The organism is Myceligenerans pegani (genome assembly GCF_014892515.1).
Taxonomy (GTDB): domain Bacteria; phylum Actinomycetota; class Actinomycetes; order Actinomycetales; family Cellulomonadaceae; genus Myceligenerans; species Myceligenerans pegani.
Genome location: NZ_JADBGR010000084.1, coordinates 1 through 57,671 on the forward strand (window position 1 = coordinate 1; position 57,671 = coordinate 57,671).

A 57,671-nucleotide genomic window follows, 5' to 3' on the forward strand; every position below is an offset into this window, starting at 1 on the left:
CCGTCCGACGAACCGAGAACTACAGATGGATCGGAGCCGATCTCAGCCGATCGGAGCCGACCGGATCAGGCGCAGGCGTCCGGCTCCGGCGGGTTCAGCTCCTCGTTCGCCACGTACCCGGTGCCGTCCGTGTGCGTGGCGACGAGCTCCTCCCAGGTGCCGTCCTCGATCATCTCGGTGATCGCGGTGTTGATCTCCTCGCACAGGTCCGTGCTGCCCTGGGGCAGGCCCACGCCGTAGTTCTCCTCGGAGAACGGGTTGCCGACCACCTTGAAGGTGGTCGGGTCCTCCTGCGCGGCGGCGAGGCCCGCGAGGATGATGTCGTCCGTGGTGACGGCGTCGACGGCGCCGGAGGCCAGGGCGGAGACGCACTCGGAGTACCCGGGCCGCTCCACCAGCTCGACGCCCTCGGCGTACTCTTCCTTGATCCGCTCGGCCGAGGTCGACCCCGTGACCGAGCAGAGGTTCTTGCCCTCGAGGTCCTCCGGCCCGGTGATCGAGTCGTCGTTGGCGGCCACGAGCAGGTCCTGGCCCGCCACGAAGTACGGTCCCGCGAACTCGACGACCTCCTTGCGGTCGTCCGTGATCGAGTACGTCGCGAAGATCATGTCCACGTCGCCGTTCTGGAGCATGGTCTCGCGGTTCGCGGAGACGGCCTCCACGAACTCGAGCTGGTCCTCGCCGTAGCCGAGCTTGTCGGCGACATACCTGGCGACGTCGACGTCGAACCCGACGTAGTCGGCGCCCTTCTGGAGGCCGAGACCCGGCTGGTCGTACTTGATGCCGATGGTGAGCGTCTCACCGCCACCATCGCCACCATCGCCGCCGTCACCGGTGTCGCCGGGCTCGGCACTGCCGCAGGCGGCAAGGACGAGGGCGGTGGCGGCGGTCAGAGCCGCCGCGGTCATGTGCTTGCGCATGGGTTCCCTTTCGATGATGCGGACTGTCAACTGTGTCGGGAGCTGTGAGGTACTGGCTGCGGCCGGCGGAGGACCGGTCAGTGCGTGAGGATCTTCGAGAGGAAGTCCCGCGCCCGCTCGGTCCGCGCGTTCGTGAAGAACTCGTCCGGCTCGGCCTCCTCCACGATCTGGCCGTCCGCCATGAAGACCACGCGGTCGGCCGCCTTGCGGGCGAAGCCCATCTCGTGGGTCACGACGATCATCGTCATGCCCTCGCGGGCGAGGGCGACCATGACGTCGAGCACCTCGTTGACCATCTCGGGGTCGAGGGCCGACGTCGGCTCGTCGAACAGCATGACCTTCGGCCGCATGGCGAGCGCGCGGGCGATCGCCACGCGTTGTTGCTGGCCGCCGGACAGCTGCGCCGGCATCTTGTGCGCCTGCGAGTCCACACCGACCCGCTCCAGCAGCGCCATCGCCTCGGACTCGGCCTGTGCCTTCGGCGTCCCGCGGACCTTGCGCGGCCCGAGAGTGACGTTGTCGAGCACGGACTTGTGCGCGAAGAGGTTGAAGGACTGGAACACCATGCCGACGTCGGCCCGCAGGTGCGCCAGGGCCTTGCCCTCCTCGGGGAGGGGCGTGCCGTCGACGGTGATCTCGCCGTTGTCGATGGTCTCCAGCCGGTTGATCGCACGGCACAGCGTCGACTTGCCCGAGCCGGACGGCCCGATGACGACGACGACCTCACCATGGTGGACGGTGAGCTCGATGTTCTGCAGCACGTGCAGCGCGCCGAAATGCTTGTTCACGGCTCTGAGGACGACGAGGGGCTCGCCGGGCTCGCGGCGCGACGTGGGCGCGTCGTCGGTGGTCGCGGTGTCCATCCCATGAACCTAATCGATCGCGTGTTTCGCTGTCGGGACGTCGGAGTCACGGAGAGACAACAGTTCGGTAACAGATGTCCGATTATGGGCCTCTGGGCAGGGAGGTCGTGGGTCCAGGGACCCGGCGCCGTCGGCCGTAGAATTGGCGCGATGTCCACGCCCACGCTTCCCACCACGTCCGACGCCGCGGCCACCGACCCGTCCGACGCCACCACCACCGGCGCCGGATCCCGGCCGCGTACCTATCTCGTCCGCACCCTCGGCTGCCAGATGAACGTGCACGACTCCGAGCACATGGCCGGCATGCTCGAGCAGGCCGGCTACACGCGCGCGTCGAGCGAGGACGAGGCGAACAACCAGGCCGACGTCGTCGTGATCAACACGTGCGCGGTCCGGGAGAACGCCGCGACGCGCCTGTACGGGAACCTCGGCCAGCTGGCGGGCATCAAGTCGAGCCGCCCGGGCATGCAGATCGCCGTGGGCGGATGCCTGGCGCAGAAGGACCGCGGCGTGATCGTGGAGAAGGCGCCGTGGGTCGACGTCGTCTTCGGCACCCACAACCTCGACGCCCTGCCCGTGCTCCTGGAGCGCGCCCGGCACAACGAGAAGGCCGAGGTGGAGATCGCGGAGTCGCTGCAGGTCTTCCCCTCGACGCTGCCGACCCGCCGCGAGTCCGTCTACGCCGGCTGGGTGTCGATCTCGGTGGGCTGCAACAACACCTGCACGTTCTGCATCGTGCCGCACCTGCGCGGCAAGGAACGCGACCGTCGTCCGGGCGAGATCCTCGCGGAGGTCGAGGCGCTCGTCGCCGCGGGAGCGGTCGAGGTGACGCTGCTCGGGCAGAACGTGAACTCCTACGGCGTCGAGTTCGGCGACCGCGGCGCGTTCGCGAAGCTGCTGCGCGCCTGCGGCCGGATCGAGGGACTGGAGCGGGTGCGGTTCACGTCCCCGCACCCGGCGGCATTCACGGACGACGTCATCGAGGCCATGGCCGAGACCCCGAACGTCATGCCCCAGCTGCACATGCCGCTGCAGTCGGGCTCGGACCGGATCCTGCGGGCGATGCGGCGTTCCTACCGGTCCTCGAAGTTCCTCGGGATCCTGGACCGCGTGCGCGCGGCCATGCCGGACGCCGCGATCACCACCGACATCATCGTCGGTTTCCCGGGCGAGACCGAGGAGGACTTCGCCGAGACCCTGCGCGTCGTCGAGGAGTCGCGCTTCAGCTCGGCCTTCATGTTCCAGTACTCGCAGCGCCCGGGGACCCCCGCCGCCACGATGGAGGGGCAGCTGCCCAAGGAGATCGTGCAGGAGCGGTTCGAGCGGCTGCTCGCGCTGCAGGAGCGGATCTCGGCCGAGGAGTCCCGGGCCCAGGTCGGACGGACGCTCGAGGTGCTGGTCGCGGAAGGCGCGGGCAAGAAGGACGGCGCGACGCACCGCCTCAGCGGCCGCGCGCCGGACAACCGGCTCGTGCACTTCGCCGTCCCCGGCCTCACGGTGTCCGACGACGGCGCGGGCGGCCCGGGCACTCCGGCGAGCCTCCCTCCGGAGCCGGCGGGGCTGGACGACCCCCGACTCGCCGATGTGGCGGACCTCGACCCGAACCTGCCCCGGCCCGGCGACATGGTGACGGTCACCGTGACGCACGCGGCGCCGCACCATCTCATCGCTGACTCCGCGGTCGTCGAGGATGTGGCCGCGGACGGCCCGGCGTCGGGCTTCTCCGTGCGGCGTACCCGCTCTGGCGACGCCTGGGCCGCACGGGAGCGGGCGCGCCTCGGCGGCGGGGACGACCATCACGGTCACGGCGTGCCCGCACCGGACGGCCCGGTCACGCTGGGCATGCCGACGATCGGCCCGCGCTGACGCACAGGACGGGGCTACGCCGACGCGAAGCGGATCGCTCGGGTGGCCGCGGGCGGGCCGCACCGGCGCCCCACCGTGTCTCGGCGTGCGTCGCCTCAGCGTGCGTCGTCGCTGATCTCCGGCGGGGTCAGCGCGGCGACGGAGGCGAAGAACTGGGCGGCCGTCACCAGCCCGCACGACACGGTCTGCGCCAGCTGATCGTCCGTGGCGCCGTGCTCGAAGTCCACGGACACCTCGGAGTACAGGGTCAGCCCGTACGCCTCGGACCGGGCGTACACCTTGGGCCAGATCCGTTCGCGGTTCCAGTCGTTCGTGGCCTGGAGCACGCCGAGCCGTGAGGACGCCGAGAGGTTCCCGGCCCACCGGCCGCGGATCTGCAGGATCTCGTCGTGCTCGCCCAGCAGCAGGAACCAGAACCGGTTGCCGTCCCACGTGCCGGTGACGTCGCCGTCGTGATCGATGCGGAACTTGTAGCCGCGGCGGCTCAGGTCGTCGGCGATCCGCTGGGTGGTCAGCGGGCGCGGCAGTTCGACGTCGACGTTGGCGTCGGAGTCGTCGAGCGGGTCGGCCCGCTCGTCACCCGTGCGCGGGTTGAACAGCCGCGCGAACCAGCCCGGCGCGGCCCGCCGGGAGCTCAGACGATCGTTGCCCGGCCTCATGGTGCCGACCTCAGCGGGTCCGGGTACACCTCGTCGAGATGCTCGAAGAACATGGAACCCGTCGTGAGCCCGCACTGCAGGAGCTGGTCGAGCTGCTCGTCGGACACACCGTGCTCCAGGTCGACGGTGACCTCGGCGTAGACCAGGACGGCCCCGTTGTCGCGCACGCACACGTACGCCTTGGGCCAGATCCACTCGGCGTTCCAGTCGTTGCAGACCTCGAGGATCTCCTCGAGGCGTTCGATGCTCAGGTCGCGGTGCCACTGCCCCCGCACCTGGAGCACCTCGGATCCTTCGCCGACGACGAGGAAGTGGAACAGCCAGCCGTGCCACATCCCGCCGATGTCGCCCTCGGAGTCGACGAAGTAGCTGAAGTCGCTCTCGGCCAGCCAGTTCGTGACCCGCTCCCGGCTGAGCGGGGCGGGGACACGTGCCGGATCGTCGAGAGCGTCGATCAGCTCACGCAGTAGAACGCCTTCCACCCGGGACCGCAGCTCGTCGTCGGAGAGCTCCGGAGACCCGGTGCGGGGCGCTCGGCGACCGGTCGGGTCACCTTCTTCCGCCGCCTCGCGGCGGCGTGGTCCGAAGAACCTCACCGAACCACAGTACCCGCGACGGCCGGGCAACACCCATGGAATCGAGAAAGTCTTCTCATGGAATCGTCTCGACCACTCGTTCGACTACCGTGAACCAGGTGTTCACCCGAGCCGTGATCCTGCCCGCGACGGCCCTGCTCGTCCCCGGCGCCGCCGGCGTCGCCGACCCGCTCGCCGCGGTGCGGCTCGCCGCCTGCGCGGCGCTCGCGAGCCTGGCCGAGAACGGACGCCCCATGGTCCTCGCGCACGGTCCGGACGACGTCCGGGGGCCGCGACTCCTGAAGCCCTCGCTCGCCGCCGCCGGGATCGCGGACCGTACGCTGCCCGACGACGCGACCGCACCCTGGGCGGGACACGACTCCCGGCCACGGGCCGGGACGGCGGCGTCGGTGGCCCTGCTCTGCCTGAGCATGGCGCTGGGGGACCGGGCGGCCGACGTCCTCGTCCTGGAGGTGCCCGCCGAGCCGCGATCGGACGGCACCGGTGTGTCCGGCGCCGCCGCGACCGGCCCGGCGCCCGACCCGGAGCGCGATCCCGCGGACGCGGTGGCCGCGCATCTCGCGTCCGGCGGGACCCTCGTCGTCGCCTCGGGCGGACCACCCGGCCCCGCGACGGCGGCGCCCGGGGCCGCGGACGAGCCGGCCCCGGGAGTCGCGGCCGTGCTCACCGCCGCGGGAGCCGACTCGTGGACCCGCGACACCCGGACCTTCCCACAGGATCACGAGCACCTTCCGCCGGAGTACTGGCTGACCGTCTGCGCCACCGGCACCGCGGCCCGGTTAGAGTCGCAGGCGTGATCGTCGTCGCCGTCGTGGGGCCCACCGCCACCGGGAAGTCGGACCTGGCGCTGGACCTCGCCGAGGCCCTCGGGCCCGGCGCCGCGCCGGCCACCGCAGGGCTCGTCCCGGGCGACGCACCCGCCGAGATCGTCAACGCCGACGCCTACCAGCTCTATCGCGGCATGGACATCGGGACCGCGAAGGTTCCTCCGGGCGAACGCCGCGGGATCGCGCACCACCAGCTCGACGTGCTCGACCCGCACGAGGACTCGTCGGTGGCGCGCTACCAGGCCGCCGCCCGTGCCGATCTCGACGCGATCGCCGCGCGCCGCGCCCGGGCCGTCGTCGTCGGCGGGAGCGGCCTGTACGTGCGGGCCCTGCTCGACGAGATGAACTTCCCCGGCACCGACCCCGAGATCCGCACCCGGCTCGAGGAGCGCGCCGACCGCGAGGGCCGCCGCGCCCTGCACGCGGAGCTCGCCCGGCGGGATCCCGCCGCGGCCGAGTCGATCGGGCCCGCGAACACCCGCCGGATCGTGCGCGCCCTCGAGGTCATCGAGATCACCGGGGCGCCCTACACGGCCAACCTGCCACGTCAGGAGTACGTCCGGCCCGCGGTCCAGATCGGCCTCGACTGCGACCGCGCGACCCTGGACGCCCGCGTCGAGGCGCGCGTGGCGCGCATGTGGGAGTCCGGCCTGGTCGACGAGGTCCGGCGCCTCGCCTCGGCCGAACAGGGCGGCACGGGACCCGGACTCGGTACGACGGCGGCGCGCGCCGTCGGCTACGCCGAGATCCTGGCGTGGTTCCGCGACGAGACCGGCGAGGACGAGGCACGCGCCGCCGTCGCGGCGAACACGCGCCGGCTCGCCCGCAAGCAGATGGGCTGGTTCGGCCGGGACCCGCGCGTGCGGTGGCTCGACGCCGGATCGCCCTCCCTGCTCGACGACGCGCTCGCCGTCGTGGCCGCCGCCGACACCGGAGCCCTGCCTCGTCCCGAGGAGGGCCCGGTTCGCCGTAGTCTTGGCGCATGAGGATCGAGTTCACCAAGGGACACGGCACGCACAACGACTTCGTCCTCGTGGCCGACCCGAAGGACGAGCTCGATCTGGACGGCGACGCCGTGCGGCGCCTCACGGACCGGCGCGGCGGGATCGGGGCCGACGGCGTCATCCGGCTCACGTCCACCGCCTCGATCGCCGGCGCCGGCGAGGCGATCGGGGACGAGATCCTCGCCGAGGACCCGTCCGCCATCTGGTTCATGGACTACCGCAACGCCGACGGCTCCGTCGCCGAGATGTGCGGCAACGGCGTGCGCGTCTTCGCCGCCTTTGCCGAGCGGCTCGGCTACGTCTCGTTCGGGCCCGACGGCGGTCGCGGCCCTCACGCGTCCGACGGCGGCTTCGCGCTGGGCACCCGCGCCGGGGTGAAGCGGGTGCGCAAGGAACCGAACGGCTGGTACGCCGTCGACATGGGCCCCTGGTTCCTCCCGGGCGGCGACGACGCCCGCGACGCGGGCTACGACGCCGGGGTCCTGGTGCGCGGCTGGACCACGCCCCGGCCCGGACTGTCCGTGGACCTCGGCAACCCGCACACCGTCGTCGCCCTGCCCAGCCTCGACGAACTCGAGCACCTCGACCTGACCGCCGCACCCGAGGTGGCTCCCGCGCCGCCGCACGGGACCAACGTCGAGCTGGTCGTCCCGCTCGGCGACGAACGCGCGCCGTCCGGCGAGCCCGCCGGACGCGTCCGCATGCGCGTGCACGAGCGCGGCGTGGGGGAGACGCAGTCGTGCGGCACCGGCGCGTGCGCGGCGGCGCTCGCGGTGCGCACCTGGCAGGGGACCTCGGCGCCCGACACCTGGTTCGTCGAGATCCCCGGTGGCGAGGTGCGCGTGCGCGCGCTGCGTGACGGCCACGTCGAGCTGGCGGGGCCCGCGGAACTCGTGTTCACGGGGGCCCTGGACGTCTGAGCCGCGGCACGGCGCCGGCGGCGTCAGGCCGCCGACACGCGCAGGACCCGAAACCCCTTCGACGACGTCTCCCGGCTGACGGGCAGCCCCAGCTCGTCCGCGATCCAGCGGGCGAGCGAGTCCGCCCCGAGGTTCTTCTGCACCACGAGCCACGCGTCCCCGCCCGGTGCGAGCCGAGGCAGCCACCGGCCCATCAGCTCGTGCAGCACCGCTTTGCCCACCCGGATCGGCGGGTTGGACCACACGGCGGCGAACCGGACGTCGTCGGGCACCTCGTCGGGCGTGACCGCACGGACGTTGCCCAGGCCGAGGCGCTCGGCGTTGCGGCGCACCAGATCGAGCGCCCGCTCGTTCACGTCCACCGCCCACACCCGCGCGTCCGGGCGCTCCGCCGCCATCGTCAGGCCCAGCGGTCCCCAGCCGCAGCCGAGATCGAGCAGGTCCCCGCCCGGCGGCGCCGGCACCTCCTCCAGCAGGACGCAGGTCCCCTTGTCGATCCCGCCCGGCGAGAACACGCCGGCCGCCACGTCGACCTCGGCCTCCCGCCCGGCGATCCGGACGGTGATGGTGCGCAGGTCCGTGGCCGAGGCGGGCCGCTCGCTGAAGTAGTGGTCGTGGTGTCCGACGTCGTCCTGGGGCACGGCACGATCCTAGGAGACCCGGTGGCGGGCGGGTGAGCCGGAACCCGGCGGGAATTCCTCTGGAACCGGGATGGGAACACGTGGGATCCTTGTTCTAGAAGACGTCACCCCGAGAAAGGCAGTACATGACCCACGTCCCGACCGAACCCGACGCCCCGGCCACCTGGCCGGACGACCCGCGAGGCGCTCAGGCGATCGCGAACGACGTCGTCGCGCGGGTACTCGCTCGGGCGGGGACCGCGCGCTCCGAGGGTGAGACCGTCCACGCCGAGCACGACGGCGACCAGCTCGACCTGGAGGAGCGCAGCGCGCTGCGCCGCGTCGCCGGGCTGTCCACCGAGCTCGAGGACGTCACCGAGGTCGAGTACCGGCAGCTGCGGCTCGAGAAGGTGGTCCTCGTCGGTCTCTACGCCGGCGGCGAGGCCGCCTCCCGCGAGGCAGAGGTGTCCCTGCGCGAACTCGCCGCGCTCGCCGAGACCGCGGGCTCCGAGGTCCTCGACGGCCTGCTCCAGCGCCGCCAGAAGCCCGACCCCGGCACCTACCTCGGCTCCGGCAAGGCGGCCGAGCTGGCCGGCATCGTCCGCGACGCCGGCGCCGACACCGTCGTCGTCGACGGTGAGCTCGCGCCCTCCCAGCGCCGCGCGCTGGAGGACGTGATCAAGGTCAAGGTCGTCGACCGCACCGCGCTCATCCTCGACATCTTCGCCCAGCACGCCAAGTCCAAGGAGGGCAAGGCGCAGGTCGAGCTCGCGCAGCTCGAGTACCTCCTGCCGCGCCTGCGCGGCTGGGGCGAGTCGATGTCCCGGCAGGCCGGTGGCCAGGTGGGCGGCGCGGGCGCCGGCATGGGCTCCCGTGGCCCCGGTGAGACCAAGATCGAGCTCGACCGACGCCGCATCCGCAACCGGATGGCCAAGCTGCGGCGCGAGATCGCCGCGATGAAGCCCGCCCGCGAGACCAAGCGGCTCAGCCGTAAGCGCAACGCCATTCCCGCGGTCACCATCGCCGGATACACCAACGCCGGCAAGTCGTCCCTCCTCAACGCCCTGACGGGCACCGGCGTCCTGGTGGAGAACGCGCTGTTCGCCACCCTCGACCCGACGGTGCGGCGCTCACGCACCGAGGACGGCCGGGTGTACACGCTGGCCGACACCGTCGGCTTCGTGCGACACCTGCCGCACCAGCTCGTCGAGGCGTTCCGCTCCACCCTGGAGGAGGTGGGCGACGCCGATCTGCTGCTGCACGTCGTGGACGCCTCCCACCCCGACCCGGAGGGGCAGATCGCCGCCGTCCGCGAGGTGCTCGGCGAGATCCCCGGCATCGGCGACGTGCGCGAGATCGTCGTGCTGAACAAGGCCGACGTCGCCGACCCCAAGGTCGTGGGGCGCATCCAGCGGCGCGAGCGGAACACCGCCGTGGTCAGCGCCCACTCCGGCGAGGGCATCGCCGAGCTCCGGGCCCGCATCGCCGCCGACCTGCCTCGTCCCGGCGTGCAGGTCGACGTCGTGGTGCCGTACTCGCGCGGGGACCTCGTGCACCGCGTGCACCAGCACGGCGACATCGACCACACCGAGCACGTCGCCACCGGCACGCTGGTGCGCGGACGCGTCGACGAGCAGCTGGCCGCCGAGCTGAACCGGGCGGCACTCCCGGCATCCTGACGTCTCGGAGCGGTCCCGAGGCGCGGAACCGGCCGCCGGACGCGAGGCGTCGCGACGTCGCGCGCCGGCGACGCAGCAGCCGAGCACGGCGGAGTCCGGTGGCTCGGGAGACCACTGTCAGTGGTGGGCCGTACGATCGATGCCGTGACCACCCCCACTGACACGCCCGCCACCAGTACCGACGCACCCGAGGTCGACGACCTGCTCGACCTTGCCGTCGGTGCCCTCGGCGGCGGGCGGCGCGAGGGGCAGCACCGCATGGCGCGGGCCGTGACGGAGGCGATCGAGTCCGGTGAGCACCTGCTCGTGCAGGCCGGGACGGGCACGGGGAAGTCGCTCGGCTACTTGGTGCCCGCGGTGCGCCACGCGGTGTCCGCGGGGGACCGCGTCGTCGTCTCGACGGCCACCCTTGCCCTGCAGCGGCAGGTGATCACGCGCGACCTGCCGCTCGTCGCCGAGGCCGTGGCGCCGAGGCTGGCGCGCGCGCCGCGGATCGCGCTGCTCAAGGGCTGGCACAACTACCTGTGCAAGCACAAGGTCGGCGGCGGCTATCCCGGTGACGACGCCACACTGTTCGACCTGCCGGGCGCGGAGGACCACGCGGCTCCCGAGCCGCCGGGCGCGCGCACCGGCAGCGGCGGCGGCGCGGCCGGCGGACGCCGGGGCCGCGACGACGCCGCCTCGCTGGCCGATCACGTCCGCCGTCTGCACGCCTGGGCCGCGGAGACGAACAGCGGCGACCGGGACGACCTGGTGCCGGGAGTCCCGGACAAGGCGTGGCGGCAGGTCTCCGTGACCGCCCTGGAGTGTCTCGGCAGCAAGTGCCCGATGCTCGCGGAGTGCTTCCCCGACCAGGCCCGTGCGGCGGCGCGCGAGGCCGACGTCGTGGTGACCAACCACGCCATGCTCGGCATCGCGGCCTCCGGGAACCCGAACGTGCTCCCGGAGCACGACGTCGTCGTGGTGGACGAGGCTCACGAGCTGGTCGACCGGGTCACGGCGTCGGCCACCGTGGAACTCTCGGCGGCGTCGGTGGAGCACGCCGCCCGCCTGGCGCGGCGCCACGGCGGCGCGGACACCACGGCGCTCGAGGACGCGGGCACCCGGCTGGGAACCCTCCTGGTCACCGCGCCGGGCGACCGCTTCCCGCGCGGCTTGGAGGGGGAACTGCGCGACGCCGTCGCCGCGGTGCGTGACGCGGCCCGCGCGGTGCTCAGCGAGCTCAAGCCGGAGAAGCAGGAGAGGGGTCCGGGCGCGGCGTCGGGCAGCGACGCCGATCCGGGGCTGAAGCTGGCCCAGGGGGCGGTGCTGCAGCTCTTCGAGGTGGCCGAGAGGATGGCGGCGGAGGACACGACCGCGGACGTGCTGTGGCTGACCCGGCCGGACTCCGCCTGGGGCGGGTTCGGGGAGTCGGTGTCCCGGCTGCATGCCGCGCCGCTGCACGTCGCGGGCTTGATCCGGACCAACCTGCTGGGCGCGGCCACCGGGGTGCTCACCTCCGCGACCCTCGCCCTGGGCGGCACGTTCGAGCCGATCGCCGGCACGTTCGGGCTGGGGCGGCAGGGAGGCGGGGCGTCTGGCGACAGGGCGGGCGACACGGCGGGCGGTGATGGCGACGGCGACGACGAGGCCGCGTGGACGGGCATCGACGTCGGCAGCCCGTTCGACTACGGCAAGCAGGGCATCTGCTACATCGCCCGGCACCTGCCCGCGCCGGGCCGGGAGCCGACCACGGACGCGCAGCTCGACGAGATCGCCGAGCTCGTCACCGCCGCGGGGGGCCGCACGCTCGGGCTGTTCTCGTCCCGTCGGGCGGCGACGGCCGCGGCCGAGGCGATGCGGGAGCGACTCGACCTGCCGATCCTGGCGCAGGGCGACGACCAGCTCCCCACCCTGGTGCGGGAGTTCGCCGACGACCCGGCGACCTGCCTGTTCGGCACCCTGTCGCTGTGGCAGGGCGTGGATGTGCCCGGTCCGTCGTGCCAGCTCGTCCTCATCGACCGCATCCCGTTCCCCCGGCCGGACGATCCGGTGAAGGCGGCACGGGCCCGGGCGATCGAACAGGCCGGCGGGAACGGGTTCATGGCCGTGTCCGCGGCGCACGCCGCGCTGCTGCTGGCCCAGGGCGCCGGGCGCCTGATCCGGGGGACGGAGGACCGCGGCGTCGTCGCCGTCCTGGACCCGCGCCTGGCGACCGCCCGGTACGCGTCGTTCCTGGTGCGCTCGATGCCCGCCTTCTGGCCCACGACGGACCCGAAGCTCGTCCGCGCCGCGCTGGCCAGGCTCGACGCGTAGATCCGGGCGGTGGCGCCGTCCGGTGACGGGCCGGCGATCCGCCACCGCGACCTCACCCAGGAGGACACAGTGACCGCAGCCGACGACACCACAGCCCCGTACGACTCCGCCAGGACCACGAAGCTGGCAGTCGTCGGTGCCGGCGCGGTCGGGACGACCCTCGCCTACGCCGCGCTCGCCCGCGGCACCGCCCGCACTGTCGCGCTCATGGACGTGAACAGGGAGAAGGTCGACGCCGAGGTCCTCGACCTCCAGCACGGCCAGATGTTCGTGCCGCAGGCGGACATCATCGGATCCGACGACGTCGCGGTGTGCGAGGGAGCCGACGTCGTCGTCGTGACCGCGGGGGCGAAACAGCGGCCGGGCCAGTCCCGCCTCGACCTGGCGGAGTCGACGGTCGGCCTGACGAGGACGATCATGCCCGGTCTCGTCCGCGTCGCCCCCGATGCGATCTTCCTCATGGTGACCAACCCGGTGGACGTCGTCACGTACGCCGCGCAACGGTTCTCCGGGCTGCCGCGGGAGCGGGTGCTCGGGAGCGGGACGGTGCTCGACACCTCGCGGCTGCGCGAGGCGATCGCGCGGCACGCGGGCGTGGCGGTCGGCAACGTGCACGCCTACATCGCCGGCGAGCACGGCGACTCGGAGATCGCGCTGTGGAGCTCGGCGTCGATCGGTGGCGTGCCGTTGCGGGACTGGACCGGGCTGGCCGGGCGGCCCGCCCTGGGCGAGGAACTCCGCTCCCGGATCGCGGCCGACGTCGTGCAGTCGGCGTACCGGATCATCGAGGGCAAGGGCGCCACGAACTACGCGATCGGGCTGGCCGGGACGCGGATCATCGAGGCCGTCCTCAAGGACGAGCACCGGGTGCTGCCGGTTTCCTCGTATCTCGACGACTACTACGGGATCGCCGACGTGTGCCTGTCGGTGCCGACGCTCGTGGACCGGCACGGGGCGACCGAGGCGATCGAGGTGCCCCTGTCCGACGGCGAGCTGCGTGACCTGCGTGCCTCGGCAGAGCGCGTCCGGGCGATCCAGCGACGGTTCGGGCTGTGACGTGCCGCCGGGCCGGCATCGGCGTGCCGGCCCGGCGGCGGGAGGTCACAGGCTGCGCAGCACCGCGACGATCCGGCCGAGGATCTGTGCCTCGTCACCCGGGATGGGCTCGTAGGCCGCGTTCTGCGGGATGAGCCAGACGTGACCGTCGGTCTGCTTGAACGTCTTGACCGTGGCCTCGCCGTCGATCATCGCCGCCACGATCTCGCCCTGCTCGGCGACGTTCTGGCGGCGTACGACGACCCAGTCGCCGTCACAGATCGCGGCGTCGACCATCGAGTCGCCCGCGACCTTGAGCAGGAAGAGCTCGCCGTCGCCGACCACCTGGCGCGGGAGCGCGAAGATGTCCTCGACGGCCTGCTCCGCGAGGATCGGCCCGCCCGCGGCGATACGGCCGACCAGGGGGACGTACGACGCCTGCGGCGCGGACTCGGACTGTTCCGCGGCCGCGCCCCAGTGCACCTCGCCCGGCTGCGGCTGCTGGCGCGCACCCGACTCCGGGTCCACCAGTTCCATCGCGCGGGGGCGGTTGGGGTCCCGGCGCAGGAAGCCCTTCCGCTCGAGAACCTGGAGCTGGTGCTTCACGCTCGACGGGCTCGCGAGGCCGACGGCATCACCGATCTCCCGCATCGACGGCGGATAGCCGCGCGCCTCGAACGACTCGCGGATGCAGGCCAGTACCTTGCGCTGGCGGGGGGTCAGGCGGTCGGCGGCGTCGCCGAGATCGAGCGGTTCGTCGCGTCGTGCGATGGTGCCGACGCTGCCCAGGCTTCCCGGCATCATGCCCGGCGTCCTCTCACGTCCCGTCATGCTGTGGCCCTCCTCGTCGTTTGATGACGCCAACTCTAGATCGGATCCGAGCGAATCTCAAACGGATGTTCGAGCGTGTCTCGACACGAAGGGTGTTCCGTGCTACACAATGGTACGGGCGTTCGTCGTACGCTTGTGCGACGGACACGTGTTCGACAGGCTATCTCGGGAGGCGGTCATGAGCACCACGACCACGGTGGAGCTCCGCGGGCTCAGGAGGTCACGGGGCGCGCGTCCCCGGGCGGGCGAACGTCACCTGCGGGTGGTGCCCCCGCTCGACGAGACGGCTGTCGCGCGTGCGGTCGTACCTCGTCGTGGCGGGCCTGATGGCCGTGGCGGCCCCGGTGGCGAGCCCCGGGCCGACGTGCGCCCCGATGCTCCTCCTCGCGACCCGGCCGGCGTCGGCTCCCCTGTCCGTCCCGTGGCGGAGGGTGGTGCGGCTCGGCAGCACGGTGCTCGTACGCTCGCGGCCCGCCTCGACCTCGACGGGCTTCGGCTGACCGCGCGGGGCAGGTTCGCCGTCGCCGTGGTCGCGCTGGTCCTGGCGGCTCCGGTGGTGTGGGGCGCAACGGCGGTCGCGAGCTCGCCCGCGGAGCCCGTCGAGGTGCGGGCCCACGCCGTCGAACCGGGCGAGACACTCTGGGGGCTGGCCGCATCCGTCGCCGAGCCTGGGCAGGACGTGCGCGACGTCGTGCGGCAGTTGCAGGACCTGAACGACCTGACGAGCGGTGGTCTGACCGTGGGGCAGACGCTCTACGTGCCCGCCGGGTGACGCCCCGCGGGAGTGAAGTCGGCAACGTTCTCGACATATCGCTGCAGTCGTGTTGCATGGGTGCGGTTTGCCCGCATACGGTCAAGTCCCGGCCGGGAGGACCCGGTCGATGGCCGAGCCCGCAGGAGACCGCATGCACTGCCCGTTCTGTCGTCACGGTGACTCGCGCGTAGTGGACTCGCGGACGTCGGACGACGGTTCGTCGATCCGCCGTCGGCGGGAGTGCCCGGCGTGCCACAAGCGCTTCACCACCATCGAGACGGCGAGCCTGACGGTGGTCAAACGGTCCGGGGCGACGGAGCCGTTCGTGCGCGACAAGATCGCGGTCGGCGTGCGCAAGGCCTGCCAGCCGCGACCGGTCAGCGACGACGACCTGGCACTGCTCGCCCAGCGCGTCGAGGAGACGCTGCGCAGCACCGGCAGCGCGGAAATCGAGGCGAACGAGATCGGCAAGGCGATCCTGGGGCCGCTGCGGGAACTGGACGTGGTGGCCTACCTGCGCTTCGCCAGCGTCTACCAGGACTTCTCGTCGCTGGAGGACTTCGAGGCGGCGATCACGGACCTGCGCAAGGACGCCGAGGCGACCCCGGAGCCCGCGGACGGGCCCGACGAGCCGGCCGACGCGTCCCCGTCCGTGTCGTCCTGACCGGGGGAGAGCGCCACCGGGCCTGACGGGAGGTGCCGGCGAGCCCGAGGAAGGCGCAACGCGCGGGCGCGCCGGGTGGGCCTCACGCACCACGCGGTCCACGGCAAAGCGTCGTGCGGACGGGCCCGGAACGGGCCGATGGTGTGCGGCCTGCGACGGAATGGGGCGTAGGCGGGAAAAGGGCTGGCGCCCGGCGGCCGTCCGGGGGACGCTGGGCGGGACGGACCCGGCCAGGGATCCTGAGACGACGAGGAGGTGGTCGGTGTGACGTCCGAGAACAACGATCGCAGCACCGCGCCCAGCGAGGACGCCAAGGCGAAGTTCCGCGAGGCGCTGGAGCGCAAGAACAAGGCGAGCCACCGCACGGCCGAGTCGGAGCGGAACACCGGAGCGGTGCACGGCCCGGAGACGACGGGGCCCGTGCAGCGGATGTTCCGCCGCAAGAGCGGCTGAGGCGGGGGAGACCGAGGCCGCCGACCGGGTGTCAGACCTGGTCGGCGGCCTTCGGCGTGCCCCCGCCGTGCCGGCGGCCGTCGTGGACGTCGCTTGTGCACCGGATCCCGTTCTCGTAGGCTCCCGTCGAACCGGTTCGACAGTCGGTCGACCGCAACGCGTCGACCGCAATGCGCCCGATCGTGGCCCCGTCGACCGGCGCGCGGCACCTCACAGAGAGCGACACACACCGATGCAGACCTTCGAGACCGGCCCGGACGGCATCACCTGGCGCGGAGGGGGCCAGACCCTGGTCGTCCAGGCGTGGGGCGCGAACGCGGTGCGCGTGCGGTGCGCGCCCGGCGACGACGTCGTCGACACCGACTTCGCCCTGCTGCCGGCGGCGCCTGCCGACGTGGCGATCACCACCGACGGCGGGGAGGCCCGCCTGGTCGTCGGCGGGCTCACCGCCGTCCTGCGGGCGTGGGACTTCTACGACGAGCAGGTCGGCTACCGGGTCTACCGGTGCGCGGTGGAGTTCCGCGATGCCGCCGGCAAGGTGCTGCTGCGCGAGCTCGACGCCGGGGGGTCGCTCAAGCTCGACGCTCGCGCCTTCCGCCCGATCGCCGGGGGCGACCACCAGCTCACGGCCGCGTTCGAACCGGTCCCCGGCGAGAGGCTCTCGGGGATGGGGCAGTACCAGCAGCAGATCCTTGATCTCAAGGGCTCGACCTTCGAGCTCGCCCACCGCAACTCCCAGGCGAGCGTGCCGTTCGTGGTCTCCAGCGCCGGCTACGGGTTCCTGTGGCACAACCCGGCGATCGGCCGCGCCACGTTCGCCGCCAACCGCACCGAGTGGGTGGCCGAGCAGGCGAAGCAGCTCGACTACTGGATCACGGCGGGTGACACGCCCGCGGCGATCGCCGCCGCCTACGCGGACGCGACCGGCCACGCGCCGATGATGCCGGAGTACGGGCTGGGCTACTGGCAGTGCAAGCTGCGCTACTGGAACCAGGAGCAGCTGCTCGACGTCGTGCGGGAGCACAAGCGCCGGGGGCTGCCCATGGACGTCATCGTCGCCGACTTCTTCCACTGGCCGAGGATGGGCGACTTCCGGTTCGAGGAGGAGTTCTGGCCGGACCCGCGCGCCATGGTCGACGAGTTGCGCGACCTCGGGATCGAGCTCATGGTCTCGGTCTGGCCGCAGGTCTCGACCGAGTCGGAGAACTTCGCGGCGTTCAGGAAGGAGAACCTGCTGGTGCGAACGGAACGCGGCCTCGAGGTGCAGATGGGCTTCCAGGGCCCGAGCATGTTCCTCGACGTCACGAACCCCCGTACCCGCGACGCCGTATGGCAGATCATCCGACGCAACTACCACGACCGGGGCATCAAGCTCTTCTGGCTCGACGAGGCCGAGCCCGAGTACGGCGTCTACGACTTCGACAACTACCGCTACCACCAGGGCTCGAACCTGCAGGTCGGCAACATCTACCCGCAAGCCTTCGCCCGCGCCTTCCACGAGGGCCAGACCGCGGCGGGCCAGTCCCAGGTGGTGAACCTGCTGCGCTGTGCGTGGGCCGGCAGCCAGCGCTACGGGGCCCTGGTCTGGTCGGGGGACATCCACTCCACCTACGAGGACCTGCGCCGGCAGATCACGGCGGGCATCCACATGGGCGTCGCGGGCATCCCGTGGTTCACCACCGACATCGGCGGCTTCCACGACGGCGACATCACCGACCCGGACTTCCACGACCTGCTGATCCGGTGGTTCCAGTTCGGCACGTTCTGCCCCGTGATGAGGATGCACGGTGACCGGCGTCCCTACGAGGACGTCGTCGCCGCCGACGGGACGCCCCGGCTGCGCAGCGGCGCGCCGAACGAGCTGTGGAGCTTCGGGGAGGACGTCTACGAGATCCTCGCCCGGTACGTCCGGCTGCGCGAGACGCTCCGTCCGTACACGCGCCGGCTGATGGAGGAGGCGCACCTCGCGGGCCAGCCCGTGATGCGCGGCATGTTCCACGAGTTCCCCGCCGACGAGGCCTGCTGGGACGTGCCCGACCAGTACATGTACGGCCCGGACCTGCTCGTCGCGCCCGTGGTCGAGCCGCACGCGACCGGCCGCGCGGTGTACCTGCCGGCCGGCTCCTGGTGGACCGACCTCCACTCCGGCGAGAAGACCCAGGGCGGCCGGTGGGTGACCGTCGCGGCGGAGCGCGACGTGATCCCGGTCTTCGCCCGCGACGACGCGCTGCCGGAACTGGTCGGGACGATCTGATCCCACCGGGGGCCCGTCCCGCCCGGCGGCGGGGCGTCCGCCGGGCCCGCCGGTCTCAGGCGCTCCTGGCCGTCAGGGCCTGGACGATCGCGATCTGATCGAGGTCTCCGAGACCCGCGGCGACGGCGTCGTCGTACACGCCGACCGCCGCGTCGGTGAGGGGAGCCGGTATGCCATGGGCGGCGGCGTGGTCGGCGATGAGCCGCGCGTTCTTCCCGACGTCCCGGACGGAGGCCTGGGGAGCCAGGTCCCCGCCGGCGAGCTTGGCGGTCTTGATCCGGGAGATCGGTGAGGCCATCTGACCGCCGTCGACGATGGTACGCAGGGTGTCGAGGTCCAGGCCGCATCGCTCGGCGAACGCCATCGCCTCGGCCAGGCCGGTGATGGTCGCGACGAGGAACGTGTTCACGGCGAGCTTCATCGTCAGGGCTCCCGGGACGGGCCCGCACTCGTGGATCTGGGAGCACATCGCCTTGAGGACCGGTCGGACCAGTTCCACGGCGTCCTGGTCGCCGGAGACCATGGCCAGCAGTTCGCCACGCTCGGCCGGCACCCGCGATCCGGAGACGGGGGCCTCGACGTAGGTTCCCCCGGCAGCGCGGAGGTCGTGTTCCAGACCGGCGGACCACGCGGCCGCGGTCGTGCCCATCGTCACCACGACCGTGTCCCGGACGAGACCGGCGAACCGCTCGTGACCACGGCCGAGCACCTCGTCCACCGCTGCCTCGGTGGCGAGCATGCAGATCACGATGCGGCAGCGGGCGAACACCTCCTCCACCGACGACACGGCCACGGCGCCGTCGCGCACGAGCCCGTCCACCTTCGTCGCGGTGCGGTTCCAGACCACCAGCCGGGTCCCGGAACGCAGCAGGTTGCGGGCCATGGGCTCGCCCATCCTGCCCAGGCCGAGGAATCCGACGGTGTGCTGCCTCTCGTTGTCCATGGCAGGAGTGTGCGTCGCCGGCCCGGGCCGGTCGATAGCCAATCGGTGTTCCGTGGCCGCTTCCGCCGTTACCGCGCCGCCGGCCCCGGCGGGAACTCCGGGCGCTCGAACTGGTCGTTGATGCGCAGGCGGACCGTCGTGTCCATCGCCATGAGCTTCTTCGACGCCCCGCGGTGCGTGACGTCCGAGATGTCGGTGACCACGTAGCCGAGGTCGCCGTGCGTGGCGAGCATCTGGCCCTCGATGTTCGCGCCGTGGTCGGCGAAGATCTGGTTCACCTGGGCCAGCACGCCGGGCACGTTGCGGTGCAGCAGGGCGATGCGGCCCGTGCCGGTGTGCTCGAGCTGGAGCGGCGGCATGTTGACCGACAGCATCGTGGACCCGGTGGTGATGTAGTCGCGCAGCTTCTTCGACACGAACTGGCCGATCGCCTCCTGGGCCTCCTCGGTGGAACCGCCGACGTGCGGCGTCAGGATGACGTTCGGCAGGCCGCGCAGCACCGAGTCGAACCGGTCGCCCGACTTCTTCGGCTCGGACGGGAACACGTCGATCGCGGCGCCCGCGAGATGCCCCGAGATGATGTTCGCCCGCAGTGCCTCGACGTCCACCACGAACCCGCGCGACAGGTTGAGGAAGATCGCGCCGGGCCGCATCGCCGCGAAATGCTCCGGCCCGAACATCCCCGCGTTGCCGGCACGCCCGTCGACGTGCAAGGTGACGACGTCGGCCGCCGCGAGCAGTTCCTCCAGCGTCTCGGCGCGCCGGGCGTTGCCGAGGGCGAGCTTCTCCTCCAGGTCGTAGAAGACCACCGACATGCCGAGGTTCTCGGCCAGCACGGACAGCTGCGAGCCGATGTTCCCGTAGCCGACGATGCCGAGCGTGCGGCCCCGGACCTCGTGCGAGCCGGTCGCCGACTTCTCCCACACCCCCGCGTGCAGTGCCTTGTCGCGCTCGGGGAGCCGCCGGGTGAGCCCGATGATCTCGGCGATCGCCAGCTCGACAACGGACCGCGTGTTGGAGAACGGCGCGTTGAACGCCGCGATGCCGCGGTGGGCGGCGGCGGTCAGGTCGATCTGGTTGGTCCCGATGCTGAACGCGCCGACGGCGAGAAGGGAGTCGGTGGAGGACAGCACCTTCTCGGTCACCTGGGTCTTGGACCGGATGCCGAGCAGGTGGACGCCGTCGAGGGCGGCGATCAGCTCGTCCTCGTCCAGGGCGCCCTTGCGGGTGTCCACCTCGAAGCCTGCGGCCTCGAGGTTCGCGGCGGCGCCGGGGTGGATGTTCTCGAGCAGGAGGGCACGGTGCACGGGGTCATCGTGCGCCGCGCCGGTTCGTGAGACAAACGCGTCCCGTGATCCGGACAGCATCTTCCGGAGCCGCCGGCCTCGGCTGCCCGGGTGATGAAGCCGGTACTACTCGGTGAAGCCCTCCGGCAGGTCCTCGGCGTGGACGACCACGAGACGCTGGGTCGGCCGCGTCATCGCCACGTACAGATCGCTCGCCCCGCCCGGCCCCGCGGCGATCCGGCTCGGCTCCACCAGCACGACGGCGTCGAACTCGAGTCCCTTCGTCTCGCGCGGGCTGAGCACCGTGACCTGGCGGTCCTCGGGCCGCTGGGCGCCGATGCGCTCGGCCTCCGCGTCGCCGAGCGCCGTCGGCAGCGCGCGGGCCACCGCCCCGGCGATCTCCCGTGTGCGCTCGGCCGGGGCGACCACGGCGACGCGCCCGGCCTCCGGCTCGACGAACTCCTTGGCGAGCGTCACCGCCTCGTGCGCGACGTCGGACGCCGCCACCTCCGTGCCGGGGACCCGCACGAGGGCGAGCGCGTCGTCCACGTCGCGTGCCGCGACCAGGTCGCTCGCGGGGAGGCCGCCGGCCCGGGCGACGCGCTGCGCGGTGTCGGCCACGGCCGCGGGCGTGCGGTACGAGACGGTCAGCTCGGCGAGCCGCCAGCTCTCCCGCAGCAGCGGGGTCAGCATGCGCGCCCAGTCCCGCGCGCCGGCGGGCGAGGAGGTCTGCGCGACGTCGCCCACGATCGTCATCGAGCGGGTCGGTACCCGGCGTGCCAGGGCATGCCACGCCATCGGCGAGAGCTCCTGGGCCTCGTCCACGACGACGTGGCCGAACGTCCAGCGGCGGTCCGCGGCCGCCCGCTCCGCGGTCGTGAGCGACGGCCCGGACGTGGCGAACCGCGCGGCCAGCGTCTCGGCGTCCACCTGGATCATCGTGTTCACCGCCCCGGACGCGAGCACGTTGCGCGCGTGCTCCAGGGCCTCCGCCTCGGCGGCCGCGGCCCGGGCCGCCTCGGCCCGGGCCAGCGCGTCGTCCTCGCCCAGGAGCTCGTACGCCTCGTCGAGCAGCGGCACGTCGGACTCCGTCCAGGCACCGCCGGGTGCGCGCCGCAGGAGGGCCCGGTCCGCCTCGCTCAGCTCCGGCGCCGCCTCGGCGAGCCGGTGCGGCTTCGCGTACAGGTCCGCCAGCAGCTTCTCCGGCGTGATCGGGAACCAGGCCAGGTTCAGGGCGACCCGGACGTCGCGGTGTGCGCGCAGCTCGTCCATGAGCGCGGCCCGGTCCTCCGCCGCGAGCCGCGTGCCGTCGACGTCGCGCACCTGGTCGGCCAGCCGCCCCAGCATGTCCTTGACGAACGTGGTGCGCGCCTCGTTGTGCGGCTTGTGCGACCGCCGGGCGCGGGCGATCGCGTCCCGCACGTCACCGCGGCGGATCACGTAGTCGTGCCCCTCGACCCGCACCGGCAGGTCCGCGGCGGGCACCCGTTCCCGCGCACGCACGGCACGCCGGATCACCCGGCGCCACAGCGGCCGCCCCTTCACGCGCGCGACCTCGGGCTCGTCGACCCCCGACGCCTCGACGCCCGGGATCAGCTCCGCGATCGTCGTGGCCACGACGCCCGTCTCGCCGAGCGACGGCAGCACCTGGTCGATGTACCGCAGGAAGGCGCGGTTCGGCCCGACCAGCAGCACACCCGACCGCTCGAGCAGCCGGCGGTGCGCGTACAACAGGTAGGCCGCGCGGTGCAGGGCCACGGCCGTCTTGCCGGTGCCCGGCCCGCCCTGGACCACCAGCGCGCCGGTGAGCTCCGACCGGATGATCCGGTCCTGCTCGGCCTGGATGGTGGCGACGATGTCGGTCATCCGGCCGGTACGCCCGCTCGCCATCGCGGCCAGCAGTGCGCCCTCGCCCGACAGCGAGCTCGCCTCGATGCCCGAGTCCAGGTCCAGCACCTCGTCCTCGAGTCCCGTCACGGTGCGGCCCTTGGTCACCAGGTGCCGCCGCCGTCGGACGCCGGCGGGATGGAGCGCCGTCGCGCGGTAGAACGCCTCCGCGGCGGGGGCGCGCCAGTCGGTGAGGATCCCGCGGTGCTCGGCGTCGTTCAGCCCGATGCGGCCCACGTAGCGGACCTCGCCGTCCGCCAGGTCGAGGCGGCCGAACGCGAGCCGCTCCTCCACGGCGTCGAGCTGCGCGGCACGGTCCTCGTACAGCGTGGCGAAGGCGTCGCGCTCGCTGCGGTTCTGGTGCGTGCCGACGGCACCCTGCAACCGCACGTCGCGCAGCCGGCCGCGGGTGGCCTCGCGCAGTTCGTCGAGGCGGGCATACAGGACGTCGACCACGGTTTGCTCGTGGTTCAGCTCGTTCCCGATACCAGTCACGCGTGACCTCCGTGATCTTGGCCGGACCGTTGCTCGGCCTGGGGTCGGTAAGGGTCGGTCGTGAAAGACCGGCCGACCATTATCCCTCGAAGGTCAAGAGGTTCGTGGCGTTCACACGCGAGACGCTGACACGGTGACGGATCACTGCGTAGGATCGCCGCCATGGACCGGGCCGGGGCAGCACCGCGCGACGGCGCGCCCGGCGACGTCCCCGGCGCGTTCCCGCCGGAACCGCCCGAACCGCTCTCCGTCCTGCTGGTGGAGGACGACGACGCCGACGCGTTCCTCGTGACCGATCTCCTCGCGCACGGCGGGGTCCGTGCCGACATGCACCGGGCGCGGCGGGTCACCGAGGCGTTGTCGATCCTGGACGACATCCGGGTCGACTGCCTTCTCCTGGATCTCGGCCTGCCCGACGCCGTGGGCCTGAGCGCCCTGGAGCGGGTGGTCGCGCACGTGGACTCGTTGCCCGTGCCGCCCGCCGTCGTCGTCCTGACCGGCGACGTCGCCGCGGGCGCCGGCACGAAGGCGATGGCGGCCGGTGCGGACGACTACCTTGTCAAGGGCGAGGTCGACGGGGACCGGCTCGCCCGTGCGCTGCGCTACGCGACGCTGCGGCGGCGGTCGGCCGCCCAGCAGCTCGCGCTCTACCGGAGCGAGGTGCGCGCCGCCGAGACGATGCGCCTGGAGCGCGCCCTGCTGCCCGAGGCCGTCGTGCGGGACGAACGGATCTCGCTCATGGTCGGTTATCTGCCGGGCGGGAACGGCCTGCTCGGCGGCGATTTCTTCGACGCCGTCGAGCGACCGGACGGGACGCTGATGATCGTCGTCGGCGACGTCGCGGGGCACGGCCCGGACGAGGCGGCCCTCGGCGCCGCGATGCGCACCGCGTGGCGCACCCTGGTGCTCTCCGGGACGGATCCCGGCGACATCCTGCCCCTGATGGAGCGGGTGCTCCTGCCCGAGCGCCGGGGCCCGGAGGTGTTCGTCACGCTCTGCCAGGTCGTGGTGGCCGCCGGCCGCGACGCCATGGACGTGTACCTGGCGGGGCACCCGCCGCCCCTGCTGGCGACGCGGACCGGCGACCGTACGGAGTGCGCCGAGCTGACCGGCCTCGGCCGGGGCCGTGCCCTCGGGATCCCGGCGCGCGGGGGCTGGGAGGCGACGCGTGTCGCCCTCCCCGGCCAGTGGACCGTCGTGCTCTTCACGGACGGGCTCGTCGAGGCGAAGGTCACCGTGGACGACGACGGTGCCCCGACCGCGCCGGACGAGCGCGGGCGCCTGCCGCGCCTGGGCGTGGACGGGCTGCGCGCCGTGGTGTCCGCGGAACTCGCCGGCGGAAGCCACGACGTCGTGCCCCGTGTGCTGCGCCGCGTCCGGACCCTCCACGGCGGGCCGCTCGCGGACGACGCCGCGCTCCTGCTGGCGGGGTGGGACGCCGACGCCGACGCGGGTTCCGCCGAGCGCACCTCCACCCTCGCCGACTCGACCGAGTGGGGCCGCGCATGACCGTCCTGCCGGAGCCCTGGGAGAGACCCCTCGCCCAGGTGTCGATGCGCCGCAGGCTGGCGCGTCTCCAGGGCTCCGTGGCGACCGCCATCGTGCTCGCGCTCATCGTCGCGCTGCTCGCGTGGTCCCAGGCGAGCAGCGCGAGCAAGCTCGTCGAGGGCGCCTACTTCGACGCCCTCGCCGACGGCGAGCAGGCGCGGCTGGCGCTCGTGGACGCGGAACCCTCGGTCCGCTCCTACTGGGCCACGTGCCGGCCCGAGGTGCTCCAGCCGTACCGCCGTACCGCGGCCGCTCCCGATCTGCTCGGACTCGACGTCGACCAGCGGATCCTCGACGCCCGCCCCGAGGTCGCGCTCGCCCTGGAACGCGCCCGTGAGTCGACGGACGCGTGGCTCGAGGACTTCGCGCGCCCCACCGTGGCGGCGATCGACGGGGCACGCGTCGCGGCCCTCGACGGTCAGGACGACGCCGAGGAGGCGCGCGAGGAGTGCGTCGAGGAGGCGGAGCGGTCGGCGCCGCCGCTCGACGACGGCATGGCGAGCATCGCCCGGGCCCGCGACGACGTGGGGGAGTACCTCGAAGCCCTCAACGAGGCGCGGGAGGCGACGCTGGCGGAGCGGCAGTCCTGGGACGCGGTCCTGGTCGGTGCGATCGTGACCCTGGCGCTGGTCGTGGTGCTGCTCGGGACGCTGATGTGGCTGGCGCTCGAGACCTGGGTGATCAAGCCGGCCGCGATCCTCACGAAGGCGGTGCGCACGGTGGCGGCGGGGTCGATCGAGACCGAGATCAGGCCCGTCGGGGCGGGCGAGATCATGTCGTTGTCCCTGCACGTCGAGGGGATGCGTCGCGAGCTGCTGCACCACATGGAGGACATGCGCCTGGCCCAGCAGGAGGTCGAGAACGCCCACGTGATGCTCACCGACCAGGCCCGCGAGCTCGAACGGAGCAACCGGGACCTCGAGCACTTCGCGTACGTCGCCTCGCACGACCTCCAGGAGCCGCTGCGGAAGGTCGCGGGCTTCAGCCAGATGCTTCAGCAGCGGTACGGCGACTCGCTCGACGACAAGGCGCACCAGTACATCGAGTTCGCCGTCGACGGCGCCAAGCGGATGCAGGAGCTCATCAAGGACCTGCTGAGCTTCTCCCGGGTGGGCCGCTCGGGCGAGGAGCACGCCTCGGTCGACCTCGATGAGGTGCTGAGCCAGGTCGAGAGCGATCTGTCGGAGCGGATCGTGGAGTCGGGCGCCACGATCACCCACGACCCGCTGCCGACCGTGCGCGGCGAGCCGAGGCTGCTGCACCAGGTGCTGGCGAACCTGCTGTCGAACGCGCTGAAGTTCCGTGCGCCCGAGCGGGACCCGGTGGTGCACATCGAGGTGCGGTCCATGCGCACGGCGTGGGAGATCTCCGTGGTGGACAACGGGATCGGCATCGAGCCGCAGTACGCCGACAAGGTGTTCGTGATCTTCCAGCGGTTGCATCCGCGGGGCGAGTACTCGGGCACCGGCATCGGCCTGGCGCTCGTCAAGCGCATCGTGGAGCACCACGGCGGCCACATCTGGATCGAGCCGACCGAGGGCGGCGGAACCACCGTCCGGTTCACCCTCGCCAGGACCGTGACCTCGGCCGGAGGGCGGCGCACATCGACCGAACGCGCGCAGTCCACTACTCTCGGATGAGTCGACCCGGTCGCTAAGGCAACTGGTGCGGCGACACGAGTGCTGCCGTTCGGGGAGGACCTCAGGTGGAAGACCGTAGGCCGATCGAGATCCTCCTGGTCGAGGACGACCCCGGTGACGTGCTGATGACGCAGGAGGCCTTCGCCGAGCACGAGACCCCGGTGCACGTCTCGGTGGCGGGCGACGGCGTGGCCGCGCTCGACTTCCTGCGCAAGCAGGGCGAGTGGGCCGATGCCCCGGAACCGGACCTGGTGCTGCTGGACCTCAACCTCCCCCGGATGGACGGCATGGAAGTCCTGGCGGTCGTGAAGAACGACCCGATGCTGCGGCACATCCCGATCGTGGTGCTCACCACGTCGGACGCCCAGGAGGACGTCGTCGGCTCGTATTCGCTGCACGCGAACGCGTACGTGACCAAGCCCGTGGACTTCGACAAGTTCCAGGCCGTGGTGCGGCAGATCGACGAGTTCTTCGTCTCCACGGTGCTGCGTCCCGGGCACTAGGCACGGGCCGTGGGAAGTTCCTCCCCCGTTCCGTTGTTGTTCGCACCAGGGATCGTCGAGAAGGAGACGAGGAAGAGAACGTGCTGGATCCGCAGGAAATCTACGAGGTTGACGAGGCCGCCGTGGCGCGGACCCTGGGCGAGCGTGCCCTCGGCGACGACGCCCCCGAGGCGGTCCCGGGCCACGCGGTCGCGGAACGCCGCGGGATCGCGCGGCGGGGTGAGGGCCCGGTGCTCCTGCACTCGATGCGCGGGTTCGTGGACGCGGGCGCGGCAGGCCAGATCGCCGTAGAGCACCTCGTTGGCGAGCTGGCCACGGAGCGCCTGGTGACGTTCGACATCGACCAGCTGCTCGACTACCGCAGCAAGCGCGGCACGATGACGTTCGACAGCGATCGCTGGGTCGGTTACGACGCCCCGGAGCTCGCGATCGACCACGTGATCGACAAGGAGGGGACCGGCTTCCTGCTCCTGCACGGCGCCGAGCCGGACCTGCAGTGGGAGCGCGTCGTCGCGGCGGTGGAGCAGCTCGTGCGCCGGTTCGGCGTGAGCCTGGCGGTGGGCGTGCACGGGATCCCGATGGGCGTGCCGCACACCCGGCCGATGTCGCTGACCGCCCACGCCACGCGGTCCGGCCTGATCGAGGACTACACCTCGTGGTTCGGTTCGGTGCAGGTTCCGGGATCGCTGGCGTCCCTGCTGGAGCTCCGGCTCGGTGAGGCGGGCCACGACGCGCTCGGCTTCACGATGCACGTGCCGCACTACCTGGCGCAGTCCCACTACCCGCCGGCGGCCGTGGTCGCGTTGCAGCACATCGAGCGCACGACGGGCCTGGCGCTCGGGATCGGCGCACTCGACGCCGCGGCGGTGGACGCCCGGATCGAGGTGGAGCAGCAGGTGGCCGAGTCGGGGGAGATCGCGGCCGTGGTCAGTGCGCTCGAGGAGCAGTACGACGCCTTCTCCCGGTCGATCGGGCGGCCGAACCTGCTCGCGGAGTCCGCTCCGCTGCCGACGGCCGACGAGATCGGCGCCGAGCTCGAGCGTTTCCTCGCCCAGCAGGACCGGCCGGGCGAGTAGCCCGGCGCCGGCGCCTTCGGTTTCCTGGCCCGCCTCGCGTTCCCGACAGAGCGGGAATGTCCGGTATCTATGGCAATGGTGAATGGTCCGTGCCACACTGGCGCACGCCGCACCGCGAGCTGCCGGCGCCACGCTCAACGCGTGCGCGGGTCCCACAGGGCGCGTCGCGGCACGGTGCGGGCACTCGGCTCGCACGAGTGACGGAAGGTCGAAAGACGCATGGCGCAGGGTTCTGTGAAGTGGTTCAACGCGGAGAAGGGGTACGGGTTCATCGCCCAGGACGGCGGCGGTGCCGACGTCTTCGTGCACTACTCCGCGATCGAGACGCAGGGGTACCGGACGCTCGAGGAGGCCCAGCGGGTCGAGTTCGAGATCACACAGGGCCCCAAGGGGCCGCAGGCGGAGCAGGTCGTGCCGCTCTGACCGTGTTCCGGTCCGGCGAGGCGTCACGTCGTCTCTGACGCAGAGGAGGGCCGCATCCCGTGCCGCGGGGTGCGGCCCTCCTCGTGCTCCGGGCCAGACACCGGGGCTTCGTCCGCCGGAACGGCCCGCGAGGCGGCGCCGGCGGTGGTCTCCGGGGCGATCGGGTCCGGTGCCGTCACCATCGGTGCCGTCGTGCCGGCGAAGCGGGTGGCGTCCTCGCCGGCGAGCAGTGTGGCGGGGACGGCCAGCGTGCGCAGTGCCCGGCCGAGGGCGGCGTCCCGCAGGTCGGTGTGGCCGGAGGTGGCGTCGCGTACCGCCGCCAGGACCACGTTGCCGTACCTGCGGCCCTTGAGGATCGCGGGCTCGGCGATCGCCGCCAGCCGGCCGGACGCCGCCGCCGAGGGGCCGAAGACCTCGGCGAGGCTCGCGAGCTCCTGGCGTGCGAGGGCCAGCGGCGGCCGGTCCGCGCAGTTGAGCAGCAGCACACCGCCGGGTCGCAGCGCGCGACGTGCCGCCTGGGCGAACCGCGTGCCGACGAGATGGCCGGGCGTGGCGTCGCCGGCGAAGACGTCCCGGATCACGACGTCGAACGACTCCGGGTGCACGCTCGCCAGCGCCCGGCCGGCGTCGTCGGCCCGCAGGCGCAGGAGGGGGGACCGGGGCAGGGCGAACCACTCCCGCACGAGCTCGATCAGCCGGGCGTCGAGGTCGACGCCGAGCTGCCGCGACCCGGGACGCTCGTGCTCGACGTACCGCGCCAGGGCGCTGCCCGCGGCGCCCAGATGGAGCACGCGCAGCGGCCCCGCGGGCAGGAGGTCGAGCACGGCGGCCATCTGCTGCATGTACTCGAAGTCGAGGAACCCGGGGTCGCCCAGGTCGAGGCTCGAGCTGGGCACGCCGTTGACGTGCAGCGTCACCCGATCGGGATGGTCCGGGTCGCGAATCACCTCCGCCGTCCCGGTGCTGATCGGGACCGGCCCGGCGGGGAATGTCAGTGTCCCGGTGTTTGATGGGGTGCGTCGGGCGGGGCGGGTCTTGCGTCGGGCCATGGGGCCCAGTGTCTCGCGGGCCGCGGGACGGATTGACACGTTCGAACGAATGTTCGACACTGACGGTGAGGAACCGGATCGGAGGGCAACATGGGCATGACCCAGGGCAGGGGATCGGATGTCGTCGCCGCGAGCACGCGCGTACCGCGACCCGTACCTCCCGGCGTCCGTGCGCTGCTGCGCAGGGCGGACGCGGAACTGGCGCAGGCGCACGCCGCGCCCCGTCCGGAGGACCGGTTCCGGCACGCCCATCTCGCGGCCATCCGCGCGGCGGCCGCGGTTCTCGCGCTGCGCGGGCGGCCGCCGGCGCGATCCGGGGCACGGACCGTCTGGGAGATGCTCGTGCGGGTCGAGCCGGACCTGGCGCCGTGGTCCGGCTACTTCGCGTCGGGGGCGCCGCTGCGTGCGGCCGTCGACGCCGGCCGCACCGGTGAGGTGGACGCCTCACGGGCCGACGAGATCATCGCCTGCGCGGAGGACTTCCGCGACGAGGTGGCGATGCTGGCGGACCCGGACGCGACGTTCGCGCACCGCCCGCACCTGCAGCTCGTGCCGGAGGCGTCATGACCCGGAACCGGCGCACGTGAGCCGCGCGCCGAGGTCCGCGGCGGCGCGGCGGGACTGGGGCTCGGACGAGTCGGGGTGCACGATCATGCACGTCGACATGGACGCGTTCTTCGCCTCGTGCGAGATCGCCCGGCGCCCCGAACTGCGCGGCAAGCCGGTGATCGTGGGCGGGCAGGAGCGCGGGGTCGTGTCGGCGGCGACGTACGAGGCGCGGGCCTACGGGGTGAGATCGGCCATGGCGATGACACGGGCACGCCTCCTGTGCCCGCAGGCTATCGTCGTCAAGCCGGACTTCGCGCTGTACTCGAAGGTGTCCCGCGGGGTGATGGAGATCCTCGGCGAGGTCACGCCCCTGGTCGAGAAGGTCAGCGTCGACGAGGCCTTCCTCGACGTCGCCGGGGCGTGGCGGCGGCTCGGTGAACCCACCCGGATCGGGGCGGACATCCGCGAACGGATCCGGGCGGCGTACGGTGTGACGGCCTCGGTGGGCGTGGCGCGGAACAAGTTCGTGGCGAAGCTCGCCTCGACGCACGCCAAGCCCGACGGGATGCTGCTGATCCCGGACGCGGCCACGGTCGAGTTCCTGCACTGCCTGCCTGTCGGCGCGCTGTGGGGGGTCGGGGAGAAGACCGAGCAGGCACTGGCGGCGTGGGGGATCACCACGGTCGCGGAACTGGCGCACACTGATCTGCCCAGCCTGCAGACCGCCGTCGGGCGGGTGAGCGGGGCCCACCTCCACAACCTGGCGTGGGGCCGCGACCTGCGCCCGGTGGTGCCGGGACGCGAGGAGCACAGCGTCGGCGCGGAGACGACCTTCGGCGTCGACGTGCACGACGAGACGGTGCTGGCCCGACGCATCCGGGAACTCGCGGACCGGGTCGCGGCGCGGATGCGGAAGCAGGGAGTGGTGGCCCGCACGGTGTCGGTCAAGGTGCGCACCAGTGACTTCGTCACGGTGACCCGGTCGCGGACCCTGCACGGGCCGACCGACGTGGCCCGGGACATCTACCTCGTGGCGCGCGAGCTCGTCGCGTCCGTGGACCGGCGAGGCCTGCCGGTACGGCTCGTGGGCGTGCGCGGCGAGCGTGTTCTCGAGCGGGAAGGGCTGGCCGCCCAGCCGACCCTCGAGGAAGCCGCCGACCCGCGTGCGGGTGCGCAGCGGGACGTCGAGCTCGCGCTCGACGCCGTGCGCCGCAAGTTCGGCCAGGCAGCCATCGACCTCGGGGCCTAGGGACCGGAACGCAGGACGGACCGGATCCCGGGATGGACCGGAACCCAGAACACTCGTCCGACCTGTAAGGTCGCTTCGTCCGGGATGTCGACTACCGCACAGCGCGCGACCGGCTTATCCTGAGAGAGTCATCGTAACTTTGCGAGATCTGGGGGTCTCGATGCCGCTTTCCGAGTACGAGCAGCGAGTGCTGGAGCAGATGGAGCGCGCCCTCACCTCCGACGACCCGCGTCTCGCGAACACGTTGCAGTCCTCCGGCCGCAGGTCCGTGCTGCGGTACGTGCTGGCGGGCGTCGCCGTCGTCGTCGGCCTGCTGCTGCTCGTGGTGGGCGTCGCGTCGTCCAGCACGTGGATCGGCGTGGTGGGTTTCATCCTGATGTTCGCGGGCGTCGTGTTCGCCGTCGCCGCACCGCGGCGGAAGTCGGGTCCGGCGGGCGTGGTGGACGCACAGGGCAACGTCGTGCCCCCGAAGCCCGGGAAGGGCGACGGGGACCGGTCGTCCGGCGAGGGAGGCTGGTCGGGCTTCCTGACCAGGCTCGAGGAGCGCTGGGACCGCCGCCGCGACCAGGGCCGCTGAGCCCGAGACAGGATAGGCGGAGTGTGCCCAACGGGGTTGGGCCACTCCGTCTCGTTGTTTCTTGCCGGGGGCGGAGCCCCCGCACCCCGCCCCGGGGCTCTGCCCCGGACCCCGGCGTGCGGGGCCGGGTTTCCGCAGAGCCCGCGGAGGGCTCAGCGGCGCAGGGCCTGGGTCAGGACCTCGCCGACCCTGGCCGCTGCCGTGTCCGGCGTGCTCCCGAGGGTCTCCGAGATCCCCGCGGAGACCGTCGCCGTGAGTTCGTCGAGCTGCGCCGGTGACGGCGACATGTACTCGCGGGCGTAACGCTCGTTCTCCGCGGCATGGGCGAGGGCGACGATCCCCTCCGCGGTCTCGTCGGGCAGCGGGTTCCCGGTGCGGGTCCGCACCTGCTCCGCGATCTCGCCCGGCGCCTGCCGAAGGGTCGTCGACGGCCCGAGCACCACGTTCCGCTCGGCGAGCTGCGCCACCACCCGCTCCCACGCCTGCTCGGGATCGAGCGTCACGGAGTCCTGGCGGCGCCGGAGGAGCAGCCACAGCCCCACCGCGCAGACCGCCAGCGCACCCGCCGCCGTACCGGCCCAGACCTCCCAGGGCAACGACTCGCTGACGCCTCCCCGGCCCGCGGCGCCGCCCCCTGCCGGATCGGCCTCGGCCGTGGGCTCCTCGTCGGGCTCGTCCTCCGGGACGCTCGTGGGGCGCCGCTCCTCCGGCACCTCGGTCGGCGCCGGGCCCGGTGCGGCGACGGGGTTCGCGTAGTCGGGCAGCGGACCGGTCTGCACCTGCGGCGTCGGCTCGAACCGGACCCACCCGAAGCCCTGGAACCACACCTCGGGCCACGAGTGCGAGTCCTGGCCGGTGACGGACCACACGCCGTCGCCGTCCTCGTCGCTGCCGGGCAGGTACCCCACGCCGATCCGGGTCGGGATGCCGAGCGAACGGGCCATGACGAAGTACGCCGTCGAGAACTGGACGCAGTATCCCTGCCGATCGGTCAGGAAGTCCCAGGTGGCATCGTTGGTCCGGGCCGGCGCCGTGTCCGGGGTGTACGTGAACCCGCCCTCGTGGTGCAGCCAGTTCTGCAGCGCCACGGCCTGGTCGTAGCGCGTGCGCGCGCCCTCCGTGACCGCCCGCGCGAGCTCGGCGGTCTCCGCGAGGAACTCCGTCTCCTCCAGCTCGAGGTAGTCGGCGCTCGCCGGCATGCCGTCCCCGGCGGCCCGCAGCGCCTCGGGGGACAGGCCACGGTCCAGCATCTCGACCGTGTACTGCGTGCCCTCGGTGAGCCGCCCGTCGCTGCGGACCTCGTCGAGGACCGGGTCCCAGCGCCATCGGTCGTCGCCCGGGGGCATGATGACCCGGCGCGGACCGCCGGGGATCGGCAGCAGGCCGTCCCGGTCGGACGAGATCCGCACGTCGAGCGTCGTGGACCCGCCCGCGAGGTTCTCCGTCCCCGACATGAGCCGTGACTCCGGCGTGACGTCCACCAGCCCGCCGTCGCGCGGGTCCCAGCTGACCCGGCGGCCGTCCCAGGCGGTGAACGTCCGCTCGCGCAGCGGGCCGCGCTGCTCCGGGTCGGAGATCTCGTAGCTGAGGACCTCGGCCGAGGACCGCGCGCCCAGACCGGCGCGCATGTCGAACTCGTCCGACAGCTCGAGGGACTGCCCCTGCGTGCGGAAGATCTGCGAGAAACCGGTGGCCACGCCGGGAACGGCCGCGACCACCGCGCCGGTGCCCAGGGCGAGGACCGCCACGACGACGGACGAGACCGCGGTGATCCACGCCCGCGAGCGGCGTGCCCGGGCGACGGCGGCGTCCCGGCTCGATCCCCGGACGAACGCGGAGCCGGACTGGTCGAGGGTGAGCAGCAGCAGCGCCGCCGTGACCGCCACGACGAACGTCCCGGCCGGGATGCGCCCCATGATCGACAGCGACGGCGTCCACAGGACCAGGAGGGGAAGCCCGGCCATCGCGGGCATCCGCGCCCCGGCGAGCGAGTCGGCGACGAGGAACATCAGGAGCGTGCCGCCGACGGCGACCATCCCGATGGGCAGGCTGTCCTCGACCGGTGCGCGCTCCGTGGTCATGATGTTCGTGGCGATCGCGAACCGGTCGAGGACCCAGCGCCACTCGTCCACCCCGACCAGCAGGGTCAGCTCGCCCGTGGCGGTGCCGTACCGCGCCAGGACGTACCAGGACGCCACCGCCAGGCCGACGAGCGTGGCCAGGAAGGACACCGTCCCCGCGGCACGTTCGGCCGCGTGGTCGCCCGCGGACTCCCGTGCGGAGCCCCCGCCCGTCTCGCGCCGGGGCCCGGCGCGGTTCATCGCCCGGTTCAGCAGGGCCCACCGGGTCAGGCTCGTGCACGCGGCGACCAGGATCACGCCGACGACGCCGGCCCGCGTCCAGGCCCCTGGCTCGATGATCTCGCCGAGCGCGAACATCGACGCGATCGTCGCGACGGCGACCAGGACGCCGCTCACGACCGTCCGCGTGAGTGCTCCGTGATGTGCCGGGATCATGCGGTTCCCTCGCTCAGGAGCGCCCAGACGCGCTCGATGTCGGTGCGGGCCTCGCACTGTGCCACGTGCCAGCCCGCGGCGGTGAGCTCCGCGGCGGTGTCCTCGACGTCGTGCCGGTACCCCTTGCCCCGCGGGGTCACGAGCAGCGCCCAGCAGGAGCCGTCCGTGCCCAGGGCGGCCAGCTCGCGCCGGGCGTCCGGGCCCTGCGGCCCGAGGACGGCGATCAGCAGCTCGCTCGGGCGGCGGGCGAGCCGGAGCGCCCGGGCCGTGGTTCCGGCGGCGTGCTCGGCCTCCGCCGAGCCCCGGTGGCCTTGCAGGTCGACGCAGGTGTCGAGCAGCACGTGCCGGGCGGACCGGGTCGGCACGAACCGCACGCCGTCGACGGCCGGCGCCGCGCTCGTGGCGAGGATGCGGGACGGGTGACCCGCGTCGAGGAACGACGTCGCCACCGACGCGACCAGGTCGACCGCCCACTCGCCGTCGTTCACCGCGGCCGGCCTGCCGAACGCCGCGGCGGCCCCGTCCTGGAGGTGCGGAAGCAGTCCGCGGTCCAGCAGGACGCTCACCGGCCGCACGCCGGCGCTCTCGTCGGCGCGCACCAGGAGCTGACCGCGGCGCGCGGCGCTCGCCCAGTGCACCCGGCGGGGGTCGTCGCCGGGGACGTACTCCCGCAGCACGGCGTCGTCGGACGACTGCAGTCTCCCGCCCGTGGACGCCCGGTCGACGTCGCCGCGCGTGCGGGTGCGCACGGCGAGCTCGACCGTGCGGGGCCAGACCGCCACACCCGTCGTCCCGCCGAGCGGCTGGGTCGCCCGGACCAGGCCGAACACGTCGGTGCGGGACGTCAGCAGGGGACCGAGCGGCCAGTGGCCGCGGCGCGACGGCGTGAGGGAGTACGTGACGTCGATCCGTTCGGCGCGGGCGTGCACGCGCGCCCGGATGCCCTCGTGCCCGGCGAGCTCGTGGGCGGCCTGCTCCGACAGCCGCAGGCGGGCGAGGCGCTCGTAGGCGGCGCCCGTGGGGGCGGCGGCGGAGACCGCGAGATGCACGTCGGTCCGCGCGTCGCGCACCACCGGGCTCGGCGTCACCCGGCGGTGCACCACGAGAGCGCCTCGCCCCTCGTCGAGCCGCTGCAGCCCGGTGACGAACCAGGCGAGCGCGACGGCGAGCAACGCCGCCGCGCCCGTGGCCACGAGATCGGGCAGGGACAGCAGGAGGCCGACGAGCGTGAGCACCACGCCGATCAGGCAGGCTCCGACCCCCCGGCCGGTGAGCCGGACGCGGCCGAGCCGCCGGAGTGCGGCCACCAGGGGCATCAGCGGCGGTCGGATCGGTCGAGCGCGGGCACGGGCGTGCGGCGGACGATGTCGTCCACCATCTGCTCGGCCGTCGTGCCGCCCAGACGCGACTCGGTGGTCAGGATGAGGCGGTGCGCGATGACGGGACGGGCGAGGCGCTGGACGTCGTCGGGCAGGACGTGGTTGCGGCCCGCCATCGCGGCCATCGCCTTGGCCGCCTTGAGGAGCTGCAGCGATGCCCGAGGTGAGGCACCGAGCCGCAGCCCGGGGTGCTCGCGGGTGGTGCCCACCAGGGCGAGCACGTATCGCTTCACGGAGCTCGACGCGTAGACGCCGCGCACGAAGGCCGCGTACCGGAGCATGGCCGCGCCGTCGGTGACGGGCTCCAGGTGGCTCAGCGGAGTGGTGGCCTCCTGCCGCTCCAGCATGAGCAGCTCGGCGTCGGTGTCGGGATAGCCCACCGTGATGCGAGCCATGAAGCGGTCCCGCTGAGCCTCGGGAAGCGGGTACGTCCCCTCCATCTCGACCGGGTTCTGCGTCGCGACGACGAGGAAGGGGCGGGGGAGCGTGTGGGTGGTGCCGTCCACCGTGGTCTGCCCCTCCTCCATGCACTCCAGCAGGGCGGACTGGGTCTTGGGGGAGGCACGGTTGATCTCGTCGCCGATGACGATGTTGCTGAACACCGGCCCGGGACGGAACTCGAACTCGTGGCTGTCGTTGCGGAAGATGTTCACGCCGGTCAGGTCGCTCGGCAGGAGGTCCGGTGTGAACTGGATCCGCCCGGCGGCGCAGTCGATGCTGCGCGCCAGGGCCTTGGCGAGCGTGGTCTTGCCGACCCCCGGCACGTCCTCCACCAGCAGGTGTCCCTCGGCCAGCAGCACCGCGAGCGTGATGTCCGCCAGGCCGGGCCTGCCCGTCACCACCGTCTCGATCGCGGCGCGCACCCGGCTCGTGGCGTCCACCAGGTCGGCCAGCAGGGCGGCCGGGTCGCCGGACGCCGCGCCGTTCCCGGGGCCGTCCTGGACGGCGGGCGGCGGGGGCGGAACGGCGTCGACGAAGCGGCGAACGGTCCCGCCATCTGCAGCTCCGCCGGCCTGCTGGGGATGGAGCAGGCCGGGAGCGTGGGGATCGTGCTGCACTGGGGAAACCTCCGTCGGCCCGGGTCTGGGGAGCTGTCACGTCTCGGACGCCGCGCCGGGCGTCCGCTGTGTCCGTTCAGCCTAATGGAGGTGGCCGGGAATCTGTTGCGTTCGTCACCCGGCCCAGCCCGAGGGTGACGACGGCGATCGCGGCGGCCAGTGCCAGGAACGCTCCCGAGTAGCCCGCACCGGCGATCACGAGCCCGAGCGTGAACGCGCCCGCGCCGAGTCCGCCGTCGTAGGCGATGTTCCAGATCGTGCTGGCCGCGCCGTGGTGACCGGTGCCGAGGGCGCGCATCACGGAGACGAAGGAGTCGTTCTGCGTCGCACCGAAGCCGGCGCCGAGCAGGAACGCGCCGAGGAGGAACCACGGACCCCCGGCCAGGGAGACGGCGACGAGCGCGACGCCGGCGGCGCACGTCAGGCCCGCGGGAAGGAGGAGCCGTCCGGTGCCGATCCGGTCGCCCGCCGCCCCGGCGGCCAGCCGTGCCGCCACGAGCGCGACCGACGCGATCAGCAGGGCGAGCGCGACGTCTCGTGTGCCGGGCCCCGCGACCGGGATGAACGTGGTCGCGGCGCCGAACGAGGCAGCGGCGAGGAGGAAGATCCCGATCGGCCGGACGATGTGCCGGGCGGCGGCGAGCGACCGGAGCGTGAAGCTCCCGCGGTCGCGGCCGGGTAGTCCCAGGGCGATGAGGGCGCCGGCCAGGGACGCGGCTCCCGCGAACCAGAAGGTGACGTCGAACCCCCAGGTTCCGGCCACCCAGACACCGCCGGGCAGGGCGACGAGATTGGGCAGGGCCGCCGACGTCCCGTAGAGGGCGGCGGAGCGGGCGAAGCGGCCGGCCGCCGAGAGCTCGGCGACCAGCGTCCCGCCGGCGACGACGACCAGCGCGAACCCCGCCCCGCGCGCCGCGGACAGGGCCAGGACGGGCAGGAGATCGGGCGTGAGCAGGTAGAACGGGGTCGGCGCGCCCAGGAGCGCGGCGCCCACCACCACCATCGCGCGCAGGTCGAGCAGGCGGAACAGCCACGGCATGGCCAGCTGGGCGGCGACCGTCCCGGCCATCATGACGCCGGTCGTACCGCCCATCGCCGCGCTGCCGGCGCCGCCCTCGGCGGCCCACAGGGGGACGACGGACAGCAGCGCCGCGTAGTTCGTCAGCGCGAGGAAGGTGACGACCAGGAGCACCACGAACCCGCCCGGCCGGCGGATGACGTCGTGCGGGGTCGCTGTCGTGCCGGCCGTGCTCATACGGCGAGTGTGGGGCCGCGAGGCCGCGCGGGACAAGCGAGTACCGCTTCACCGGGATTCAGGCGGACTGAAGGGGCGGTGCTGCCCGGGAAGACCCACGGGCTCACCTAACCGTTTAGAGCCGCCCGGCCCCTCTTCCGGTCGTCGAAGCGCTTCAACTACGTTGCCCGTGCCGGGCACAGAGCGGTGTCCGCCAGGGGCCGCGGGTCCCTGAGGTGTCGGCACGAAGAGGTGAGTACGGATGAGACTTCGGCCAGTCGTCGCAGCCCTTGCCGGGTTGGGACTCGGAGCGGCCGGGCTGGGCGCCGCCGCGGTGAGCACCGCGGCGGCGAGCCCGCCCGCGTCCATCACATCGACCGCGGGGAGCGTGACCGCGCAGCAGGCCGACTACGAGTGGGGCAACGTCGAGATCGTCGGCGGCGGCTTCGTTCCCGGCATCGTGTACAGCGAGGCCGAGCAGGGCCTGGCCTACGTCCGTACCGACGTCGGGGGCGCGTACCGCCGCGAGGGCGGTTCCGGCCGCTGGATTCCGCTGCTGGACCACGTCGGCTGGGACGACTGGGGCCACAGCGGCGTCCTGTCGATCGCCCCGGACCCCACCGACGCGGACCGCGTCTATGCGATGGTCGGCTCCTACACGAACTCCTGGGACCCGAACAACGGCGCGATCCTGCGCAGCTCGGACCGGGGCGAGACCTGGGAGAAGGCCGACCTGCCGTTCAAGGTGGGCGGCAACATGCCCGGCCGGGGCATGGGCGAGCGGCTCGCCGTCGACCCCAGCGACCCGCGCGTGCTGTACCTCGGCACGGAGGGCGGGAACGGGCTGTGGCGCAGCACCGACCGCGGGGTGACCTGGTCCGAGGTCGGCAACTTCCCCAACCCAGGCAACTACGTGCAGGACCCGTCGGACCCGAACGACTACCTCACCAGCAACCAAGGCGTCCTCTGGGTGGAGTTCGATCCGGCCGGCGTGCCCGCGGGCTCGCCGTCGGGCACCGTCTACGTCGGCGTGGCCGACAAGGAGAACAACGTCTACCGCTCCACCGACGCGGGCTCCACGTGGGAGCGCGTGCCCGGCCAGCCCACGGGCTTCATCCCGCACAAGGCGGTGCTCGACACCGCGGGCGGCCAGCTCTACCTGGCGACGTCGGACACGGGCGGCCCGTACGACGGCGGGCTCGGCGACGTCTGGCGCATGGACACCGCCACGGGCGACTGGACGCGGATCAGCCCTGTGCCGTCGGACGACCCGGACGCCTACTTCGGCTTCTCGGGCCTGACGATCGACCGGCAGGACCCGGACACGATCATGGCCGTCAGCCAGATCTCGTGGTGGCCGGACATCCAGATCTACCGCAGCACCGACCGCGGCGAGACGTGGAGCCCGATCTGGGAATGGGCCTCCTACCCGCAGCGCACTCTGCGCTATTCGCTCGACATCTCCGGGGCACCCTGGCTCGACTTCGGCAATCAGGACGCGCCGGACAACCCCAGCCCCAAGCTCGGCTGGATGACCGAGTCCTTCGAGATCGACCCGTTCGACTCGGACAGCTTCCTGTACGGCACCGGCGCCACCGTCTACGGCGGCGAGAACCTCACCGCATGGGACTCGGGCGGGACCGTGGACATCGCCGTCCGCGCCCAGGGGATCGAGGAGACGGCGGTCCAGGACCTCGCCGCCCCGCCCGGCGCCGTGGACCTCGTCTCGGGGATGTATGACATCGGTGGCTTCGTGCACGACGACGTCACCACCGTGCCGGATCGCTTCCACTACACGCAGCCGTACCAGACGGGTGTGCTCGGCGTGGACTTCGCGCAGGACGCTCCGGACACGATGGTGCGTGTCGGAGAGTCCGACCAGGAGGGTGCCGGGCACCTGGGCGTGTCGACGTCCGGCGGTGACTCGTGGTGGGCCGCGCAGGAGCCGGGCGGCGTCACCGGGCCGGGCACGGTCGCGATCAACGCGGACGGCTCGCGGATCGTGTGGAGCCCGACCGGTACTGGCGTGCACGTGTCCACGACGCTCGGGTCGAGCTGGACGGCGTCGTCGGGCGTGCCCGACGGCGCGCGGGTCGAGGCCGACCGGACGGACCCGCAGCGCTTCTACGCCATGGCGGGGGGCACGTTCTACGTGTCCGACGACGGTGGCGCGACCTTCACGGCCTCCGCCGCCTCCGGCCTGCCGACCGGCGAGGTCCGGTTCGGCGCGGTGCCCGGACGCTCCGGTGAGATCTTCGTCGCCGGCAGCGCGGAGGGCGGCCCGTACGGGTTGTGGCACTCCACCGACGGCGGAGCCGGCTTCACGCGGGTGCCCGGCATCGACGAGGCCGACGCCGTCGGCTTCGGCGCCCCCGCCCCCGGGTTCGACCACCCGGCCGTCTACGTCTCGGCGCGGGTGGACGGCGTGCGCGGCCTGTTCCGGTCCGACGACGCCGGGGCCTCCTGGGTGCGGATCAATGACGACGAGCACCAGTTCGCCTGGACGGGCCAGGTCATCACCGGCGACCCCGACGTGTTCGGCCGCGTCTACGTCGGCACGAACGGGCGGGGCATCGTCATCGGCGAGTTCACGGGGACGGCACCGTCCCCCGATCCCACGCCGACCGACGAGCCCACGGAGCCCGAGCCGACACCCACGCCCACACCGACTCCCACGCCCACGCCGGATCCCACCGGGACCGCCCCGGCGCCGGACTGCGTGGCCGAGTGGCGGGCCGTGAACGAGTGGGGCAGCGGCTTCCAGGGAGAGGTCACGGTGACCAGCACCGGCACCGAGACGCTCGACCCGTGGGTGATCGAGTGGTCGTTCCCGCCGGGAGTCCGGATCTCCAGCGGCTGGGGCGCCGACGTCGTCCAGGACGGGACCTCCGTCACGGCGACGGCGCCGTCGTGGAACAGCGACCTGGCGCCCGGGGAGTCGGCGTCCGTCGGCTTCGTGGCCTCGATGCCGGACGGCACCGCGCCGTCGGCCGACGACATCCGGCTCGGCGGAACCGCCTGCGGGGCGCCCTGACGCCCGGCCGGTGTCGTCCGGTGCGCGATCCTGAACGATCGCGTGCGACCATGTCTGATCCGGCATGATCAAGCACAACTTCACACGACCACGGGGTGGGTGTCCGGTTCCGGCCGGGCGCCCACCCCGTCTCTTCGTGCGGGCGTCCGGGCCCGGCCGAACGCCTGGATCGCACCCGGCGCCCGTTCCGGCGCCCGCGCACCGAGAAGACCGCGATGCCCGGAACGGACACGCGCGGGTTCCCCATTTCCTCCACCGCGTCTTTATGTTCTTGACCTGCATATTGACATTACCTGCACGAGTTGCCGCGATCAAATCTCAGGCTATGTGGAGCAAAGTGGAGTAGCGTGGAGGCCGCGGGAGCGCGAGGGGAGGTGCGAGCCGTGGACACTGCGACAGCCGGGTTGCCGGCGGGCGGGTTCGCGGGCCTGGGCCTGCTCCTCGGCACGTTCACCCCGAAGCTCGACGAGAAGGGCCGGCTCATCCTTCCCGCCAAGTTCCGGGGCCGTCTCGCCGGGGGCCTCGTCATGACCCGCGGTCAGGACAGGTGCCTCTTCCTGCTCCCGATGGATGAGTTCAGCCGGATCTACGAGCAGGTCCGTTCCGCGCCCGTGACGAGCCAACAGGCGCGCGACTACCTGCGGATGTTCCTGTCGAGCGCCTCGGACGAGGTGCCCGACAAGCAGGGCCGGGTCTCCATTCCCGGGCCCCTGCGCGAGTACGCGGGCCTGGGTCGCGACGTGGTCGTGATCGGGGTCGGCACCCGCGTGGAGGTCTGGGACGCGGACACCTGGGCGGCCTACTCGGAGGAGAAGGAGGCGGGTTACGCCGAGATCGCGGAGACGATCTCGGATCTCGGCTTCTGACCGCGGCGGGGTTCACCGGCCGTCCGGTGAGGCCTCCTCCCGCGAAATCTGGCGCACTTCCCCGGCGCCAGAAGCGCGGAGGGAGACCTGACCGGGCGGCCGTGCCCACCCGGGGTGGCCCTCGGCACCTGGGCAAAACAAAAGAATCGGGCAAGCAACGAGAACGGAACGAAAAGGGAAGGAGGACGAGACATGATGAACACCACCGAGGAACGCGCGGGCGACGCGGCGGACCGGCACCTGCCCGTCCTCCTGCAGCGCTGCGTCGACCTGCTCGCTCCGGCCCTGGCCGGGCCGGGTTCCGTGCTCGTCGACTGCACGCTCGGCATGGGCGGCCACACCGAGGGCGTCCTGGAGCAGGTGCCCACCGCGCGCGTGATCGGCATCGACCGCGACCCGGAGGCCCTCCGGCTCGCGTCAGCGCGCCTGGCGCGTTTCGGGGACCGGTTCACCCCGGTGCACGCGGTCTACGACGAGATCGGCGCCGTCGTCGCCACGCACACGGCCGGCGGCCCCACGCCGGGTGCCGTGCAGGGCGTGCTCATGGACCTCGGCGTGAGCTCGCTGCAGCTCGACGAGGCGGGCCGCGGCTTCGCGTACGCCCAGGACGCGCCGCTCGACATGCGGATGGACCCCACCCGCGGGCAGACGGCGGCCGACGTGCTCAACACCTACGACGAGCGCGAGCTCGCCCGGATCCTGCGGGAGTACGGCGAGGAGCGGTTCGCGCCGAGGATCGCGCGGGCGATCGTCCGGCGCCGCGAGTCCCGGCCGTGGGAACGCTCGGGCGACCTCGTCGACCTGCTGCGCGCCACGATCCCGGCCGCGACGCGGAAGACCGGCGGACATCCCGCCAAGCGCGCGTTCCAGGCGCTGCGCATCGAGGTGAACGGCGAGATCGAGGTGCTCGAGCGCGCCGTGCCGGCGGCGATCGAGGCACTGGCGGTCGACGGTCGGATCGTCGTGGAGTCGTACCACTCGCTGGAGGACCGCATCGTCAAGCGGGCGCTGCAGCGCGGGACGACGTCGTCGGCCCCGGCCGGCCTGCCCGTCGAGCCCGAGACCCACCGGCCCTACCTGGAGGCGCTGACCCGTGGCGCGGAGACCGCCGACGGGCCGGAGCTGGAGCGCAACCCGCGCTCCGCATCGGTCCGCCTGCGGGCCGCCCGCCGCCTGCGCCCCACCCCGGACCACCTGCGCGAGGCACGCGACGAGCGTCCCCGGGCAGGTCACGGAACCCCCCGAAAGAACCAGGCACGCAAGGAGGACCGCCGATGAGCGCAGCACGCGCCGCAGCCGCGCGGACCACTACCGCACCCACCCGGTCGCCGTCGCGCCCGGCCGGACGCCCCGAGCGCCGGCCGCCGCTGACCGCGATCCCCGGCGGCGCCGGACGGACCGGCCGCCGGTTCGACGCCGTCCGTGCGCCCCTGCATGCCCGGTCCAAGGTCCCGTTCCTCGTGCTGTGCGTCACCATCCTGCTCGGCGCGCTCGTCACCGCGCTGGTGCTGAACACGACGCTCGCGCGGGGCTCGTACGAGATGGCGCGGCTGCAGAGCGACGTGGGCCGCACCGCCCAGGACGTGCAGGGTCTCCAGGAGGACATCGCGCAGGCCGAGACGGACCTCGCCGCCACGGCCCGCTCCTACGGGATGGTCCCCGCCGAGAACCCGACCATGTTCTCGGTCGAGACCGGCAAGGTGGTGCAGGGGAACGACAAGTGACGGCGCCGCGGGAGCCGCGGCGCTCGCCCGCGCCCCGGCGGACGACGCCGCCGGGGCGCGGGGCGGCCCCGAAGAAGACGGCGAAGGGCTCGGCGGCGAGGAACCCGACCGCGAAGAACTCGGCGAAGCCGCAGCGCACCGGCAGAGCGACCCCGCAGCGCGCCGGCAACGCGGCGCCTGCCCGGAAGCCCGCCCCGCGCGAACCGTCACGCGGGAGGGAGTCGGGGCGGCCGCCGTCGGGCAGGAGGAAGCCCGCGCCGCGGAAGAAGCCCGCCACCGCCTCCCGGCTCGGGCTCCAGGCCCCGCCGGACGCCCGGCGCAAGACGTCGGCGAGCACCCGCGGCGCCGCCGGCGCGCGCCGCCCGGCCCCGCTGGAGGGCCGCCGCTACACCCCCGCGCGCCCCGCCCCGGGCCGCCCCGAGATCCGGCAGCGCTGGCTGATCGGCGCCACCGCGGTGATCGTGCTGGTGTTCGTGGCGCGGCTGGTGCAGGTGCAGGTGATCCAGGGGCCCGAGCTGGCGGCGGACGCGCAGGCCGCGCGCCTGGCCACCGCCGTCACGCCCGCGCACCGCGGCGACATCACCGACGCCGACGGTGTGGTGCTGGCCACCTCGGTCGACCGCTACACCGTCGTCGCGGATCCGGTCGCCATCCAGGACTTCCGCGGGCACGGCCGCGTCGACTCGCGCGGCGAGCCCGTCCAGGACGGCGCCCTGGGCGTGGCCCAGCTCCTCGGTCCGGTGCTGAGCATCCCGGACGCCGAGCTCGCCGCGAAGCTGGTGGGTGACACCCGGTACGTGGTGCTGGCCAAGGACGTGGTGCCGCGCGCCCAGCGCGCGATCGCGGAGCTCGGCCTGCGCGCCTACATCCGCACCGACCTCGTCAGCAAGCGCACCTACCCGGCCGGCACGGTCGGGGCGGGACTGCTGGGATTCGTCGACGGCGAGCAGGCCGGCCGGGCCGGCATCGAGGCCGCGTACGACGACGTCCTGGCGGGCTCGCCTGGCTCGGAGACGTACGAACGATCACGCGACGGCCTGCGCATCCCGGCCGCCGACCAGGAGTACACGCCGGCCGTCCCGGGCGACGACGTGCGCCTCACGCTCGTGCACGACGTGCAGTGGAAGGCACAGGACGCCGTCGACCAGGCCGTCCGTGACACGGGCGCGGCGTACGGCATCGCCGTCGTGCAGGACGTGCGCACGGGCGAGGTCGTCGCGCTCGCCGACTCCGACGCACCAGACCCGAACGACCGCTCCACGGCGGCCGTCGCCGAGCCCTCCAAGGCGGTCACCGCCGTGTTCGAGCCGGGCTCCACCGGCAAGGTGGTCACCATGGCCGCCGCGCTGGAGACGGGCGTCTGGAAGCCGGGCTCGCGGTTCACGGTGCCGTACCGGTGGACGGCGCCGTCCGGCCAGACGTTCACCGACTCCCACGAGCACGCCGTCGAGCGCCTGACGCTGACCGGGGTGCTCGCGAAGTCCTCGAACGTGGGCACCGTCATGGTGGGCGAGAAGATCCCGCTCCAGACGCGCCAGGACTACCTGACGAAGTTCGGGTTCGGGCAGCCGACCGGGCTGGGCCTGCCCGGGGAGTCGGTGGGGCTCATGCCGCCCGACGACGTCGAGCAGTGGGACCTGCGCACCCGCGACACGGTGCTCTTCGGCCAGGCCCTGGCGGTCAACGCCATCCAGGCGACCAGCGTGTTCACCACCGTCGCGAACGGCGGCATCCGCACGCAGCCCACCCTGCTGGCCGGGACGACGGACGACGACGGCACCGAGACGCCGGCGCAGCGCCCCGACGGCGAGCGCGTCATCTCCACCGACACGGCCGACACGCTCCTGCACATGATGGAGGCCGTCACCGACGACGACGGCACCGCGGCCAACGCCAAGGTGCCGGGATACCGCGTCGCGGGCAAGACCGGCACCGCGCAGATGTGGCTCGAGAACGGGCAGCAGACCTACATGGCGTCGTTCGTCGGCGTCGCGCCCGCCGACGACCCCCGCTACACCGTCGGTGTGTTCCTCCGCTCCCCGCAGAGCAGCATCTACGGGGGCGAGGTCGCCGCACCGGTGTTCAGCGACGTCATGGGCTTCACCCTGCAGAAGATGGACGTCCCGCCGAGCGACGAGAAGTACCGGCCGCTGAGGACGACGTGGTGAGGATCTCGATCGGCCGCGCAGAACCTGGTGCCGGCACCGCGGCACGAGCCGTGACCTGGTCCGCCGAACACCGCTGCGTACGGCAGCCTCGCCCGCAGACGGTAGGTTCTACCCCGTGACATCCCCGCAAGCTCGGATCCGCCCGGATCATGTGACACCACGTCGGGCGAGCGACCTGGCGGCGGCCCTCGGAGCACCGGCTCCGGACACGGACGCCGAGGTCACGGGCGTCGTCTCCGACAACCGTGCCGCCGGGCCGGGAGACCTCTTCGTCGCCCTGCCCGGCGCGCGCGTGCACGGAGCCCGGTTCGCCGCCGATGCCGTCGCCCGCGGCGCCACCGCCGTCCTGACCGACCCCGCCGGGGCCGCGCTCCTGGAGGCGGAGGCGACCACGTCCGCGCGGCCGGCCGTCCTCGTCGTCGCCGACCCTCGCGCCGCCGCCGGACCCGCCGCCGCCCACGTGTACGGCGCGCCCGCCGAACGCCTCGTCACCTTCGGCCTCACCGGCACCAACGGCAAGACCACCACCACCTACCAGCTCGACCACGTGCTGCGGGCGCTCGGCCGCAGGTGCGGCCTCGTCGGCACCGTGGAGACCCGCTCCGGCGACCGGGTCCTGCCGAGCGTGCTCACCACTCCCGAGGCCGCCGACCTGCAGGCCGTCCTCGCGGCCATGGTGTCCGACGGCGTCGAGGCCCTCACGATGGAGGTGTCCTCGCACGCCATCGCGCAGCACCGGGTGGACGGCGTCGTCTACGACGTGGCCGGGTTCACCAACCTCACGCAGGACCACCTGGACTTCCACGGCGACCTGGAGACCTATTTCGCCACCAAGGCCGAGCTGTTCACGCCCGCCCGGTCCCGCCGCGGCGTCGTCGTCGTCGACGACGAGCACGGCGCCGAGATGGCGCGCCGCGCCGAGGTGCCCGTGGCGACCCTCTCCACCGGCACGGGCGTCCGGCCGCTCGACCCCGGCGCGGACTGGACGGTGTCCGGTGTCGCGCCCGACGGCACCGGCTCCGCCTTCACCCTCACCCACCGCGACGGCCGCACCCTGCGCACCCGCACCGCGCTGCCCGGCGGCTACAACGTCGCCAACGCGGCGCTCGCCGCCGTCATGGTGCTGGAGTCGGGGGCGGACGTGGACGCCGTCGACCAGGCGCTCCGGGCGGTGGACGGCCTCACCGCGACCGTGCCGGGCCGGATGGAGGTGCTGGCCACCTCGCCGCGCGTCGTCGTGGACTTCGCGCACAACACCGAGGCGCTCGAGCTCGCGCTCTCGGCGCTGCGTCCCACGACGAAGGGCCGCCTGTCGGTGGTGTTCGGCGCGACCGGGGACCGCGATCCCGGCAAACGCCCGTTCATGGGCGCGGCCGCCGTGCGCGGCGCCGACGTCGTCGTGGTGACCGACGACGACCCGCACGGCGAGGACCGCGCGGCCGTGCGCGCGGCCGTGCTCGACGGCGCCCGCGCGGCGCTGGCCGGCCTGGGCCGGGACGTCGAGCTGACCGAGATCGCCGACCGGGCGGACGCGATCGCGCGCGCGATCACCTCCGCCGGCGCGGACGACACCGTCCTGGTCGCCGGCCGCGGCCACGAGACCATCCAGGAGGTCGCGGGCGTCGACCACCACCTCGACGACCGCGAGGAGGCGCGCGCGGCCCTGGCGGCGCGGCAGGAGCACGAGAGCGAGGGCCGGTCCATGCGACCGAAGCATGAGGGGACGGGCCGGCCTATGCGGCCGAAGCATGAGAGGGAGAGCGGAGCATGATCGAGCTGACTGCGGCGCAGGTCGTCGCAGCCACCGGGGGAACGCTGCACGGGGACCCGGACGCACGCGTGACCGGACCGGTGGTCACCGACTCGCGGAAGGCGGAGCCCGGTTCGCTCTTCGTCGCCTGGGAGGGTGAGTCCGCGGACGGCCACGAGTTCGTGCCGTCCGCCGTGGCGGCCGGCGCCGTCGTCGTGCTCGCCGCGCGGGAACTGCCCGGCGCGGGCGTGCCCGTCGTCGTGACGCCGGACCCGCAGCGCGCGCTCGGCGACCTCGCCCGGCACGTGCTGGCGCGGGTCCGCGAGGTGAACCCGGACCTGCGGGTGGTGGCGGTGACCGGCTCCGTCGGCAAGACCACCACGAAGGACCTGATCGGGGCGCTGCTGCGGCCGGAAGGCGCCACGATCCTGCCCGCCGGCTCGCTGAACAACGAGGTCGGGCTCCCGATGACGGTGCTGGAGGTGACGCCCGACACGAGGTTCCTGGTGCTGGAGATGGGGGCCGACGCGCCGCGCAACATCGCGTACCTCACCTCGATCGCCCCGCCCGAGGTCGGCGTCGTGCTCGCCGTCGGCGTGGCGCACGTCGGGAAGTTCGGCAGCGTCGACATGATCGCGCGGACCAAGGGCGAGATGGCGGAGGGCACCCTCCCGGGCGGCACCGTGGTGCTGAACGCCGACGACATGCGCGTCGCCGCGATGGCCGAGCGGGTCGACCGCGCGGCCGGCACCGGCGTCGTCACCTTCGGCACGATCCCCTCCGCCGACGTGCGCGCGCAGGACGTGACGACCGGGCCCGACGGGCGCGCGTCGTTCACGCTGCGCGTGCACCCGTCCGTGACCGGGTCCGGGGAACCCGCCGAGGCCCCGGTGCGGCTCGCCCTCGTGGGCGAGCACCACGTGTCCAACGCGCTCGCCGCCACCACGGTCGCACTGCGCCTCGGCCTCGACCCGGCCACCATCGCCGGGCGGCTCGCCGAGGCGGGGCCGGCGAGCCCGCACCGCATGGCCGTGACCGAGCGGCCCGACGGCGTCACGGTCGTCGACGACGCCTACAACGCCAACCCGGACTCGATGCGGGCCGGGCTCAAGGCGCTCGCGATCCTGGCGGGGCGCGAGCGGCGCTCCGTCGCCGTGCTCGGGGAGATGCTCGAGCTGGGCGACGACTCGCGGGTCGCGCACCACGACGTCGGCCTGCTGGCCGTCCGGCTCAACATCAAGCTCCTCGTCGTGGTGGGCGAGGGGGCGTACCACATCCATGAGGGAGCTACCCAGGAGGGTTCCTGGGGGGAGGAGACGGTGTTCGTGCCGGACATCGAAGCGGCGGCGCACTATCTGGACGGGGAACTCCGTCCGGGTGACGTGGTGCTCGTCAAGTCGTCACTCGGGTCCGGGCTCTGGCGCCTGGGCGACCATCTCGCCGGGACCGGCGAGAAGATCGCGGCGCCGGCCGGGCGGGAGGCCGCCCGTTGATCGCCATCCTCGTCAGCGCGGCCGCCGCGCTGATCGTGTCCCTGTTCGGCACACCGCTGTTCATCCGCTTCCTCATCCACAAGAACTACGGCCAGTTCGTCCGCCAGGACGGGCCCACCGCCCACTTCACCAAGCGCGGCACGCCCCAGATGGGCGGCGTCGTGATCATCGTGGGCACGGTCGTCGGGGTCGCGGTGTCGATGCTGGTCAGCCAGCGGCCGCCGAGCGTGTCGGCGCTGCTGTGCCTGTACCTCATGGTGGGTCTCGGGTTCATCGGCTTCCTCGACGACTTCACCAAGATCCGCAAGCAGCGTTCCCTCGGGCTGACGGCGCGGGCCAAGCTGATCGGCCAGGGCTTCGTCGGCATCTCGTTCGCCGTGCTGGCCCTGGGCTTCCCGAACGAGCACTCCCGCACGCCGGCGTCCACGAAGATCTCGTTCCTGCGGGACACGAACATCGACCTGGCGTTCTTCGGCGCGACCGTCGGCCTGATCCTCTTCGTCATCTGGGCGAACCTGCTGGTCGCGGCCTGGTCCAACGCCGTGAACATCACGGACGGCCTCGACGGCCTCGCCACGGGCGCCTCCCTGATCACGTTCGGCGCGTACGTGCTGGTCGGCATCTGGCAGCTCAACCAGTCCTGCCAGCGGCTCGCCGCCGCCGGGCCGAGCTGCTACGAGGTCCGTGACCCGCAGGACCTCGCGATCATCGCCGCCGCCGTGATGGGCGCCTGCTTCGGCTTCCTGTGGTGGAACGCGAACCCCGCGAAGATCTTCATGGGCGACACCGGCTCGCTCGCGCTCGGCGGCGCGTTCGCGGGCCTGTCCATCCTGTCCCGCACCGAGCTCCTCGCGGTGATCATCGGCGGTCTGTTCGTCATCATCGTGGCCTCGGTGCCGATCCAGATCGGCTCGCTCAAGCTGACCGGGAAGCGGGCCTTCAAGATGGCGCCGCTGCACCACCACTTCGAGCTGTCCGGGTGGGGCGAGGTGACCATCGTCATCCGGTTCTGGCTGATCGCCGGGCTCTTCGCGGCGCTCGGGATGGGCATCTTCTACGCCGAATGGGTGGTGTCGTGACCCTGCCCGACGACGGCGGCCGGGCGGGGTCCGCGGCGGAGGCGGGCCCGCCCGTCGTCGAGCCCGCCGTGCCGCTCGGGCGCGCGCGCGTCGTCGTCGCCGGGTACGGCGTCACCGGCCGCGCCGTGGCGGCGGCCCTGGCCGGCCGCGTCGCGCGCGTCGTCACCGTCGACGCGCGGGCCGACGACGCCGACGTGCGTCTCCCGCCGCCCGGGGAGTCCCGGGCGCTCGACGACGTCGTGGCCGGCCTGATCGCGAACGCGGACCTGGTCGTCGCCTCGCCCGGCTGGCCGCCGTCGTCCCCGCTGCTCGTCGCCGCGGGCGCGGCCGGGATCCCCGTCTGGAGCGAGATCGAGCTGGCGTGGCGGCTGCGGGTGAAGGAGACGCTCGGGTCGGACGGCGCCGGTTCCCGCCCGGCGCTCGGGTCGGACGGCGCCGGTCCCCGCCCGGCGCTCGGGTCGGACGGCGCCGGTCCCCGCCCGGCGCTCGGGTCGGACGGCGCCGGTCCCCGCCCGGCGCCCTGGCTCGCCGTCACCGGCACCAACGGCAAGACGACCACCGTCGAGATGCTCGACTCGATCCTCACGGCCGCCGGGCTGCGGTCCGCGGCGGTCGGGAACGTGGGCCGCCCGCTGATCGAGGCCGTGCTCGACCCGGAACTCGACGTGCTCGCCGTCGAGCTGTCCAGCTTCCAGCTGCACCACACCCACACGATGTCGCCCCGGGCCGCGGCCGTGCTCAACATCGCCCCCGACCACATCGACTGGCACGGCTCGTTCGACGCGTACGCCGCGGACAAGGGCCGGATCTACGAGCGGGTCCAGGTGGCGTGCGTGTACAACAAGACCGACCCGCGCACCGAGGAGCTCGTCCGCGCCGCCGACGTCGCCGAGGGCGCCCGCGCCGTCGGGTTCGTCGCCGGCGTGCCCGGACCCGGCGACGTCGGCCTCGTGGAGGACGTCCTCGTCGACCGCGCCTTCCACCTGCCCGCCGACGACCCGGCGCGCCACGGGTCCGCCGCCGAGCTCGGCACGCTCGCGGACCTCGCGCACCTGGCCGGCGGCGGCACCCCGCCCGCGCACGTCGTCGCGAACGCCCTCGCCGCCGCCGCGCTCGCCCGCGCGCACGGCGTCCCCGCCGCCGCGGTACGCGACGGGCTGCGCGCCTTCACGCCGGGCGACCACCGGATCCAGCGCGTCGCGGAGATCGACGACGTCGCGTACGTGAACGACTCCAAGGCGACCAACGCGCACGCCGCCGCGGCGTCGCTCGCCGGGTTCCCGCACGGCACGGTCGTGTGGGTGGCCGGAGGGCTGGCCAAGGGCGCCGACTTCGACGAGCTCGTCGCCGGCCGCGCGGACCGCCTGCGGGCCGCCGTCGTCATCGGGGCCGACGCCGGCCCGATCACGGGCGCGCTCGCGCGACACGCGCCCCAGATCCCCGTGGTCCGGATCGATCCCGGCGACACTGGGACCGTGATGCGGCGGGCCGTGTCCGCCGCCCGCGGCCTGGCCCGGGCGGGAGACACGGTGCTGCTGGCTCCCGCCGGCGCGTCGATGGACCAGTTCGCCTCCTACGCGGCGCGCGGGGAGGCGTTCGCCGCCGCGGTGCGCCAGGAGGCGGCGGACGACGACGCGGGAGCGGGCGCGCCCGATACCACCCGGGACACCACCTGACGGAGCCGGTCACCGTCACCGACGAAGCGAGGGGGGAGCATGGCGACGACGTCCTCGGCCAGGCGCACCCGCGGCGAGCGCGAGTGGCTGGGCCAGTGGAACAACGCCGTGACGAGCTACTTCCTGCTCGTCGGCGCCACCGGCCTGCTCACCGTGATCGGGCTGGTCATGGTGCTGTCCAGCTCCGCGGTCACCTCCATCGCCGACGGCGACTCGCCGTACCGGGACTTCCTCACCCAGGCGCAGTACGCGCTCATGGGCGTCCCCGTCATGCTCGTCGCGACGCGTGTGCCCGTGCGCTGGTACAAGCGCCTCGCCCTGCCCGCCCTGCTGGTCGCGGTCGCGCTGCTGCTCCTGGTGATCTTCCTCGGCGAGATCCGCAACGGGCAGCAGAACTGGCTCGTCCTCGGGCCGGTCAGCTTCCAGCCGTCCGAGCTCGCCAAGCTCGCCCTCGCGCTCTGGCTCGGCACCGTGCTCGGCCGCAAGCAGGCGCTGCTGGGCTCGTGGTCGCACGCGATCATGCCCGCGGTGCCCGGCGCCGTCGTCGTGCTCGGGCTGGTGCTGGCGGGCGGCGACCTCGGCACGGCGATCGTCATCGGGCTGCTCGTCGCCGGTGCGTTCATCGTGGCCGGTGTGCCCGCCGGGCTCCTCGGCCTGGGCGCCGTGGCGGCGGCCGCCGTCGGCTACGCGTTCGTGGCACTGCAGGAGAGCCGGGATCGCCTGGACCGCATCCTGGCCACCTACGGCGCCGACTGCGACGCGTCGAGCGAGTGCTACCAGTCGCTGCACGGGCTGTTCGGCCTCGGCACGGGCGGACTGTGGGGCGTGGGGCTCGGCGCGAGCCGCGAGAAGTGGTCCTACCTGCCCGAGGCGCACAACGACTTCATCTACGCCGTGATCGGCGAGGAGCTCGGCCTGCTCGGCACGCTGCTCGTGCTGGGCCTGTTCGCGGTCCTCGGGCTGGCGACGAGCCGCATCGTGCGGCGGCACGAGGACCCGTTCGTCAAGGTCACGACGGCGGCCGTGGCGTGCTGGATCGTGGGACAGGGACTGGTCAACATCGGGGTGGTGATCGGCCTGCTGCCGGTGATCGGCGTGCCGCTGCCCCTGGTGTCGGCCGGCGGTTCGGCGCTCATCACGACGATGGGGGCGCTCGGGATGCTCATCTCGTTCGCGCGGACCGAACCCGGGGCTTCGGAGGCGCTCGCCGCACGCGGTAGCGTCATCCGCAGGTCGCTGGCCGTGCTCGGCACGGCGACGAGAAGGAGACGATGACGAGGTGGAACTGAGTTGACCCAGACGAATGTCCGATCGGTCGTGCTCGCCGGAGGCGGTACCGCAGGACATGTGAACCCCCTGCTCGCGGTCGCGGACGAGATCCGTCGCCGCGAGCCCGCGGCGCGGCTGCTCGCCCTGGGCACCGCGCTCGGCCTGGAGGCCGAGCTGGTGCCCTCCCGCGGCTACGAGCTCCGGCACGTGCCCAAGGTGCCGCTGCCCCGCAAGCCGTCGGCCGACCTGTTCGCGCTGCCCGGCCGGTTGCGCGACGCCGTGCGCGCCGCCGAGGCCGCCATCGAGGAGATCGACGCCCAGGCCGTCGTCGGCTTCGGCGGCTACGTGTCCACCCCGGCCTACCTCGCTGCGCGACGCAAGGACGTCCCCGTCGTCATCCACGAGCAGAACGCCCGCCCCGGCCTCGCGAACCGGCTCGGCTCCCGCTGGGCCGCACGGGTCGGCCTGACGTTCCCCGGCACCGTGCTCAAGGGAGGCGTCCTGACCGGCCTGCCGCTGCGTGCCGAGATCGCCCGCCTCGTCGACGAACGCGCCGCCGACGCGGCCGGGGCACGCGCCCGTGCCGCCGCGGCGCTCGGCCTCGACCCGGCCCGGCCCACCCTCGTCGTCACCGGCGGCTCCCTCGGCGCCGTCAGCCTCAACCGCGCCGTCGGCGGCGCCGCCGCGGCCATCACCGCGATCGGCGCCCAGGTGCTGCACCTGACCGGCAAGGAGAAGGACGGCCCGGTCCGCGAGATCGCCGCCGCCCTGCCCGCCGAGGCCGCGGCCCGCTACCAGGTGCGCGACTACCTCGCCGAGATGCAGCTCGCGCTCGCCGTCGCCGACGTGGTCGTGTGCCGGGCCGGTGCCGGCACGGTCAGCGAGCTCGCCGCCCTCGGCATCCCGGCCGTCTACGTGCCGCTGCCCATCGGCAACGGCGAGCAGCGGCTCAACGCCGCTCCCGTCGTCCAGGCCGGCGGCGGGCTCCTCGTCGACGACGCCGACCTGACGACCGACTGGGTCGCCGGGACGATCCCCGCGCTCCTCGGCGACCCCGAACGGCTCGAGGTCATGGCCAAGGGTGCGGCGACCGCCGGCGTGCGCGACGGCGCCGCCCGCGTCGTCGACCTCGTCGCGGAGGCGATCGCGTGACCCACACGGTACCTGACCTGGGGCGGAGCCCCGATGGCGAACCGGGGAGACACGACCGGGATGCGACAGCCGACCTCGGCCGGGTGCACATGATCGGCATCGGCGGCGCCGGCATGTCCGTCGTCGCCCATCTGCTGCACGCCCGGGGCGTGCCGGTGCAGGGCTCCGACGGCGCCGACTCCGCCGCCGTCGCCCGGCTGCGCGCCGCCGGCGTCCCGGTCTGGGTCGGGCACGACGCCGCGCACGTCACCGGCGAGGACGGCGAGGGCCCCGGCCCGGCGGGTCCGGGCCCCGTCGACGGCCCCGGCCCGGCCGACACCGTCGTCGTCTCCAGCGCCGTGCGCGAGACCAACCCCGAGCTCGCCGCCGCCCGGCGGGCCGGGCTGCGCGTCCTGCACCGGTCCGAGGCGCTCGCGGCGCTGATGGCGGGCGGGCGTGGCGTGGCCGTGGCCGGCGCCGCGGGGAAGACCACGACGTCGGCCATGCTCGCCGCCGTGCTGCGCGAGACCGGGGCCGACCCGTCGTACGCGATCGGCAGCACGGTCCGCACGGCCGACGGCGAGACCCCCGGCGGGCACCTCGGCTCGTCGGACATCCTGGTCGCCGAGGCCGACGAGTCCGACGGCTCGTTCCTCAACTACGTGCCGGTCGTCTCGATCGTGACGAACGTCGAGCCGGACCACCTGGACCACTGGGGCACCGCGGAGGCCATCCACGCCGCGTTCGTGGAGTTCGCCGGGCGGCTGGCGCCCGGCGGGACGCTGGTCGCGTGCGCCGACGACGCCGGCTCGCGCGCCGTCGCGGAGGAGGCCGCCGCGTCCGGCGGGCGGGTCGTCACCTACGGCGAGTCCGGCGGCGCCGGAGTGCGGATCACGGACCTGACCACGGCGGCGGACGGATCCACCGCGACCCTGAGCGGCGCGGTGCTCGGGCCGGAGCCGCTCACGCTGCGGCTGACGGTGCCGGGCCGGCACAACGCGCTGAACGCCACGGCGGCGGTCGTCGCGGCCGTGCTGCTGGGCGTCGCGCCGGCCGACGCCGTCGCGGCGGCCCGGGCGTTCGTCGGCACGGGCCGCCGGTTCGAGCCGCGGGGCGAGGCCGGCGGCGTGCGCGTCGTCGACGACTACGCGCACCATCCCACCAAGGTCGCGGCGCTCCTGGACGCCGCGCGCACGGTGGCCGCACCCGGCCGCGTGCTCGTGCTGTTCCAGCCGCACCTGTACTCGCGCACGCGGGACTTCGCCGCGGACTTCGCGCGCGTCCTCTCCCGCGCCGACGAGGTCGTCGTCACCGGCGTGTACGCGGCGCGCGAGGACCCCGACCCCGCGGTCGGCCCGCGCACGATCACCGGCCAGATGTCCCCGGCCACGGCGCACGCCGTCGAAGACATGCACGACGCCGCGCGCGAGGTCGCGGACCTGGCCCGGCCGGGAGACCTCGTGCTCACCGTCGGGGCGGGGGACGTCACGATCCTGGGTCCGGAGATCCTGGACCGGCTCGCCGAGCGCGTCGCGGCCGGTGACCTGCGGGCGGCGGGGAACGTGCGCGCATGAGACCGCCGTCGACCCCGGCACGGCGGGGGCAGCCCCCGGCACCCGGGGCGGAGCGCGAGGAACGTCCCACGCGGGACCGGACCCCGGCCCAGGGCACGCCGGAGGACCGCCCTCGCCCTGCGACGGGCCCGGTGAGCATGGTCGACCGGCTCGCCGAGCGCGACGCGGAGCGCAAGGCCATGGCGCGCATCCGGTTCTGGCGCCGCGCCGCCTGGGCGACGGGCGGCGCGGCGATCGCCGTCGCGCTGGGCTGGCTGGCCTTCTTCTCGCCGCTGCTCGCACTCGACCCCGGGCAGGTCGCGATCTCGGGCGAGGGCACCACCGTCGATGTCGGCGAGGTCCGCGACGAGATCCTCCCGGAGCGTGGCGTGCCGCTGCCCCGCCTCGACACCGTCGCGCTGCGGGAACGGGTCCTGGGCCTGAACGGGGTCAAGGACGTGCGGATCATGCGCGCCTGGCCGCAGGGGCTGACGGTCGAACTCACCTCCCGCGAGCCGGTGGTGGCGGTACCCGACGGCGAGGCGTACGCGCTGCTCGACGAGGACGCCGTGCGCGTCGGCACCGCCGCCTCCGCGAAGGACGTGCCCGTGGTCGGCGTGCCGCTGTCCGACGACGCCGGATCGCGCGCCGCCCTCTTCGCCGCGCTGGACGTCATGGCGGCCCTCCCGCCCGGGCTCGCCGGCAAGGTCGCGTCGGTCACGGCCGACACCCAGGACGACGTGCGCACCCGGCTCGACGACGGCACGGCCGTGGTCTGGGGCAGCGGCGACCGCCTGGAGCTGAAGGCGCGCGTGGTCACCACCCTGCGCCGGGCCGAGCCGGACGCGCGCATCATCGACGTCTCGTCCCCGGACCTTCCGGTCACGCGCTGAGCAGCCCGGTCACGTGCCGACGGCGGTGGCGCCGATCGTGCTCCGGCCGTGCCGGGGAGATCGCGTGCCGCGGCGAAATGACATCGGTGTGATTCGAGCGTGCATCGTGGCGCGACACGCGCGACGATGTTCTTGGACCGGCAGTGGTACACACATACCGTCGGAGTCAGCAGCAACGTGACATAACACTAACCCTCTACCTTAACCTGAGACTTTCTCGCGGGACAGGGGGCGAGGTCGCAAGGACCCGGATCGAAAGGCGACGACGTGGCAACTCCGCAGAACTACCTGGCAGTGATCAAGGTGGTCGGCATCGGTGGCGGTGGTGTGAACGCCGTCAACCGCATGATCGAGGTCGGCCTCAAGGGCGTCGAGTTCATCGCGATCAACACCGACGCGCAGGCCCTCCTCATGTCCGACGCCGACGTCAAGCTCGACGTCGGGCGCGAGCTCACGCGCGGCCTGGGCGCCGGGGCCGACCCCGAGGTCGGCAAGAAGGCGGCGGAGGACCACGCCGAGGAGATCGAGGACGTGCTGCGCGGCGCGGACATGGTCTTCGTCACCGCCGGCGAGGGCGGCGGCACGGGCACGGGCGGTGCCCCGGTGGTGGCGCGCATCGCGCGGTCGCTCGGCGCGCTGACCGTGGGCGTCGTGACCCGCCCGTTCACCTTCGAGGGACGCCGCCGCGCCGTCCAGGCCGACCAGGGCATCGAGAACCTGCGTGACGAGGTCGACACCTTGATCGTCATCCCGAACGACCGCCTGCTGTCCATGTCGGACCGCAACGTCTCCGCGATCTCCGCGTTCCACTCGGCCGACCAGGTGCTGCACTCCGGTGTCCAGGGCATCACCGACCTCATCACCACGCCGGGCCTGATCAACCTCGACTTCGCCGACGTGAAGTCCGTGATGCAGGGCGCCGGGTCCGCGCTGATGGGCATCGGCTCGGCCCGGGGCGAGGACCGCGCCGTGCAGGCCGCCGAGCTGGCGATCTCCTCGCCGCTGCTCGAGGCGTCGATCGACGGCGCCCACGGCGTGCTGCTCTCCATCCAGGGCGGCAGCGACCTGGGGCTGTTCGAGGTGCACGAGGCAGCGCGCCTCGTGCAGGAGGCCGCGCACCCGGAGGCCAACATCATCTTCGGCACGGTCATCGACGACGCCCTGGGCGACGAGGTGCGGGTCACCGTCATCGCCGCCGGGTTCGACGGCGGCGTGCCGCAGCAGCGCAAGGACTCCGGCGCGCTGGGCACGGTCGCGGGCGGGCGCTCCTCCGCCCCCGCCACGGCCCAGGTGCCGACCGTCTCGTCGGACGCGGCGCGCCGGGCGCCGGAACCGGTGCCGGCGCCCCCGGGCGACGACCGTCCCGTGTCGATCCCGCCCGCG

Annotated in this window: 47 protein-coding genes (1 of these 47 running past the window's edge); 33 read left to right on the forward strand and 14 right to left on the reverse strand. The window is 73.4% G+C overall.

Annotation, left to right across the window (positions count from 1 at the left end):
• Positions 1–65: 65 nt before the first annotated feature.
• On the reverse strand, positions 66–920 hold the full coding sequence (locus IIE03_RS11885) for a glutamate ABC transporter substrate-binding protein (RefSeq protein ID WP_192862979.1): 855 nt from the start codon (positions 918–920) through the stop codon (positions 66–68).
• A 77-nt stretch (positions 921–997) separates the two neighbouring features.
• Positions 998–1,783, reverse strand: coding sequence for an amino acid ABC transporter ATP-binding protein (locus tag IIE03_RS11890; RefSeq protein WP_192862980.1), 786 nt, complete (start codon positions 1,781–1,783; stop codon positions 998–1,000).
• A 150-nt stretch (positions 1,784–1,933) separates the two neighbouring features.
• On the opposite strand from IIE03_RS11890, the gene miaB reads away from it, so the two are divergent.
• Positions 1,934–3,649 carry a tRNA (N6-isopentenyl adenosine(37)-C2)-methylthiotransferase MiaB gene (gene miaB, locus IIE03_RS11895; protein WP_192862981.1) on the forward strand — a complete coding sequence of 572 codons (1,716 nt, stop codon included), beginning with the start codon at positions 1,934–1,936 and terminating at the stop codon, positions 3,647–3,649.
• A 95-nt stretch (positions 3,650–3,744) separates the two neighbouring features.
• Here the strand turns inward: miaB and IIE03_RS11900 are convergent, their stop codons facing one another.
• Positions 3,745–4,308, reverse strand: coding sequence for a type III secretion system chaperone family protein (locus IIE03_RS11900; protein ID WP_192862982.1), 564 nt, complete (start codon positions 4,306–4,308; stop codon positions 3,745–3,747).
• Positions 4,305–4,904, reverse strand: a complete 600-nt coding sequence (locus IIE03_RS11905; protein WP_318842946.1) for a type III secretion system chaperone family protein — start codon at positions 4,902–4,904, stop codon at positions 4,305–4,307. Before IIE03_RS11905 ends, IIE03_RS11900 begins: the two co-directional genes overlap by 4 nt.
• A 98-nt stretch (positions 4,905–5,002) precedes the next feature.
• Here IIE03_RS11905 and IIE03_RS11910 point away from each other — a divergent pair, with 98 nt between their 5' ends.
• The 3 genes from IIE03_RS11910 to dapF are packed head-to-tail and all read left to right on the forward strand — an operon-like array spanning position 5,003 to position 7,655.
• Entirely contained in the window at positions 5,003–5,701 is a 699-nt protein-coding gene (locus IIE03_RS11910; protein WP_192862983.1) for a hypothetical protein, read from the forward strand.
• The gene (gene miaA, locus IIE03_RS11915; RefSeq protein ID WP_192862984.1) at positions 5,698–6,717 is read left to right on the forward strand and encodes a tRNA (adenosine(37)-N6)-dimethylallyltransferase MiaA; all 1,020 of its coding nucleotides are present in this window, start codon (positions 5,698–5,700) and stop codon (positions 6,715–6,717) included. Before IIE03_RS11910 ends, miaA begins: the two co-directional genes overlap by 4 nt.
• The gene (gene dapF, locus IIE03_RS11920; protein ID WP_192862985.1) at positions 6,714–7,655 is read left to right on the forward strand and encodes a diaminopimelate epimerase; all 942 of its coding nucleotides are present in this window, start codon (positions 6,714–6,716) and stop codon (positions 7,653–7,655) included. The genes miaA and dapF overlap by 4 nt, the downstream gene beginning before the upstream one ends.
• A gap of 23 nt (positions 7,656–7,678) precedes the next feature.
• Here dapF and IIE03_RS11925 read toward each other — a convergent pair whose 3' ends face one another.
• Entirely contained in the window at positions 7,679–8,296 is a 618-nt protein-coding gene (locus tag IIE03_RS11925; protein WP_192862986.1) for a class I SAM-dependent methyltransferase, read from the reverse strand.
• 125 nt (positions 8,297–8,421) lie between these two features.
• Between IIE03_RS11925 and hflX the strand changes: the two genes are divergently transcribed.
• The 3 genes from hflX (at position 8,422) to IIE03_RS11940 (ending at position 13,305) form a co-directional block, all read left to right on the forward strand.
• Entirely contained in the window at positions 8,422–9,954 is a 1,533-nt protein-coding gene (gene hflX / locus IIE03_RS11930) for a GTPase HflX (RefSeq protein WP_192862987.1), read from the forward strand.
• 144 nt (positions 9,955–10,098) lie between these two features.
• Positions 10,099–12,249, forward strand: a complete 2,151-nt coding sequence (locus tag IIE03_RS11935; protein WP_192862988.1) for an ATP-dependent DNA helicase — start codon at positions 10,099–10,101, stop codon at positions 12,247–12,249.
• 69 nt (positions 12,250–12,318) lie between these two features.
• On the forward strand, positions 12,319–13,305 hold the full coding sequence (locus IIE03_RS11940) for an L-lactate dehydrogenase (protein WP_192862989.1): 987 nt from the start codon (positions 12,319–12,321) through the stop codon (positions 13,303–13,305).
• A 45-nt stretch (positions 13,306–13,350) separates the two neighbouring features.
• Here the strand turns inward: IIE03_RS11940 and lexA are convergent, their stop codons facing one another.
• Positions 13,351–14,115 (reverse strand): transcriptional repressor LexA, encoded by a 765-nt coding sequence (gene lexA / locus IIE03_RS11945; RefSeq protein ID WP_225997654.1) that lies wholly within the window; start codon positions 14,113–14,115, stop codon positions 13,351–13,353.
• A 178-nt stretch (positions 14,116–14,293) separates the two neighbouring features.
• On the opposite strand from lexA, the gene IIE03_RS11950 reads away from it, so the two are divergent.
• The 4 genes from IIE03_RS11950 to IIE03_RS11965 all read left to right on the forward strand — a co-directional run bounded on the left by IIE03_RS11950 (position 14,294) and on the right by IIE03_RS11965 (position 18,240).
• Positions 14,294–14,887: a LysM peptidoglycan-binding domain-containing protein gene (locus IIE03_RS11950; protein WP_192862990.1), complete on the forward strand. Its 594-nt coding sequence runs from the start codon at positions 14,294–14,296 to the stop codon at positions 14,885–14,887.
• 133 nt (positions 14,888–15,020) lie between these two features.
• On the forward strand, positions 15,021–15,533 hold the full coding sequence (gene nrdR, locus IIE03_RS11955; RefSeq protein WP_192863080.1) for a transcriptional regulator NrdR: 513 nt from the start codon (positions 15,021–15,023) through the stop codon (positions 15,531–15,533).
• A gap of 264 nt (positions 15,534–15,797) precedes the next feature.
• Positions 15,798–15,986, forward strand: a complete 189-nt coding sequence (locus IIE03_RS11960; RefSeq protein ID WP_192862991.1) for a DUF5302 domain-containing protein — start codon at positions 15,798–15,800, stop codon at positions 15,984–15,986.
• A gap of 232 nt (positions 15,987–16,218) precedes the next feature.
• On the forward strand, positions 16,219–18,240 hold the full coding sequence (locus IIE03_RS11965) for a glycoside hydrolase family 31 protein (protein WP_192862992.1): 2,022 nt from the start codon (positions 16,219–16,221) through the stop codon (positions 18,238–18,240).
• Positions 18,241–18,295: 55 nt separating this feature from the next.
• On the opposite strand, the gene IIE03_RS11970 is transcribed toward IIE03_RS11965, so the two are convergent.
• The 3 genes from IIE03_RS11970 to IIE03_RS11980 all read right to left on the reverse strand — a co-directional run bounded on the left by IIE03_RS11970 (position 18,296) and on the right by IIE03_RS11980 (position 22,851).
• Complete coding sequence (locus IIE03_RS11970; protein WP_192862993.1) at positions 18,296–19,183, reverse strand: NAD(P)-dependent oxidoreductase; 888 nt, start codon at positions 19,181–19,183, stop codon at positions 18,296–18,298.
• A 68-nt stretch (positions 19,184–19,251) separates the two neighbouring features.
• The gene (serA, locus tag IIE03_RS11975) at positions 19,252–20,490 is read right to left on the reverse strand and encodes a phosphoglycerate dehydrogenase (RefSeq protein WP_192862994.1); all 1,239 of its coding nucleotides are present in this window, start codon (positions 20,488–20,490) and stop codon (positions 19,252–19,254) included.
• A gap of 105 nt (positions 20,491–20,595) precedes the next feature.
• Positions 20,596–22,851, reverse strand: a complete 2,256-nt coding sequence (locus tag IIE03_RS11980; RefSeq protein ID WP_192862995.1) for a HelD family protein — start codon at positions 22,849–22,851, stop codon at positions 20,596–20,598.
• A 162-nt stretch (positions 22,852–23,013) separates the two neighbouring features.
• On the opposite strand from IIE03_RS11980, the gene IIE03_RS11985 reads away from it, so the two are divergent.
• The 5 genes from IIE03_RS11985 (at position 23,014) to IIE03_RS12005 (ending at position 28,041) form a co-directional block, all read left to right on the forward strand.
• On the forward strand, positions 23,014–24,360 hold the full coding sequence (locus tag IIE03_RS11985) for a PP2C family protein-serine/threonine phosphatase (protein WP_192862996.1): 1,347 nt from the start codon (positions 23,014–23,016) through the stop codon (positions 24,358–24,360).
• Complete coding sequence (locus IIE03_RS11990; protein WP_225997656.1) at positions 24,357–26,039, forward strand: sensor histidine kinase; 1,683 nt, start codon at positions 24,357–24,359, stop codon at positions 26,037–26,039. The genes IIE03_RS11985 and IIE03_RS11990 overlap by 4 nt, the downstream gene beginning before the upstream one ends.
• 65 nt (positions 26,040–26,104) lie before the next feature.
• The gene (locus IIE03_RS11995; RefSeq protein ID WP_192862997.1) at positions 26,105–26,542 is read left to right on the forward strand and encodes a response regulator; all 438 of its coding nucleotides are present in this window, start codon (positions 26,105–26,107) and stop codon (positions 26,540–26,542) included.
• 80 nt (positions 26,543–26,622) lie between these two features.
• The gene (locus tag IIE03_RS12000) at positions 26,623–27,618 is read left to right on the forward strand and encodes a proteasome assembly chaperone family protein (protein ID WP_192862998.1); all 996 of its coding nucleotides are present in this window, start codon (positions 26,623–26,625) and stop codon (positions 27,616–27,618) included.
• Between the two features lie 219 nt (positions 27,619–27,837).
• Entirely contained in the window at positions 27,838–28,041 is a 204-nt protein-coding gene (locus IIE03_RS12005; protein ID WP_192862999.1) for a cold-shock protein, read from the forward strand.
• Positions 28,042–28,064: 23 nt separating this feature from the next.
• Here the strand turns inward: IIE03_RS12005 and IIE03_RS12010 are convergent, their stop codons facing one another.
• A complete protein-coding gene (locus IIE03_RS12010; RefSeq protein ID WP_192863000.1) occupies positions 28,065–29,090 on the reverse strand; it encodes a spermidine synthase in 1,026 nt (341 codons plus the stop codon).
• A gap of 90 nt (positions 29,091–29,180) precedes the next feature.
• Here IIE03_RS12010 and IIE03_RS12015 point away from each other — a divergent pair, with 90 nt between their 5' ends.
• The 3 genes from IIE03_RS12015 to IIE03_RS12025 all read left to right on the forward strand — a co-directional run bounded on the left by IIE03_RS12015 (position 29,181) and on the right by IIE03_RS12025 (position 31,465).
• Positions 29,181–29,657 carry an SAV_6107 family HEPN domain-containing protein gene (locus tag IIE03_RS12015; RefSeq protein WP_192863001.1) on the forward strand — a complete coding sequence of 159 codons (477 nt, stop codon included), beginning with the start codon at positions 29,181–29,183 and terminating at the stop codon, positions 29,655–29,657.
• Between the two features lie 85 nt (positions 29,658–29,742).
• On the forward strand, positions 29,743–30,888 hold the full coding sequence (dinB, locus tag IIE03_RS12020; RefSeq protein WP_225997657.1) for a DNA polymerase IV: 1,146 nt from the start codon (positions 29,743–29,745) through the stop codon (positions 30,886–30,888).
• 160 nt (positions 30,889–31,048) lie between these two features.
• On the forward strand, positions 31,049–31,465 hold the full coding sequence (locus IIE03_RS12025) for a DUF3040 domain-containing protein (protein ID WP_192863003.1): 417 nt from the start codon (positions 31,049–31,051) through the stop codon (positions 31,463–31,465).
• Between the two features lie 152 nt (positions 31,466–31,617).
• Here IIE03_RS12025 and IIE03_RS12030 read toward each other — a convergent pair whose 3' ends face one another.
• The 4 genes from IIE03_RS12030 to IIE03_RS12045 all read right to left on the reverse strand — a co-directional run bounded on the left by IIE03_RS12030 (position 31,618) and on the right by IIE03_RS12045 (position 37,673).
• Entirely contained in the window at positions 31,618–33,981 is a 2,364-nt protein-coding gene (locus tag IIE03_RS12030) for a transglutaminase TgpA family protein (RefSeq protein ID WP_192863004.1), read from the reverse strand.
• Positions 33,978–35,297, reverse strand: coding sequence for a DUF58 domain-containing protein (locus tag IIE03_RS12035; protein ID WP_192863005.1), 1,320 nt, complete (start codon positions 35,295–35,297; stop codon positions 33,978–33,980). Before IIE03_RS12035 ends, IIE03_RS12030 begins: the two co-directional genes overlap by 4 nt.
• Positions 35,297–36,256 carry an AAA family ATPase gene (locus IIE03_RS12040; protein WP_192863082.1) on the reverse strand — a complete coding sequence of 320 codons (960 nt, stop codon included), beginning with the start codon at positions 36,254–36,256 and terminating at the stop codon, positions 35,297–35,299. Before IIE03_RS12040 ends, IIE03_RS12035 begins: the two co-directional genes overlap by 1 nt.
• Positions 36,257–36,494: 238 nt before the next feature.
• Positions 36,495–37,673, reverse strand: a complete 1,179-nt coding sequence (locus IIE03_RS12045) for an MFS transporter (RefSeq protein ID WP_192863006.1) — start codon at positions 37,671–37,673, stop codon at positions 36,495–36,497.
• Between the two features lie 241 nt (positions 37,674–37,914).
• Between IIE03_RS12045 and IIE03_RS12050 the strand changes: the two genes are divergently transcribed.
• The 14 genes from IIE03_RS12050 to ftsZ form a co-directional block, all read left to right on the forward strand.
• Positions 37,915–40,686, forward strand: a complete 2,772-nt coding sequence (locus IIE03_RS12050) for a cellulose binding domain-containing protein (protein ID WP_192863007.1) — start codon at positions 37,915–37,917, stop codon at positions 40,684–40,686.
• 434 nt (positions 40,687–41,120) lie between these two features.
• A complete protein-coding gene (mraZ, locus tag IIE03_RS12055; RefSeq protein ID WP_192863083.1) occupies positions 41,121–41,552 on the forward strand; it encodes a division/cell wall cluster transcriptional repressor MraZ in 432 nt (143 codons plus the stop codon).
• 192 nt (positions 41,553–41,744) lie between these two features.
• Entirely contained in the window at positions 41,745–42,830 is a 1,086-nt protein-coding gene (gene rsmH, locus IIE03_RS12060) for a 16S rRNA (cytosine(1402)-N(4))-methyltransferase RsmH (protein WP_408632845.1), read from the forward strand.
• Positions 42,827–43,276 carry a cell division protein FtsL gene (gene ftsL / locus IIE03_RS12065; RefSeq protein WP_192863008.1) on the forward strand — a complete coding sequence of 150 codons (450 nt, stop codon included), beginning with the start codon at positions 42,827–42,829 and terminating at the stop codon, positions 43,274–43,276. The genes rsmH and ftsL overlap by 4 nt, the downstream gene beginning before the upstream one ends.
• Positions 43,273–45,444 carry a peptidoglycan D,D-transpeptidase FtsI family protein gene (locus tag IIE03_RS12070; protein WP_192863009.1) on the forward strand — a complete coding sequence of 724 codons (2,172 nt, stop codon included), beginning with the start codon at positions 43,273–43,275 and terminating at the stop codon, positions 45,442–45,444. The genes ftsL and IIE03_RS12070 overlap by 4 nt, the downstream gene beginning before the upstream one ends.
• A gap of 115 nt (positions 45,445–45,559) precedes the next feature.
• Positions 45,560–47,215 carry a UDP-N-acetylmuramoyl-L-alanyl-D-glutamate--2,6-diaminopimelate ligase gene (locus IIE03_RS12075; protein WP_192863010.1) on the forward strand — a complete coding sequence of 552 codons (1,656 nt, stop codon included), beginning with the start codon at positions 45,560–45,562 and terminating at the stop codon, positions 47,213–47,215.
• On the forward strand, positions 47,212–48,687 hold the full coding sequence (locus tag IIE03_RS12080) for a UDP-N-acetylmuramoyl-tripeptide--D-alanyl-D-alanine ligase (RefSeq protein WP_192863011.1): 1,476 nt from the start codon (positions 47,212–47,214) through the stop codon (positions 48,685–48,687). The genes IIE03_RS12075 and IIE03_RS12080 overlap by 4 nt, the downstream gene beginning before the upstream one ends.
• Positions 48,684–49,766, forward strand: coding sequence for a phospho-N-acetylmuramoyl-pentapeptide-transferase (mraY, locus tag IIE03_RS12085; RefSeq protein WP_192863012.1), 1,083 nt, complete (start codon positions 48,684–48,686; stop codon positions 49,764–49,766). The genes IIE03_RS12080 and mraY overlap by 4 nt, the downstream gene beginning before the upstream one ends.
• Positions 49,763–51,442 (forward strand): UDP-N-acetylmuramoyl-L-alanine--D-glutamate ligase, encoded by a 1,680-nt coding sequence (gene murD, locus IIE03_RS12090; protein ID WP_318842948.1) that lies wholly within the window; start codon positions 49,763–49,765, stop codon positions 51,440–51,442. The genes mraY and murD overlap by 4 nt, the downstream gene beginning before the upstream one ends.
• Positions 51,443–51,481: 39 nt before the next feature.
• On the forward strand, positions 51,482–52,717 hold the full coding sequence (gene ftsW / locus IIE03_RS12095; RefSeq protein ID WP_192863014.1) for a putative lipid II flippase FtsW: 1,236 nt from the start codon (positions 51,482–51,484) through the stop codon (positions 52,715–52,717).
• Positions 52,718–52,732: 15 nt separating this feature from the next.
• Positions 52,733–53,863: an undecaprenyldiphospho-muramoylpentapeptide beta-N-acetylglucosaminyltransferase gene (gene murG, locus IIE03_RS12100; RefSeq protein ID WP_192863015.1), complete on the forward strand. Its 1,131-nt coding sequence runs from the start codon at positions 52,733–52,735 to the stop codon at positions 53,861–53,863.
• Positions 53,860–55,416: a UDP-N-acetylmuramate--L-alanine ligase gene (gene murC / locus IIE03_RS12105; protein ID WP_318842949.1), complete on the forward strand. Its 1,557-nt coding sequence runs from the start codon at positions 53,860–53,862 to the stop codon at positions 55,414–55,416. The genes murG and murC overlap by 4 nt, the downstream gene beginning before the upstream one ends.
• Positions 55,413–56,288 carry a cell division protein FtsQ/DivIB gene (locus tag IIE03_RS12110; protein WP_192863016.1) on the forward strand — a complete coding sequence of 292 codons (876 nt, stop codon included), beginning with the start codon at positions 55,413–55,415 and terminating at the stop codon, positions 56,286–56,288. Before murC ends, IIE03_RS12110 begins: the two co-directional genes overlap by 4 nt.
• 267 nt (positions 56,289–56,555) lie before the next feature.
• A protein-coding gene (gene ftsZ, locus IIE03_RS12115; RefSeq protein WP_192863017.1) for a cell division protein FtsZ crosses the window boundary here: on the forward strand, positions 56,556–57,671 show its 5' portion. It continues 216 nt past the right edge of the window; 1,116 of the gene's 1,332 nt are visible here — the first part of the coding sequence; the start codon lies at positions 56,556–56,558; the stop codon falls past the right edge of the window.

Excerpts from the sequence above, each read along its gene's own strand:
- IIE03_RS11885 (WP_192862979.1), bottom strand. The coding sequence starts at position 920 with ATGCGCAAGCACATGACCGCGGCGGCTCTGACCGCCGCCACCGCCCTC.
- IIE03_RS11890 (WP_192862980.1), bottom strand. The coding sequence starts at position 1,783 with ATGGACACCGCGACCACCGACGACGCGCCCACGTCGCGCCGCGAGCCC.
- miaB (WP_192862981.1), top strand. The coding sequence starts at position 1,934 with ATGTCCACGCCCACGCTTCCCACCACGTCCGACGCCGCGGCCACCGAC.
- IIE03_RS11900 (WP_192862982.1), bottom strand. The coding sequence starts at position 4,308 with ATGAGGCCGGGCAACGATCGTCTGAGCTCCCGGCGGGCCGCGCCGGGC.
- dapF (WP_192862985.1), top strand. The coding sequence starts at position 6,714 with ATGAGGATCGAGTTCACCAAGGGACACGGCACGCACAACGACTTCGTC.
- hflX (WP_192862987.1), top strand. The coding sequence starts at position 8,422 with ATGACCCACGTCCCGACCGAACCCGACGCCCCGGCCACCTGGCCGGAC.
- lexA (WP_225997654.1), bottom strand. The coding sequence starts at position 14,115 with ATGACGGGACGTGAGAGGACGCCGGGCATGATGCCGGGAAGCCTGGGC.
- IIE03_RS11950 (WP_192862990.1), top strand. The coding sequence starts at position 14,294 with ATGAGCACCACGACCACGGTGGAGCTCCGCGGGCTCAGGAGGTCACGG.
- nrdR (WP_192863080.1), top strand. The coding sequence starts at position 15,021 with ATGCACTGCCCGTTCTGTCGTCACGGTGACTCGCGCGTAGTGGACTCG.
- IIE03_RS11965 (WP_192862992.1), top strand. The coding sequence starts at position 16,219 with ATGCAGACCTTCGAGACCGGCCCGGACGGCATCACCTGGCGCGGAGGG.
- IIE03_RS11970 (WP_192862993.1), bottom strand. The coding sequence starts at position 19,183 with ATGGACAACGAGAGGCAGCACACCGTCGGATTCCTCGGCCTGGGCAGG.
- IIE03_RS11985 (WP_192862996.1), top strand. The coding sequence starts at position 23,014 with ATGGACCGGGCCGGGGCAGCACCGCGCGACGGCGCGCCCGGCGACGTC.
- IIE03_RS11990 (WP_225997656.1), top strand. The coding sequence starts at position 24,357 with ATGACCGTCCTGCCGGAGCCCTGGGAGAGACCCCTCGCCCAGGTGTCG.
- IIE03_RS12005 (WP_192862999.1), top strand. The coding sequence starts at position 27,838 with ATGGCGCAGGGTTCTGTGAAGTGGTTCAACGCGGAGAAGGGGTACGGG.
- IIE03_RS12010 (WP_192863000.1), bottom strand. The coding sequence starts at position 29,090 with ATGGCCCGACGCAAGACCCGCCCCGCCCGACGCACCCCATCAAACACC.
- IIE03_RS12015 (WP_192863001.1), top strand. The coding sequence starts at position 29,181 with ATGGGCATGACCCAGGGCAGGGGATCGGATGTCGTCGCCGCGAGCACG.
- dinB (WP_225997657.1), top strand. The coding sequence starts at position 29,743 with ATGCACGTCGACATGGACGCGTTCTTCGCCTCGTGCGAGATCGCCCGG.
- IIE03_RS12025 (WP_192863003.1), top strand. The coding sequence starts at position 31,049 with ATGCCGCTTTCCGAGTACGAGCAGCGAGTGCTGGAGCAGATGGAGCGC.
- IIE03_RS12030 (WP_192863004.1), bottom strand. The coding sequence starts at position 33,981 with ATGATCCCGGCACATCACGGAGCACTCACGCGGACGGTCGTGAGCGGC.
- IIE03_RS12035 (WP_192863005.1), bottom strand. The coding sequence starts at position 35,297 with ATGCCCCTGGTGGCCGCACTCCGGCGGCTCGGCCGCGTCCGGCTCACC.
- IIE03_RS12045 (WP_192863006.1), bottom strand. The coding sequence starts at position 37,673 with ATGAGCACGGCCGGCACGACAGCGACCCCGCACGACGTCATCCGCCGG.
- IIE03_RS12050 (WP_192863007.1), top strand. The coding sequence starts at position 37,915 with ATGAGACTTCGGCCAGTCGTCGCAGCCCTTGCCGGGTTGGGACTCGGA.
- rsmH (WP_408632845.1), top strand. The coding sequence starts at position 41,745 with ATGATGAACACCACCGAGGAACGCGCGGGCGACGCGGCGGACCGGCAC.
- ftsL (WP_192863008.1), top strand. The coding sequence starts at position 42,827 with ATGAGCGCAGCACGCGCCGCAGCCGCGCGGACCACTACCGCACCCACC.
- IIE03_RS12080 (WP_192863011.1), top strand. The coding sequence starts at position 47,212 with ATGATCGAGCTGACTGCGGCGCAGGTCGTCGCAGCCACCGGGGGAACG.
- ftsW (WP_192863014.1), top strand. The coding sequence starts at position 51,482 with ATGGCGACGACGTCCTCGGCCAGGCGCACCCGCGGCGAGCGCGAGTGG.
- IIE03_RS12110 (WP_192863016.1), top strand. The coding sequence starts at position 55,413 with ATGAGACCGCCGTCGACCCCGGCACGGCGGGGGCAGCCCCCGGCACCC.